General features: G+C 74.3%; 41 protein-coding genes and 1 tRNA gene. 10 read left to right on the forward strand and 32 right to left on the reverse strand.

What is annotated here, in order from left to right; genetic code table 11:
• The 16 genes from RB146_09395 to RB146_09470 all read right to left on the reverse strand — a co-directional run.
• The coding region (locus RB146_09395; GenBank protein ID MDQ7829192.1) for a PAS domain S-box protein at positions 1–1694 on the reverse strand (1694 nt) is incomplete at its 3' end.
• Between the two features lie 378 nt (positions 1695–2072).
• Positions 2073–2149: transfer RNA gene (locus RB146_09400), tRNA-Pro, on the reverse strand.
• Between the two features lie 41 nt (positions 2150–2190).
• Positions 2191–3231 (reverse strand): glycosyltransferase family 4 protein, encoded by a 1041-nt coding sequence (locus RB146_09405; GenBank protein ID MDQ7829193.1) that lies wholly within the window; start codon positions 3229–3231, stop codon positions 2191–2193.
• A 39-nt stretch (positions 3232–3270) separates the two neighbouring features.
• A complete protein-coding gene (locus RB146_09410; protein ID MDQ7829194.1) occupies positions 3271–3663 on the reverse strand; it encodes a 6-carboxytetrahydropterin synthase in 393 nt (130 codons plus the stop codon).
• Between the two features lie 13 nt (positions 3664–3676).
• Positions 3677–4744, reverse strand: a complete 1068-nt coding sequence (locus RB146_09415) for a zinc-binding dehydrogenase (GenBank protein MDQ7829195.1) — start codon at positions 4742–4744, stop codon at positions 3677–3679.
• Between the two features lie 98 nt (positions 4745–4842).
• Positions 4843–5280 carry a hypothetical protein gene (locus tag RB146_09420; protein ID MDQ7829196.1) on the reverse strand — a complete coding sequence of 146 codons (438 nt, stop codon included), beginning with the start codon at positions 5278–5280 and terminating at the stop codon, positions 4843–4845.
• Positions 5281–5331: 51 nt separating this feature from the next.
• Positions 5332–6783, reverse strand: coding sequence for a glycosyltransferase family 39 protein (locus RB146_09425; protein ID MDQ7829197.1), 1452 nt, complete (start codon positions 6781–6783; stop codon positions 5332–5334).
• On the reverse strand, positions 6783–8129 hold the full coding sequence (der, locus tag RB146_09430) for a ribosome biogenesis GTPase Der (GenBank protein ID MDQ7829198.1): 1347 nt from the start codon (positions 8127–8129) through the stop codon (positions 6783–6785). The genes RB146_09425 and der overlap by 1 nt, the downstream gene beginning before the upstream one ends.
• 12 nt (positions 8130–8141) lie before the next feature.
• Positions 8142–9014: a 4-hydroxy-3-methylbut-2-enyl diphosphate reductase gene (gene ispH, locus RB146_09435; protein MDQ7829199.1), complete on the reverse strand. Its 873-nt coding sequence runs from the start codon at positions 9012–9014 to the stop codon at positions 8142–8144.
• A 242-nt stretch (positions 9015–9256) separates the two neighbouring features.
• A complete protein-coding gene (locus RB146_09440; protein MDQ7829200.1) occupies positions 9257–11134 on the reverse strand; it encodes a TRAP transporter fused permease subunit in 1878 nt (625 codons plus the stop codon).
• A gap of 89 nt (positions 11135–11223) precedes the next feature.
• Positions 11224–12183 (reverse strand): TAXI family TRAP transporter solute-binding subunit, encoded by a 960-nt coding sequence (locus RB146_09445; GenBank protein ID MDQ7829201.1) that lies wholly within the window; start codon positions 12181–12183, stop codon positions 11224–11226.
• Positions 12184–12275: 92 nt separating this feature from the next.
• Positions 12276–13307, reverse strand: a complete 1032-nt coding sequence (locus tag RB146_09450) for a LacI family DNA-binding transcriptional regulator (protein MDQ7829202.1) — start codon at positions 13305–13307, stop codon at positions 12276–12278.
• Positions 13308–13317: 10 nt separating this feature from the next.
• Positions 13318–14421 carry a zinc-binding dehydrogenase gene (locus RB146_09455; protein MDQ7829203.1) on the reverse strand — a complete coding sequence of 368 codons (1104 nt, stop codon included), beginning with the start codon at positions 14419–14421 and terminating at the stop codon, positions 13318–13320.
• A gap of 32 nt (positions 14422–14453) precedes the next feature.
• Positions 14454–15695 carry a Tm-1-like ATP-binding domain-containing protein gene (locus RB146_09460; protein MDQ7829204.1) on the reverse strand — a complete coding sequence of 414 codons (1242 nt, stop codon included), beginning with the start codon at positions 15693–15695 and terminating at the stop codon, positions 14454–14456.
• Positions 15692–16324, reverse strand: a complete 633-nt coding sequence (locus RB146_09465; protein ID MDQ7829205.1) for a class II aldolase/adducin family protein — start codon at positions 16322–16324, stop codon at positions 15692–15694. Before RB146_09465 ends, RB146_09460 begins: the two co-directional genes overlap by 4 nt.
• Positions 16312–16638, reverse strand: coding sequence for a creatininase family protein (locus tag RB146_09470; GenBank protein MDQ7829206.1), 327 nt, complete (start codon positions 16636–16638; stop codon positions 16312–16314). The genes RB146_09465 and RB146_09470 overlap by 13 nt, the downstream gene beginning before the upstream one ends.
• Between RB146_09470 and RB146_09475 the strand changes: the two genes are divergently transcribed.
• Positions 16637–16960, forward strand: coding sequence for a hypothetical protein (locus RB146_09475; protein MDQ7829207.1), 324 nt, complete (start codon positions 16637–16639; stop codon positions 16958–16960). The two genes, RB146_09470 and RB146_09475, sit on opposite strands and share 2 nt — an antisense overlap.
• 199 nt (positions 16961–17159) lie before the next feature.
• Here the strand turns inward: RB146_09475 and RB146_09480 are convergent, their stop codons facing one another.
• Together RB146_09480 and RB146_09485 are read right to left on the reverse strand one after the other, a co-directional pair.
• Positions 17160–18422 (reverse strand): MFS transporter, encoded by a 1263-nt coding sequence (locus RB146_09480; protein MDQ7829208.1) that lies wholly within the window; start codon positions 18420–18422, stop codon positions 17160–17162.
• Complete coding sequence (locus RB146_09485; protein ID MDQ7829209.1) at positions 18392–18832, reverse strand: chromate resistance protein; 441 nt, start codon at positions 18830–18832, stop codon at positions 18392–18394. Before RB146_09485 ends, RB146_09480 begins: the two co-directional genes overlap by 31 nt.
• A gap of 114 nt (positions 18833–18946) precedes the next feature.
• Between RB146_09485 and RB146_09490 the strand changes: the two genes are divergently transcribed.
• Together RB146_09490 and chrA are read left to right on the forward strand one after the other, a co-directional pair.
• Positions 18947–19930, forward strand: coding sequence for a chromate resistance protein (locus RB146_09490; GenBank protein MDQ7829210.1), 984 nt, complete (start codon positions 18947–18949; stop codon positions 19928–19930).
• A complete protein-coding gene (gene chrA / locus RB146_09495; protein ID MDQ7829211.1) occupies positions 19927–21171 on the forward strand; it encodes a chromate efflux transporter in 1245 nt (414 codons plus the stop codon). Before RB146_09490 ends, chrA begins: the two co-directional genes overlap by 4 nt.
• 45 nt (positions 21172–21216) lie before the next feature.
• Here the strand turns inward: chrA and RB146_09500 are convergent, their stop codons facing one another.
• Entirely contained in the window at positions 21217–21543 is a 327-nt protein-coding gene (locus RB146_09500) for a hypothetical protein (GenBank protein MDQ7829212.1), read from the reverse strand.
• Between the two features lie 190 nt (positions 21544–21733).
• Between RB146_09500 and RB146_09505 the strand changes: the two genes are divergently transcribed.
• From RB146_09505 to RB146_09515, 3 genes are read left to right on the forward strand one after another with little or no spacing between them, the layout of a single operon-like run.
• Positions 21734–22684, forward strand: a complete 951-nt coding sequence (locus RB146_09505) for a ferritin-like domain-containing protein (GenBank protein MDQ7829213.1) — start codon at positions 21734–21736, stop codon at positions 22682–22684.
• Positions 22685–22725: 41 nt separating this feature from the next.
• Positions 22726–23976: a 3-hydroxy-3-methylglutaryl-CoA reductase gene (locus RB146_09510; protein ID MDQ7829214.1), complete on the forward strand. Its 1251-nt coding sequence runs from the start codon at positions 22726–22728 to the stop codon at positions 23974–23976.
• Positions 23973–24866 carry a diacylglycerol kinase family lipid kinase gene (locus RB146_09515; protein MDQ7829215.1) on the forward strand — a complete coding sequence of 298 codons (894 nt, stop codon included), beginning with the start codon at positions 23973–23975 and terminating at the stop codon, positions 24864–24866. Before RB146_09510 ends, RB146_09515 begins: the two co-directional genes overlap by 4 nt.
• 12 nt (positions 24867–24878) lie before the next feature.
• On the opposite strand, the gene RB146_09520 is transcribed toward RB146_09515, so the two are convergent.
• Together RB146_09520 and cmk are read right to left on the reverse strand one after the other, a co-directional pair.
• Entirely contained in the window at positions 24879–25598 is a 720-nt protein-coding gene (locus RB146_09520) for a lysophospholipid acyltransferase family protein (GenBank protein ID MDQ7829216.1), read from the reverse strand.
• A complete protein-coding gene (cmk, locus tag RB146_09525) occupies positions 25588–26295 on the reverse strand; it encodes a (d)CMP kinase (GenBank protein ID MDQ7829217.1) in 708 nt (235 codons plus the stop codon). Before cmk ends, RB146_09520 begins: the two co-directional genes overlap by 11 nt.
• A gap of 141 nt (positions 26296–26436) precedes the next feature.
• Here cmk and RB146_09530 point away from each other — a divergent pair, with 141 nt between their 5' ends.
• Positions 26437–26790, forward strand: coding sequence for a tRNA-binding protein (locus RB146_09530; GenBank protein ID MDQ7829218.1), 354 nt, complete (start codon positions 26437–26439; stop codon positions 26788–26790).
• A gap of 50 nt (positions 26791–26840) precedes the next feature.
• On the opposite strand, the gene RB146_09535 is transcribed toward RB146_09530, so the two are convergent.
• The 8 genes from RB146_09535 to lysA form a co-directional block, all read right to left on the reverse strand.
• Complete coding sequence (locus RB146_09535; protein ID MDQ7829219.1) at positions 26841–27464, reverse strand: metalloregulator ArsR/SmtB family transcription factor; 624 nt, start codon at positions 27462–27464, stop codon at positions 26841–26843.
• A 102-nt stretch (positions 27465–27566) separates the two neighbouring features.
• Positions 27567–27974 carry a PspC domain-containing protein gene (locus RB146_09540; GenBank protein ID MDQ7829220.1) on the reverse strand — a complete coding sequence of 136 codons (408 nt, stop codon included), beginning with the start codon at positions 27972–27974 and terminating at the stop codon, positions 27567–27569.
• Entirely contained in the window at positions 27971–28876 is a 906-nt protein-coding gene (locus tag RB146_09545) for a CoA ester lyase (protein ID MDQ7829221.1), read from the reverse strand. The genes RB146_09540 and RB146_09545 overlap by 4 nt, the downstream gene beginning before the upstream one ends.
• Positions 28866–30107: a D-alanyl-D-alanine carboxypeptidase family protein gene (locus tag RB146_09550; GenBank protein ID MDQ7829222.1), complete on the reverse strand. Its 1242-nt coding sequence runs from the start codon at positions 30105–30107 to the stop codon at positions 28866–28868. Before RB146_09550 ends, RB146_09545 begins: the two co-directional genes overlap by 11 nt.
• A 2-nt stretch (positions 30108–30109) precedes the next feature.
• Positions 30110–30712 carry an SMC-Scp complex subunit ScpB gene (scpB, locus tag RB146_09555; GenBank protein ID MDQ7829223.1) on the reverse strand — a complete coding sequence of 201 codons (603 nt, stop codon included), beginning with the start codon at positions 30710–30712 and terminating at the stop codon, positions 30110–30112.
• Positions 30709–31455 (reverse strand): segregation/condensation protein A, encoded by a 747-nt coding sequence (locus RB146_09560; protein MDQ7829224.1) that lies wholly within the window; start codon positions 31453–31455, stop codon positions 30709–30711. The genes scpB and RB146_09560 overlap by 4 nt, the downstream gene beginning before the upstream one ends.
• 93 nt (positions 31456–31548) lie before the next feature.
• Positions 31549–32160 (reverse strand): site-2 protease family protein, encoded by a 612-nt coding sequence (locus tag RB146_09565; protein MDQ7829225.1) that lies wholly within the window; start codon positions 32158–32160, stop codon positions 31549–31551.
• Positions 32161–32163: 3 nt separating this feature from the next.
• On the reverse strand, positions 32164–33465 hold the full coding sequence (gene lysA, locus RB146_09570; protein ID MDQ7829226.1) for a diaminopimelate decarboxylase: 1302 nt from the start codon (positions 33463–33465) through the stop codon (positions 32164–32166).
• 113 nt (positions 33466–33578) lie between these two features.
• Here lysA and RB146_09575 point away from each other — a divergent pair, with 113 nt between their 5' ends.
• Positions 33579–34757 carry an acetyl-CoA C-acetyltransferase gene (locus RB146_09575; GenBank protein ID MDQ7829227.1) on the forward strand — a complete coding sequence of 393 codons (1179 nt, stop codon included), beginning with the start codon at positions 33579–33581 and terminating at the stop codon, positions 34755–34757.
• 44 nt (positions 34758–34801) lie between these two features.
• Positions 34802–36568, forward strand: coding sequence for an SLC13 family permease (locus RB146_09580; protein MDQ7829228.1), 1767 nt, complete (start codon positions 34802–34804; stop codon positions 36566–36568).
• Positions 36569–37008: 440 nt separating this feature from the next.
• Here RB146_09580 and RB146_09585 read toward each other — a convergent pair whose 3' ends face one another.
• Complete coding sequence (locus RB146_09585; protein MDQ7829229.1) at positions 37009–37701, reverse strand: DUF881 domain-containing protein; 693 nt, start codon at positions 37699–37701, stop codon at positions 37009–37011.
• A gap of 154 nt (positions 37702–37855) precedes the next feature.
• Between RB146_09585 and groL the strand changes: the two genes are divergently transcribed.
• Positions 37856–39481, forward strand: a complete 1626-nt coding sequence (gene groL, locus RB146_09590) for a chaperonin GroEL (GenBank protein MDQ7829230.1) — start codon at positions 37856–37858, stop codon at positions 39479–39481.
• A 61-nt stretch (positions 39482–39542) separates the two neighbouring features.
• On the opposite strand, the gene RB146_09595 is transcribed toward groL, so the two are convergent.
• Together RB146_09595 and RB146_09600 are read right to left on the reverse strand one after the other, a co-directional pair.
• A complete protein-coding gene (locus RB146_09595; protein MDQ7829231.1) occupies positions 39543–40244 on the reverse strand; it encodes a Crp/Fnr family transcriptional regulator in 702 nt (233 codons plus the stop codon).
• A gap of 58 nt (positions 40245–40302) precedes the next feature.
• Positions 40303–40578, reverse strand: a complete 276-nt coding sequence (locus RB146_09600; protein MDQ7829232.1) for a CHRD domain-containing protein — start codon at positions 40576–40578, stop codon at positions 40303–40305.
• Positions 40579–40753: the final 175 nt, after the last annotated feature.

The raw sequence follows: 40753 nt of genomic DNA on the forward strand, positions 1-40753 counted from the left end.
CCGGCCTTCAGGATGTCGGCCACGCTCTCCCGCTGCTCCGGGGAGAGGTTGTCCATCTCCAGCAGCTGCGCGAACCCCAGGATGGCGTTGAGCGGGGTGCGCAGCTCGTGGCTCATGCGGGAGAGGAACTCGCTCTTGGCCTGGTTGGCCTGCTCGGCCACCCGCTGCCCCTCCTCAGCCACCCGGCGGGCCTCCTCGGCCCGGCGGCGCTCCTCCTCGGCCTGACGGCGCGCGGTGATGTCGCGCACCACGCCGGTGAAGAGGCGCCGGCCTGCGGCCTGCGACTCGCTGAGGGAGATCTCCAGGACCACCTCGCGGCCGTCCCGGCGCAGGCCGGGCAGCTCGATGCCGCTCCACGCCAGCCGCCGCTCACCGGTCTGCACGTACCGGGCGAACCCGGCGCGGTGCGCCTCGCGCAGGCGCTCCGGCATGAGGTCGGTGAGGGGCCGGCCGACAAGCTCCTGAGGCGCGTAGCCGAAGATCTCCCCGGCGGCGGGGTTGGCGAAGAGGATGCGGTGCTCTTCGTCCACGGTCAGCAGGCCGTCGCGGATGGAGTCGGTGATCAGGCGCAGCTCCCGCTCGCGCTCGGCCAGGGCCGCCGCCGCCTGCATCGCCTCGGCCTGCCGCCGCTCCAGAGCGGCGGCCATCTCGTCGAAGGCGCGGGCGAGCTCGGCCAGCTTTCCGCGGCCCTGTGCGCCGGCGCGCGCGCTCAGGTCCCCGGCACTGAGCCGCCGGGCCGCCGCTACCAGCGCCCCCACACGGCGCACCACCAGGCGGTCACCGGCCACCCAGGCTGCCGCCAAGCCCAAGGCGGCTACCAGGATCAGCCCGGCCAGGTGCTGGAGCATAATGCGGGTCACGGCGGCGGTGGGTGTGGCCGGGCGACCGAGGAGCAGGTAGAGGCGGCCGGTGACGATCCCCGGCTGGGTGAAGGCATAGAGGTATGTGGTCCCGTCTGCAGCCGACACACGGACCGTCCCCTCGCCGCGCTCCACCAGGGCCCTCCGCAGCACCCCGTCGGGGAGACGCTGACCCACCCGGAGCCCGTCGGGAGGCCAAGAGGCCAGGACCACTCCAGCTCGATCGAGGACCGTGAGGGTGGTCTGTGCCGGCAGACCGACCGCGGCGATGGACCGGCCGAGTTGCCTCAGGGCCACCGCACCGAAGGCCACCCCCAGCACCTCGCCCGACGGGCCGAGCACCGGGGTACCGAAGTTGAGCGACGGCTGGCCCGTGATCCGTCCCACCTGGTACTCCCCGACGGCAAAGGCCCGGGTGGCCATGGCCGTCTGGAAGTAGAGGCGGTCGGCGATCCGCACGCCGGCAAAGCCGGGTAGCGCGCTGCAGAAGACCGACCCGTCGGCCCGGGCCACCCCCAGGTTCAGGTAGAGCGGCTGAGCCCGCAGCACGCCGGCGAGCACGCGCGAGCAGCCGGCACCGTCACCCTGCTGGACCTCGGGGAGGTTGGCCACCACCAGCAGTAAGTTCCGCACGCCCTCCAGGAGCTGTTCCTGGTGAGCCGTGGCTAGGCGCATGAGGTGGAGAGTCTCCTGCTCGGCGGCGGCGACCGTGAGGCGGCGCTGCTCCAGGTCGGCGTAGAGGGCCAGCACCAGCGCAGGCACGACCGCCAGGAGCACGAGGAGGAAGAGAGTCAGGCGGAGAGTGAGAAACCGATTTCGCAACCGCTGGGGCATAGATACGGGTCTCCCCGGCCGGGAGGCGAAGACCCGCCACGGTCATCCCGCCCGGTCGTTCGACGCTCCGGGCCTGTTGGGTCGACTCCTCCTGGGACTATGCCCAGCGGTTCTCCCCTGTAGGCTTCTGTGGGGCTAGACAAACGCACGGGCCATCCCCTGCCCGGGGGGTGGCCGAAGCCATCCCGTCATGCTGTTCCGTGCGATGTTCGTCGTTCATCCGACCTACGTCGGATGAACTTTGCCCGGACCCAGTTTTGTTCGGTATCGCCAGCCCGGCGCGGTCAGATCAGGTACCCGGCCGGCTCAGTCCCCGGATGGCTCGCTGGTGCTCTTCACATCCGGTGCTGGAATCAGGCAGGACAGCGGGTTTCGAGGTGGTCGGGCCGCCGGGATTTGAACCCGGGACCTCTTGAACCCCATTCAAGCGCGCTACCAGGCTGCGCCACGGCCCGACGCCGTGCGGACACACCCAGTCTAGCACGGCCGTCCTCGGCTAGCACACCGGGCGGTGGGCCTCGCCGCGCAGCAGCGGCAAGAGCGCCTCCCGCAGGGCCCGGCGCGTCTGTGCCCACGTCGGCAGCGCCGCCCCCCGGGCGGCCGCCTCGTGTGAGAGCCGCGCGCGCAGGTCGGAGTCGCGGGTCACCCGCTCCAGCGCCGCCGTGAGCGCGGTCACGTCGTCCGGGGGGACCAGGATCCCGCCGCGCCCCTGGCCGACCAGGTCGCGCAGCCCCGGGACGTCGCAGCCCACCACCGGCAGGCCGAAGGCGAGCGCCTCCGCCACCGCGACACCGTAGGACTCGTAGGCCGAGGGCAACACGAAGACGTCCGCGGCTGCGTAGCGGCGGGCCAGGTCGCTCCCGGCGAGAGGGCCGTGGACGTGAACGCGCCGCGCCACGCCCAGCGCCACGATGGCCGCACGGAGGCGCGCGGCGTAGTCCGGGTCGAGCACGGCCCCGACGAGGTCCAGCGTCACGACGTTCGGGAGGCGGGCCAGCGCCTCGAGCAGGAGGTGGATGCGCTTCACCGGGGACCAGTTGGCCACGCACAGCAGCCGCAGGGGACCGCGGCGCTCACGTCGGGGCGCAGCGGCGTGCACGCCGGGAGCGTCCTTCCCCGGGGGGATCACCCTGAGGCGGTCGGGTGAGGCGACCAGGTCGAGCAGTGCGCGGCCCTCGCTGGCGCCGACGGCGATGACCAGGTCGGCCCTGGGCAGCACAGCCGCCTCGGCGCGGCGCCACAGCGCCGCGCGCTCGGGGTCGGCGGCGCTGGGCTGGAAGAGCATCAGGGCCACCACCCGCGCCGGCGGCTCTGTGGCGTCGCCCCTCCTCGCCGCCACCCACGCCGCCGCACGGTCCAGCACCAGGCTGTCCACCAGGAGCATCCGCGGCAGGGCACCGGCCGGGGGCGCCGCCGTCAACCGCACCGGGACGCCCGCCTCCTCCAACGCCTGGATCAGGTGACGCAGGTACAGGTTGCCGCCGGTGGTGGTGCTCAGGTCCGCGGAGGTCCAGAGGGCGACCGCGTCATCCTTCATTCGACCGGACCGCGTCGTCCGCCACCCGAGCGGATCGCGTCACCCCTCATTGGAGCGGATCGCCGCCTCGTAGGCGGCAAAGACGTCCGGAGACTCCCACACCGTCACCCGCAGCCGGTCCACACCGCGCACGCTGGCCAGTCCGGCCTGGAGGACGGCAAAGATGCGCCGGGCCACCACCTCGGCCGTGGTGTTCTGGCCCTGGAAGGCGGCGACCTCGTCGAGGTCCCGGTAGTGGAACTCCCCCACGGCAGCGTTCAGGAGCCCGCGCAGGGTGCCGACGTCGATGAGGGTCCCGCCCTCGCTCAGCGCCGGCCCGCGCACGACCGCCTCGACCACGTAGGTGTGCCCGTGCAGCCGCGTGGCCGGGCCGAAGTCACCGCGCAGCCGGTGGGCGGCCTCGAACCGGGCGCGCACCCCCACCTCGAACATCACCGTGCACCCCTCATCCGCCGTTGCCCGTCGCCGGCCCGTCGGCGCCGGTCGCCCCTCCATCGTAGGTGAGGACGACCTGGACCGTCTCCTCCGGATGCCGGTCCACCAGGGCGTAGGCCTCCGCCGCCCGGTCGAACGGGATGCGGTGCGTGATGAGCGGGGCGAGGCGCAGGTCGCCTTCGCCCAAGAGCGCGCGCGCCACCTGCAGGCGGCGGGCGCGATCCCACCGCGCCGAGACCTCCGCAGGCAGGTGCCCGACCTGGGAGGCGACGAGCCGCAGCCGCCGCCGGTGGAACGCCCCGCCCAGGTCGAGGGTCACCGGCTTCTGCCCGTACCAGCTCAGCACCACCACCCGTCCCTCGAGACCGGCCAGCTCCAGCGCGCTCTGCAGCGCGGCCGGGGCGCCGCTCGCCTCCACCACCAGGTCGGCCCCGCGTCCGCCGGTCAGCGTCCGGACCACAGCCGCCACGTCGTTCTGGGCCGGGTTGAGGACGGTGGGGATGCCCACGGTGCGGCTCACCGCGCGGCGCCGCGCCAGCGGCTCGACCGCCACCACCGCCACGCCCGGGATCCGCCGGAGGAGTTGGGCGACCAGCAGGCCGACCGTCCCCTGCCCCAGGACGACCGCGCACTCCCCGACGCGCGGAGTCGCGTCGAGCATGGCGGTGAGCGCCGTCTCCAGGTTGGCCAGCAGCACCGCCTGCTCCGGGGGACAGCCCGGCGGCAGCGGGACGGCCTGTCCGGCGGGCAGGGTGAACGCGGTCTGGTGCGGGTGGTGAGCGAAGACCAGGTCGCCGGGCCCGAGCCCGGTCACTCCCGGGCCGGTGACGGCGACGCGCCCCACGCAGGCGTAGCCGTACTTGATCGGGAAGGCGAACCCGCCGCGCAGGGCCGGCAGGTCGAGCGGCAGGCGCGGGTCGACCTCGCCGCGGTAGACGAGCATCTCGGTGCCGTGGCTGACGGCCGAGCAGACGGTCTGGACGAGGACCTCGCCCGCGCCGGGGGGCGGGAGGTCTTCCTCGCGGATCTCGACGGCACGCGGCTCGCGGAACCAGACCGCCCGGGCCCGCATAGGCATGGAGTTGTGCGGGGGCGGGCCTGCTCCTGCCAGGGCCCGGGCCGCTGCGCTCCTGCCTCAGGGCTCGGGCGCTGCGGTGGCGGAGGCAGGCGCGAGCGCTAGCGGCGACCCTCGGGGCGGACCGGCGGCGTCAGCTCCTGCTGCAGCTCGGTCATGCGCAGCACATCCTCGACGCGCGCCCGCAGCAGCCGCAGCTCCTGGTCGACCGTGTCCAGGCGCGTCCGGAGGTCCGTGGTCAACCCGCGGTCGCGGTCGTACACCTCCGCCTTCACCGCGGCGAGCTCCCGGTCGCGGTCGGCCACCAGGCGCTGGAGCCGCGCGCGCTCTGCCTGGTAGCTCAGCATGTCGAAGAGCCCGCCGAGCAGCATCAGCACCCATCCCCCCGCCGCCACGAGCAGCAGGTCGCGCAGGCGCACGCTCAGCGCCGTCCCCGCCAGGGTCAGCGTCACCGCCTGCTGCAGCACCGCCGGGTTCTGCAGCATGACCACGGCGAGCCCGGCGGCCAGCACGAGCAGGAAGACCAGTTGCCAGACCATGACCCTCACATCCTCTCCCGACACCACACCGGCTGCAGGGTGTCGTCCCTCTCATTTTCCCCCGCCCGGGGCCGACAGCGCGCCCGTCCGGCGCGGAGCGGGATCGGACGCCGGGCCCGGGGCGGCCAGGAGCGTCCGGAGCCGGAAGATGCGGAACGTGCGCAGCGGGCGCCCGTGGAAGTGGACCACCTCGGGTGGGGCCTCCTCCACGTGCCCGGCGTGGCGCTCCCAGGCCACGTGCGGCGTCCAGCGGGCGTCCACCACCGCCACCGCGTCGCGCCCGGCCAGCGCGGCCGGCGGCGTCCAGATGGAGGCCGGGTTGGGTTCGGGCAGGAGCGTGACCGGCACCTGCCACCGCGTGTAGTAGGCCAGCTGGGCGGCCACCTGGTAGCGGTCGGCGGCGATGACGGCCCCCGGCGGGAGGGCGGCCAGCTCGGCCTGCACCCTCGCCGCCGCCTGGGGCCAGCCGTACAGGTCCTCCGCCCCGGGCAGCGGCGGCAGGGCGGGCACGACGGCCACCGCGAAGCCGTAGGCAAGGATCGCCCCGCTGAGCGCCGCGAGCGCGGCCGTCGTCCGGGTCCACAGCGCCCCCAGCACCACCGCCAGCCCCAGGTAGGCCGGCCCCAGCCAGTTGCCGTGGGGCGCCCCGCTCACCCAGGCGGCGGCCGCCGGCATCGCCACCGCCGGCAGCGCCGTCCAGAAGAGGAAGGCGAAGCGCGCGTCCCGCCGCCGGCGCCAGGCCGCCGCCAGCGCCCAGGCAAACGCCGGGACGAGCAGCAGGGCGAAGGCGAACTGCTGCGTGAGCAACTGGACGACGCCGAGCCACCCCGTCGCCGTGCCCGGGACGCGCTCGAAGAGGACGAACCGCACTGCGGCCCACCGGTGGGTCAGGTTCCACCAGAGCACGGGCAGAGCGCCCGCGGCCGCAACGGCCGCGCCCAGCCAGGGTCCCGGGCCCCGCACCACCCGCCACCGGCCCGCCGCCACCACCACCGCGCCCAGCGGCAGCAGGACGATGGCGAACTTGCTGAGGACGCCCAGCCCTGTCGCCAGGCCCGCGGCCAGCCACGCTCCGACGGGCGCCGGGGCCGGTCCGCCGAAGATCCGCCATAGCGCCCGCATGGCCACCACCCAGGCCAGGAAGAGTGGCGCGTCGGGCGTGGCCAGGAGCCCCGCCCCGGCCAGCACCGGGGTGAGCTGGAAGAGCAGCGCGGCGAACACCCCGGCGCGCGGGCCGAAGAGGTCCCGCCCCAGCAGGAAGAGCGCGTACGTGGTGAGGAACCCCAGGACCAGCGCCGGGAGGCGGACCCACACCGGCCCGTCGGCCAGGGCCGTCCCCGCGGCGATGAGGTAGGCGATCATGGGCGGGTGGTCGAGGTAGCTCCAGTCGAGCCGCTGGGCCCACAGCCAGTAGTAGGCTTCGTCGTCGATGAGCGGCACCGTCCCGGCGGCGACCAGGCGCAGGGCCGCCAGGACGCCCACGGCCAGCAGGGCGGCCCGCATCAGGCCGGGGCGGGCTTGCGGGTGCGGGCGCGCAGCTCGAAGCGGATGGGCGCTCCCGGGAAGGGGAAGCTGTCCCGCACGGCACGCTCGAGGTACTGCAGGTAGCTCTCGGGGAGGAGCGTCGGGTCGTTCACGAAGAGGACGACCGTGGGCGGCCTGGCGTGGGGCTGCGTGGCATAGAGGATCTTGGCGCGCCGCCCGCGGTGGTCGGCCGGCGGCGGGGCGGCGGCCTCGGCCGCTTCGATCACCCGGTTGAGCGGCCCCGTGGGGACGCGCGTGGCGTAGGCCTCGGCGACGCGCCCGAGGGCCTCCAGGAGGGCGTCCAGGCCCGTGCGGGCGGTGGCGGAGACCGGCACCTGCGGCGCATAGGCGACGAAGCGCAGGGCGTGCGCCGCCGCGCACCGCACCTCCGCGGCGCGCTCCCGGTTGCCGGCGACCAGGTCCCACTTGTTCAGCACCACCACGAGGCCGCGCTCCGATGCGGCGATCTGTCGGGCGATGCGCTGGTCCTGGTCGGTCACCCCCTCGGCCGCATCCACCACCAGCACGGCCACGTCCGCCCGCTCGAGCGCCCGGCGGGTGCGGCTGACGCTGTACCGCTCCACCGGCGCCCCCACCCGGGCCGGGCGGCGCAGCCCGGCCGTGTCGACGAGGACGTACGGCGCGCCCCCGATCTGCACGACAGTGTCCACCGCGTCGCGCGTCGTGCCGGGCTCGGGAGCCACCACGACGCGCTCCTCCCCCAGCACCGCGTTCACCAGGGAGGACTTGCCGACGTTGGGCCGTCCCACGACGGCCACGCGGGTGGGGGCTGCCGCCTCCTCGGCCTCGTCGGTCGGCGGCAGCAGCGCCACCACCTCGTCGAGGAGGTCCCCGGCCCCGCGCCCGTGCAGCGCCGAGACGGGCAGTGGCGCGCCCAGCCCGAGCGCATGGAACTCGTGGACCGCCGCCTCCTGCTCCGGGCCGTCAACCTTGTTGGCCACGAGCAGCACCGGCTTGCGGGCCTGGCGCAGGAGGTGCGCCACCTCGGCGTCCTCCGGGAGCAATCCGCTCTGCGCGTCCACGACGAAGAGGAGCACGGCCGCCTCCTCGACCGCCCGCAGCGTCTGCTCCCGCACCGCCCGCGCGACGGCGTCGACGGCGCCCCGCTCCTCGCCGGCGCGCAACCCCCCGGTGTCCACGAGGAGGAAGGAGCGGCCGCTCCACTCCACGGGGGCGTAGAGCCGGTCGCGGGTGAGTCCCGGCGTCTCCTCGACGATGGCCTGGCGGCGGCCGATCAGGCGGTTGAAGAGCGCGGACTTGCCCACGTTGGGCCGCCCGACGATGGCCACGACGGGGCGCGCCACGGCGACTCCGGGTCAGGTGGCGGAGGGAGCGGGTGATGGGGGCGCGCCCCGGCTGATCTCCTCGAGGCGGTGGAGGACCTGCGCGATGATCCAGTCCGGGGTGGAGGCCCCCGACATCACGGCCACCTTCTCCACCCCCTGGAACCACGCGGGGTCGAGCTCGTCGGGGACCTCGATGTGGTAGGTGGGCAGCCCGCGGGCGCGGCCGATCTCCGCCAGGCGCGTGGTGTTGCTGCTGCCGTGGCCGCCCACGACGACCAGGGCCTGGACCTCCTCCACCAGCCGCTCGGCCTCCTCCTGGCGCACCGTGATGGCCGGACAGAGGGTGTTGAGGACCTTCAGCTCCTTCACCCGCACTGCCAGGTCGGCCACGATCTGCTTGAAGTTCTCCAGCGACTGCGTCGTCTGGGAGAGCACCCCCACCCGCCCGCGCACCTTCACCTGTCGGGCTTCCTCCAGCGTGTGGACGATGGTGACGCGGTCCCCCAGGACCTCCTTGAGCGTGACCATCTCCGGGTGGCCGTGGTCGCCCACGACGATGAGGGTGTAGCCCTCCTCGGCCAGCTTGAAGGCCAGCTCGTGGGCCCGGATGACCACCGGGCAGGTGGCGTCCACGATGCGCATCCCGCGGGCGCGGGCCTGGTCGAGGACGGCGTGCTCCACCCCGTAGGCGGAGACGACGAAGGCCTCGCCGTCCAGTTCGTCCAGGTGCTCGGCCACACGCACGCCGGCTTCCTCGAGGCGGCCCACCACCTGCGGGTTGTGGATGAGGGGACCCCAGGTGAAGACGGGGCCGGCGCTCTGCTCGGCGGTCGAGCGGGCCATCTCCACGGCCCGCCGGACCCCGCCGCAGAAGCCCATGTGTCTGGCGACGATGATCTCCACGGTCCCTCCGCGCGCCAGCCAGCTAGAGACCTGCGGTTCGCTGACGTGCCCCGGCCGCGGTCCCCGCCTACTCTACCACCTGCCCCTTCCGGCCATCCACCGACCCAACTCGGCCACCCCATGGGCCGGGGGTCCCGTGAGCCGACCGTCACAACGGAGATATGTCGTTGTCACGCCGAGCGGGGGGACAGAAGGGCTGCTCTCTTCTTTCCTGCGGCAGGGGGCCTGGGACCAGGCAGCCATCAGGAGGAGGACGTCTCCGGTTCAGGTGCAGGACGGGCAGCCGTGCGGGCGGCGGCCTGCCGCGCCGTCAGCAGCCCGCACAGCGCCAGCCCCCCGAGCGAGGCCGCCCAGGAGGGATGGAAGAGCAGTGCGGCCCCCGCCACCAGGACCAGGCGCTCCAGTGGCCGGAGGGGGCGCAGGAGGAAACCCATGGCCCCGGCCGAGAGGAAGACCACCCCCACCGCCGCCGTGGTGACGTGCAGCAGGATGTCCAGGGGATCGCCGCGCAGCAGCAGGGTGGGGATGACGACGAAGCCAAACGGCACCAGGTAGCCGGAGAGCGTCATCTTCATCCCGGCGAGCCCCGTCTCCATCCAGTTGGAGCCGGCGATGGCCGAGGCGGTGAAGAGCGCCATCCCCTCCGGCGGCGTGATGGTGGCCAGCACCGAGTAGTAGAAGATGAAGAGGTGCGCCGCCAGCGGCGGGATCCCCACCTGCTCCAGCGCGGGCGCGACCGTGGCGGCGGCGATGAGGTAGGAGGCGGTGGTAGGCAAGGCGAGGCCCAGCAGCAGCGTGGCCAGGACGACCAGGGCAAGCAGGACGAGGACGTTGCCACCGGCGGCCTGGACCGCCAGCGTCGAGAACTTCACGCCGATGCCGGTGAAGACAATCATGGAGAAGATCAGCGCCGAGGCGGCGGTACCCATCGCCGCCTCCAGCGTGCGCACGCCGCCGTCCGCCAGCGCACCGGCGAGGCCCCGCAGTCCCAGGCGTGTGGCCGGGTGGAGGGCGGCGACCAGCGCGGTCACCACCACGGCCACCGCCGCCGCCCGGGGCGCGTACCACCCCGTCAACACCAGGTAGACCAGCACGACGAGCGGCAGCAGCAGGTGACCGCGGCGGGCCAGGGCCTGGCGCACGGGCAGGAAGCCCTGGTCGAGTTCCGACCGGCTCAGGCCACGCAGCCCGAGCGCCCCGGCCACGAAGTAGACGGAAGCGCCGACCCCCAGGTAGTAGAGCAGAGCGGGGAGGAGGGCCGCCGAGGCCACGTCAACGTAGCGCACCCGCAGCAGCTCGACGATGAGGAAGGCTGCGGCCCCCATCACCGGCGGCATGAGCTGGCCGCCGGCCGAGGAGGCCAGCTCGATACCGGCAGCTAGCGGCGGGGGGAAGCCGTAGCGCTTCATCAGCGGGATGGTGACGGCGCCGTCAATGGCCACGTTGGCCGGCGCCGAGCCGGAGACCATCCCGAAGCCCAGGCTGCCGAGCACCGAGACCTGCGCCGGGCCCCCGCGCACACGGCCAGCCACCCGCATCGCCAGCGTGCTCAGCAGGTCGGCGATCCCCGCCCGGGCGACGAACTCCCCCAGCACCACGAAGGTGATGATATAGGTGGCCGCCACGCCCAGCGGCAGGCTCCACAGCCCGTCGGGCGTCAGGTAGAGGTAGCCCAGCACGTTGGCCAGGCTGAAGCCGGCGTGCCCCCAGTTGCCGGGGATGGCCCGCCCGAAGAGGGCATAGGCCACCATGAGGAGGACGAGGGCTGGCAGGACCCAGCCGATGAGCCGCCGGGTGGCCTCGAGCACCACCAGCACGAGCAGGGCCGCCAGCACAAGCTGCCCGCGCGTGGCGATCCCGGCCTGGTAGGCGATCCGTTCGTGGGCCAGGATGACGTAGCCCGTCCCCACGACCGCGAGCAGCGCCAGTACCGTCTCCGCGGGGCGCAGCCGCCCCGCCCGCGCCATGGGCCCGAGGAAGACCAGCAGGAGGGCGAAGAGCAGGAAGAGCCCGCGCTGGACGAAGAGGTCCATCCCGCCCCGCCAGGCGGCGGCCAGGAAGACCAGGGCAAAGGCGAGCGCCGTCCCCCGGCAGGCGAGGGCGAGGAGACGGGACATCATCGGCCCGCCCTCACGACGGCCCACGCCCGGGCAGTGGCGCGCGGGCCCGCACCGGTGCCCCGCGCCCGTGGGTGACCATCACCAGCCCCCTACCGCGGCAGGCCGGCCGGCGGCTGCATGGAGGCCGGGACGCGCACCCCCACCTCGCGGTAGTAGCGCAGCGCGCCGGGGTGGAGCGGGTAGCCGGTCTCCAGCACCGTGCGCGGCGTGAGGCCCTCGGCCGGCTTGTAGATGCTCACCACCGTGGCGAAGTTGTCGAAGACCGCCTTGGTGATGCGGTAGACCAGGTCGGCCTCCAGGTCATGCCGCGCCGCCATCACCGCCCAGGGGGCCAGCACCCGCGCCCGGCCGGCGCCCCGGTAGGCCTCGCTGAAGTCGGCCTCCGCCACCGGGACCTGCGGCAGACGCTCCCGCACCAGCGCCACCTCCTCGTCGGTGAGGGACAGCACGCGCAACGGCTCGCGCAGTCCCACCTCGCCGTAGGGCGGCGCAATCCCGCCGGCCACGACGGCGTCGATGTCTCCGCTCTGCAGCCCCGCCGCGGCCTCGCTGTGCGGGAAGTGGTAGAGGCGGGAGGGACGGATGCGCAGGACCTCGAGCAGCCGCGTCCCCACCGCCTCGGCCAGGGAGCCGCGGGTGAGCACGTTGATACGTTTCCCGTTCAGGTCGGCGAAGCCACGGATGCCGCTGGCCTGCTTGGCGATGAAGTGGACGTAGAGCGGCGGATTGGTCGGGTACATCTGCAGCGGGAACTTCCGCGCGTCGGTGTACGGTGGCCGGCGCTCCAGCACCTGGAAGCCGTCCACCGTCACCACCACGGCGATGTCGCCCAGCCCCTGGGCCAGGCGTTGCGCGTTGGCGCCGTATCCCGGGGTCCCCTGCACCGTTGGCACGGCCACCCCGCGCAGGTGGTCGAGGATCACCTGGTGGAGGCCGACCGCCTGCTGGTACCCGGCGCCGCCCACCACGCCGCCCAGGATGGTGAGGCGGACCTGCGCCGCCGCCGGCCCGACGACCGCAAGCAGGAGCGTCAGGACGGCGGGGAGCACCGGGCCGCCCCAGCCCCGCGAGCGTGCGCCCCCGCTCACCTCAGCATACCGCCACCTGCCGTGCCTCATGCGCTCCCCCCTCTCCACACCGCTCATCCTGACCCCGCCCCGCGCGTCGCCATGGCCCGCGACGGAGGCGCGGTACTCTCCCGGACGATCAGGCGCGGACGCAGCACCACACCGCGGCCCGCGCCACCATCTCGCAGCTGCAGCAGCAACTCCAGGGCGCGCCGCCCCAGCTCGTCCATCGGGATGTGCACCGAGGTGAGGGCCGGCACGGTCACCGCGGCCAGCGGGGTGTCGTCGAACCCCACGACCGACACGTCCCCCGGGACGCCCACGCCGCGTTCGTACAGCGCGCGGATGGCGCCCACTGCCGCCTGGTCGTTGGGGGCCACGAGGGCCGTCGGTGGCGGCCCCTGTGCCCACAGCCGCTCCACCCCGCGGCGGCCGCCCGCCGGGGTGAAGTCGGCCGGCACGACGTAGCGGGACGCCACGCGCACGCCGGCGTGGCGCAGCGCCCGGCGGTAGCCGGTGAGGCGGTCGCGTGCCGAGGTCGAGCCCGCCGGGCCGACCAGGCAGGCGATGCGCCGGTGCCCCAGCGCCAGGAGGTGGCGCGTGGCCAGGGCGCCCGCCGCGACGTTGTCCACGCGCACCGACGGCACCCGCGCCGGATGCCGCCCGATGGCCACGACCGGCAGCCGGCCCCCCAGCACGGTCAGGTCGGCCGGACCGAAGGCCCCGCCGGCTACGACCAGGCCGTCCACGCGCCGCTCCGCCAGCATCTGCAGGGCTGCGCGCTGCCGCTCCGGCCGACGGTCGGTGTTGCACAGGATGACGGCCAGCCCACGCTGCCAGGCCGCGTCCTCGATCCCGCGGAGGATGACGGCGTAGTACGGGTTGCTCACGTCGGGGACGAGCAGGCCCACGGCGCTCGTGGCCCGGCGGAGGAGGCTGCGCGCCACCATGTTGGGCAGGTAGCCCAGCCCGCGCGCCGCCTGCAGCACCCGTGCCCGCACCTCCGGCCGCACCGGGTGCGGCGTCCCGTTGAGCACGCGGGAAACCGTGGCCGGCGAGACCCCGGCGCGGGCGGCCACGTCGACGATGGTGGCGGGGCGGGTCATCGCTGCGGGTCTAGACCGTGACGACCACCTTGATGGCGTCGTCCAGCCGCCGGGCCGCCGTCTCCAGCGCCTGCGGCAGCTGGTCGAGGGGGAAACGGTGGGTGATGAAAGGGCGTCCGGAGATCTTGCCCTGGGCCATGAGCGCCAGCCCCCGCCTGACCGCGCCGCGCCCCTCCCCGCGGATCCCGTAGAGGGTGATGTTGTGCCGCACCAGGTGAGCGGTGTCCACCGGGACGGGATCGCGGCTGAAGGCGGCCAGGCAGATGCGCCCGCCCCGCTTCGTGGCGTAGAGTGCCTCGTTCACAGCGTTGGGGGCGCCCGCGCACTCCAGCACCAGATCCACCCCCAGCCCGTCGGTGAGGCGCCGGACCTCCTGCACCACGTCGGCCTCGCGCACGTTGATCGTGTGGTCCGCCCCGAGCTCCCGTCCCAACCGCAGGCGGTTCTCCCGCGTGCCGGTGAGGATGACCTCGGCCCCGAGCGCCTTCCCGCAGGCCACGCCCATGAGCCCGATCGGCCCCGGCCCCGTGACCAGCAGCGTCTCCCCGGCGACCGGCCCGCCCAGCGTGTCCAGGCCGTACAGGGCCGTCCCGGCGGTGACGATGAGCGTCGCCTCGTCGAACGGGAGGTGGTCGGGCAGACGGAAGAGGGTGTTCACGCGGTTCACCGCGTACTCGGCGAAGCCGCCGTCGGTGGTGAAGCCGTTGGCGCGGTGGCCGCGGCCGCGGAAGGAGTAGTTCAGGCAGGCCGTGTACATGCCGTGGCGGCAGCGCTCGCACCGCCCGCACCCGGCGTGGACCTCGACGACCACCCGGTCGCCCACGCGGAACTCGTCGACGTCCGGCCCGAGCGCCGCCACCGTGCCCACGTACTCGTGCCCCAGCACGTGCCCCTTGTGGAAGGGGAGCTCCCCCTCGATGAGGGCGGGGAGGCCGTGGTGGAGGATCTCCAGGTCGGTGGCGCAGACCGCCACAGCCGCCACCTTGACCAGCACCTCCGCAGGCCCCGGCCGCGGGACCGGCTTCGTCACCCGCTGCAGTTCCCCGGGACCTCCGAGGGCCCAGGCCGTCATCGTCTCGGGGATGCGCCCCACGTCAGCCGTCCGCGCCTGCATCGCCCGTCCCTCCCGCTCTCCCCCACCCGCGCTCACGTCGAGCTGGCAGCCGCTGATCCGCCGACCCGATGGCCCTCCAGGAAGTCGAGGAGGAGCCCGACGGCCGCGTCGGCGTAGCGCGGGTCGTTGAGGTCGGCGTCGAGCTCCACGTACCGCACGTCCTCCCCGCACGCCTCCCGGACGGCCCGCCGCAGGTGCTCGTTGGCGTCGGGATCGTGCAGGGCCCCACCCGGACTCCCCACTTCCGACCACCCCCGCAGCGGGTAGAGGAAGGCTGTGGGCCCGCGAGCCGCGTTCAGCCGCTCCGCCAGCAGCCCGCCGACGCGCGCCAGCTCCTCCCCCGTGGTCCGCACGTTGGTGTTGTACGGGTTGTGGCGGTGTGTGGGGCGCCCGCGGCAGCGCGCCGGGACCGTCTCTGGAGGCCCGAAAACGAAGTAATCCAGCCCACCGGGTCCCACGACCTGGGGGAGACCGGTGCGGCCGGCGGCCACCAGGCGCGGCCGGAGCGGCGCGTAGATGTCGTCCGCCCACACCTCGCCGAGCAGCTCGTGCGTCGTCAGGTCGAGGACACCGGCGAAGAGCCCGCGCTCGAGGAGGGTCTCCATGGCGCTCCCGCCGCACCCGGAGGCGTGGAAGGGCACCGGCTCGTACCCGCGCCGGCGAAGCCAGTCCATGGCCCGCTCCACCGCGCGCTGGGTGTTGCCGAGCGCGGTGAGCGCCACCGCCGGGGCCCACTCCTCCAGCGGCGGCCGGCCGGGCGGGGCAGGGAGGATCATGCCGGCCATCATCCCCGCCGCCCGTTCGAGGAGCGGACGGGTCAGGCGGTTCGGCCCGCCCAGCAGGTCGGCCACCGCCGGCAGCACGGCGATGTCGCTGCTGCCGAGGTAAGGGCGCAGGTTGCCCGAGGCCACCGTGGAGACGAGGAGCTTGGGCAGGCCGAGGGGCAGGTCGCGCATGGCCATGGCACCCGCGGTCGTGCCCTGGTTGCCGCCCAGCCCGACGACACCTGCCAGGTCCCCGGCCGCGTGCCAGGCCGCCAGCAGGCGCGCCGCCTCGCGCCCCACCACCGCCAGGGCCTCGTCCCGCCGCCCGGGCAGGCGCGCGGAGGCGGCGCGCACGACATCCACCTCACCGTCGTGGCGCGGCGTGGGGCGCAGCCCCACGTCCACCAGGCGCGGCACCAGGCCGCGCACCCGCAGGCGGTCGGCCAGGTAGCGGGCCTCCTCCCCCTTCGTGTCCAGCGTGGCCACGACGGCCACGACCGGCGCGCTCACCGCTCCACCACCCACCGCCGCGCCGCGTCCGCCAGGAGGGCGGTGCGGGCGGCGTCCTCCAGGTACTGGGCCAGGTAGAAGGCGCTGCGCAGCGTGGGGCCCACCGTCACCGTGCCGTGCTCCGCCAGGATGGCCGCGGTGATGGCCGGGTCGGCGAACGCACGCCCCACCGCGTCGGCCAGCTCCTGCGACCCCGAGGGCGCGGGCGGGACGAGCGCCAGCTTGCCCCCCAGAAACGCCCGCGCCGCTCCGGTAAGGAGCGGCGGCAGGGCGTGCACGGCGGCGAAGGCCACCGTGTGCGGCGGGTGGAGGTGGGCGATGGCCCCCACGTCGGGTCGCCGGCGGTAGATGGCCAGGTGGAAGTGGCGCTCCTTGCTGGGGGCGCGGTCGCTGGCCTCCAGGACGTGGCCCTCCAGGTCCAGCAGGAGGACGTCCTCGACGGTCATGTCCCCCATGGCCAGCCCGGTGGCCTTGATGAGGATGCGGTCGGTGCCGGGGACGCGCACGCTCAGGTTGCCGCTGATGCCGGGGACGAGGCCCATAGCGTAGGCGCGGTGCGCCACCGCCACCAGCTCCTCGCGCAGGCCGGCGACGGGGTCCACGGCCACGGGATCGGTCAGGGGCTCCACGCCCGCTCGGGAAAGTCGCGCCGGGTGATCTCCACCGGGAAGGTGCGCACCTCCTGGACGAAGTCGGCGAGGTGGCGGGCCATGCGGCGGAAGATCTCCTGCCCTTTCTCCGCCGTGGCCCGAAAGGGGTTGCCGATGGTGGCGGTGTCCGAGTACTCGTGGTGCTCCATGGGCACCCAGATGTTCTCGGAGTCCTGGAAGATCACCGTCCCCGTCCCGTCCTTCTTGCTGAAGGCCGGGCCCATCCAGCGCGGGGCGTGGGCCCGGTCGGCGACGGCCACGGCCATGTTCACCAGCGCCGGGTGGACGGCCATGATGAACACGGAGACCTTCGACCAGGTCGCTGTGGAGCGAGCCCGGCTGGGCCGGGCGGCGGCCTTCCTCACCGAGGGGATGGTCCTGCCGGTGGAGTTTCACGAGGGCCGGCCGATCGGCGTGGTCTTCCCTGACATCGTCGAGGTGCGGGTGGTCGAGACCGCGGCCCCCGCCCACGGGGCGGGCCCCGACACCGTCTGGAAGGAGGCGAAGCTGGAGAACGGGCTCACTGTCCAGGTCCCGCCGTTCATCGCTGCCGGCGAGTGGATTCGCGTGGAGGTGGAGACCGGGGCCTACGTCGAGCGGGCCAAGCGCAGGTAGCCGCCTGGCGGTTCGGCTGCGCGGCCCGGCCCGGTCCGGCCTTGGTACCCTCCGCCATCGATGCCGCGGCGCGCGCCGGAGCTGTCGTCATTGCGTCATCCGGGGCCGCCAGTGCACGCGGGTGACTGCGGTGGGCTCGCTCATCGCGGCTCCCCTCTGCGTTGCCCAAGCTCGCACGCCGTAACCGCCAAGATGGCCTTCACGGCCGCGCTGGCGGGATGGGCGCCGGCGGCGCCCCCGCTCCAGGGGACAGGAGCGGCACTGTCCTGAAGAGCGCCCACAGCGTCAGGTCGTAGACGGCCTTCAGCCCGCCGGCCAGCACGAACGGGAGACCGCCCGCCGCCGCCTGCAGGGCGAGGCCGGAGAGCAGCGGGGCCACGCTCGCCGCTGTGGGGCGCACGGCGTTGGTGATCCCCGCCGCGGCGGTCCGCTCCTCCGGCGCCACGAGGGCCAGGGTGTAGGCCTGGCGCGTGGGCACGTCCATCTGCGAGAGGGCGTGACGGAGCAGCAGTACGCCCGCGGCGGCCGGCCAGGTGGGCATGAGCGGCACCAGGGCGAGGAGCACATTGGAGGGAAGGTGGGTGAAGACCATCGTGTTCAGCAGCCCGATGCGCCGGCTCAGGCGGGCCGCGGCCAGGTAGGAGAGCGCGGAGAGGAGGTTCGTCCCGAAGAAGAGCGGGCCGAGCTCCGCCAGGTCCACGCCGAAGCGCTGGTGGAACCAGAAGGCCACCAGGCTCTGGACCACCAGCCCGCCGGCCAGCGCGTCCAGCCCGAAGAGCCCGGTGAGGCGCAGGACGATGCGGCGGGAGCGGCGCAGCCCTCCCCCACCCCCGCCGGCGACCGGCGCCTCCACCCGGTCCGAGAGGCGCCCGTACAGCGCGGCCAGCACGAGCCCCGTGGCGGCGAAGGCCCAGACCAGTCCCCGCTGGGCCCCGGCGTCCGGCACGCCGAGGAGGGCGAGGACAGACGGGACGGCGCCCGCCGCCAGCGCGCCCAGGGCCACGGCCACCGTCCCCACCAGGTTGTACCAGGCGAAGAGCCCTACCTCAGGGGCCCCGCGGCTCACCTCCGGGAGCGCCGCCTGCTCCAGGGGGAAGAAGGGGCCGACCTCGTAGCCGCTCGGGCTGATCGTCCCCGCCAGCGCCGCCAGCAGCAGCAGCCAGGGCGGCGCGCCCAGGGCGTAGACGGCCCCGCTCACTGCCATCAGCAGGGCGAAGCGGCGCAGGACCCCGCGGCGGCCCCACCGCCCGGCCAGGGTGCCGACCGCGCCCGTGGTGACCGCGCCCCCGAGCAGCGCCGCCGTGAAGAGTCCCCCCACCTGCGCCGGGGTGAGTCCGAGGTCGCTGAGGTAGAGGGCCAGGACGACGGAGAGGAAGCCGTAGGCAAACATGCGCAGCGCCCGCGCGGCGAAGAGCAGACCGGCGTCGGACGTCACCGTGCCGAGGCGACGCGTTTCTGACACCAGCGGTACAGGGCGTCGTACAGTGGCATCTCCAGCTGCAGCTTGGTCTGGTCGTCCGCCCCATGGAGGAGGGCGAAGCCGTGGGCGATGGCGCGGAGGCCAGGCGCTTCCGGCTCGATCGCCAGGTCCTGGGGGATGTCCGCCCCGTGCACGATGCGGCCGAGCAACTGCAAGGCCGGGTCGGTGAGCCCGTACCGCCGCAGGATGGACTCAAAGCTGCACCGGCCCTCCACGTGCCCCAGCTCGACACCAGGCACGTCGAACGGCACGGCGCCTTCCCGGTGGGCTGTGGGCAGGACGGCTTCGTCCGGGACGAAGAGGAACTCCGCCTGCGGGTCGATGAAGCGGCGGATCAGCCAGGGACAGGCGATGCGGTCGACCTTGGCGTGCTGGCGTGTCACCCAGCGCATGGGGCACTCCTCCAGGAAGCATTGATGCAACTTAGGTTGCAATTTCCTTGTAACAGATGATACAAAATGACTGGTCCTGGATGACCGATCCCGTTTCCCCTGGCGAACCGCGCGATGGCCTGGCTGACCTTCTCCTCCTCGCTGGCAGGGCGCCGCCGCTCCAGCGACCGGGTCCGGCTGTGGCGACGGCTCCGCCGCCTCGGGGCAGTGACCGGGCCGACCGGCGTCACCGTGCTGCCGGACCGTCCGGAGACCCGGGAGGCCTTCGCCTGGCTGGCCCAGGAGGTCCGCCGGTCGGGCGGTGAGGCCCTGGTGCTGCACGTCCGGAGCTTCAACGGCCTCCAGGACCGGGACCTCGTCCGGCTGTTCCAGGAGGCCCGGCGGCAGGACTACCGGGCGCTGGAGCGGGAGCTGCGGCGCCTGGAAGCGGGCCTGCACAGCCGGAGCGACGACCCGGCACGGCGACGGGCGGCCGCGGCCCGGCTGGCCCGGCTGCGGCAGCGGCAACGGGAGATCCGCCGCATCGACTTCTTCCCCGTCACCGAGGGGCGTCGCGTCGAGGCACACCTGGCCCGCCTCGAACGGCGCCTGACCCGCGTCACGGCCCCGGGCGAGCCGCGTATCCCGCGCCGGCGTCCGGAGGCCTTCCGGGGCCGACGGTGGGTCACCCGCCCCCGGCCCTACGTCGACCGGCTGGCCTGCATCTGGTTCATCCGCCGCTTCATCGACCCGAACGCGCGCGTCCGGTATGCCGACCGTCCGCGCCGCGGCGAGGTGGCCTTCGACATGGAGGGCGGGGAGTTCACCCACGTCGGCCCGCTCTGCACCTTCGAGGTCATGGTCCGCGCGTTCGGCTTGAGCGACGAGGCGCTCACGGCCATCGGCGAGATCGTCCACGAACTCGACCTCCAGGACCGCCGCTTCGTCCGGGCTGAGCTCGCGGGCGTGGACGCCGTGCTCCGCGGGTGGCACGCGGCGGGCTGGTCGGACCGCGTGCTGGAGGCCTGCGGCGTGGCCCTCTTCGACGGGCTTTACCGGAGCCTCTCGGCGCGCACGGCCGCGCGCCGTCGCGCCCGCACCCGGCGGCCCGGCGGATGAGCGGCGCACCACGGTCACAGCCTCCAGGACCCGGGATCCCACCGGAGCCCTGGGGGCGGCTCTTCCTGCGGTTCCTGCGGTTCGGCCTCCTGGCCTGGGGCGGGCCGGTGGCCCAGATCGCCATGATCCGCCAGGAACTCGTCGAGGAGGCGCGCTGGGTCTCCCGCGAGCGCTTCAACCGCGTCCTCGCCGTCTACCAGGTGCTGCCCGGGCCCGAAGCGCACGAGCTCTGCGTCTACTTCGGAATGCTCGCCCGCGGGCGACTGGGGGGTCTGCTGGCCGGCCTGGGGTTCATGCTGCCCGGGTTCCTCCTGATGTTCGGCCTCTCCGCCCTGTACGCGGCGGGCGTCCGCGCGCCCCTGTGGCAGGCGGTCTTCCTGGGCATGCAGCCTGCCGTCGTTGCCCTCGTCGTCCGGGCGGTGCACCGCATCGGGAGGCACGTGCTCACCGATCCCTGGGCGTGGGCCGTCGCCGCCGCGACGGCGCTGGGCGAGACCCTGGGCCATCCCTTCTGGGTCACTCTGCCGACGGCCGGCCTCGCGGCGCTGCTGGCGCGTCGGCCCGGGCTCCGGATCGCCGCGGGGCTGCTCCTGATGGTAGTGCTCCTCGCGGGCCTGGTGCAGGTCGGGGAGACGCGCCGGCCCCGGTTGGAAGTACCCCGATGGGGCCTGCCCCACAGCACCGTCCCGCCATTGCCCGGTGAGGCCGTCGGAGAGCCTGCCATCGGGCGGCTGTTCCTCTCCGGGCTGCGGGCCGGCCTGCTCACTTTCGGCGGGGCCTACACCGTCCTCCCCTTCCTGCGCCGCGACGCCGTCGAGGTGGGCCGGTGGATGACCGATGCCCAGTTCCTCGACGGGGTGGCGCTCTCCGGCATCCTCCCCGCCCCGTTCATCATCTTCAGCACCTTCGTGGGCTTCCTCGGCGGCGGCCCGCTTGGCGCACTCGCCCTCACCGTGGGCATCTTCCTCCCGGCCTTTGCCATCACCCTCACCGGGCACGGGGCGCTGGAACGCCTGGTCGACGTAGCGGGCGTGCGGACGTTCCTGGACGGGGTGAGCGCGGGGGTGGTGGGGCTGATCGCGACTACCGCCCTTGACCTCTTCGTCACGGGCGTGCGCGACCTCGCCGGCGGGATGCTCTTCGCCGTGGCGCTCGTCACGCTGCTCCTCTGGCAGGCCAGGGCAGGGGTGGCCGCGGTCGTCGCGGCCGCCGGTGCGGCAGGGCTGCTCCTCTTCCGCTAGGGGGCACGTGGGGGCGTGTCGCCCCCGACAGCACCGCCGCTCCGCTCAGCCGGGCGCGGGCGGCCGGTGCCCCGCGCGGGCCAGGGCGGCCTCGATGCGCTGTGCCAGCGCCTCCAGGTCCCAACCCGTGTAGCGGTCCCGGCCGTCGATGAGGAAGGTGGGGAAGCGGCGGATGCGGTGGCGCAGCACCCTGAGCACCCACTGGGGGGAGAGCGGGTCGACGAGGTAGAGGACGATGCGGTCGCGGAAGCGCGCCGCCACCGCGTCGAGCAGCAGCCACAGGCGGTAGGCCTCCTCGCGGGCGTGCACCCAGCGGCGCCTCCGCCCGAAGCCGGGGGGCGCCAGCAGCGGGGCCAGGACCTCCACCGGCATCGGCGCCGGGGCTGGGACGTCTTCACGGGGTCTCCGGAACACGCCGCGCATCCGGCACCATCGTACGCACAGGACAGCCCTCCGTCTGCGCCGTATAATGCCTGGGTAGTCGGTCTGAGGGGACCGTGGCGCGCCGCGTGCGGCGGCGCGGCGGCGGGCCACCGCCGGGCGCAGACGACAGGGTGAGACGGTGACGAGACCAGGTACGCGCGCTGGCATCCGGGGCGTCATCCGCATCTTCCCCGACCTGGAGGAGGACCTGCTCCTCAACCTCTTCCACAAGGCGGCGAAGGTGCAGTGGACCTCCCGCGACCTCGACTGGGGGCAGTCCCTCCAGATGACGGAGCGGCAGCGCCAGGCCCTGGCGCGCATGCTCACGCCCGTCTACCTGGGGGAGCAGACCGCCATGGTGGGCGCCAGCGCCATCCTCCCCCAGCTCATGGACGCCGGGGAGACCACCGCCCAGCTCTACCTGGCCTCCTTCATCATGGACGAGGCCCGCCACTTCGAGGCGCTCACGCGCCTGTACCGGCGGCTGGAGTACCACCCCATCGGGCTGCGCGAGCTGCCGGAGATGCTGCGCTACCACCACCGCCTGCGGCAGGGCGACCGGGCCGACTGGGTCTGGGGCATCCTCATCAGCGACCTCTTCGCCAAGCACTTCTACCGCTGGTTCGCCGAAGCCCAGCCGGAGGCGCTCTTCGGCCGCATGTCGGCGAAGATCCTGGTGGACGAGTCGCGGCACCAGGCCTTCGCCGAGCACTACCTGCGCCGCAACATCCCGCGCATGGAGCCGGCCCGCCGCGCCGCGCTGGTGGCCATGCGCGACGAGCTCTACCGCATCATGCACGCCATGAACGACCGGCTGCGCGCCGACTGCGAGGCGCTGGCCTTCGACGGCGACGCCTTCCTGGCCCGGCTGTGGGACGACATCGAGTACTTCACCCGGCGCATCGGCCTCACCGACGGCACCCCGCCGCCGCCCGACCCGGCCCGCCTCGGCCCCGACGCGCCCGTGGAGGAGGAAGCAGAGGACCGGCCGCGCCCCACCCTCCACCTGGCCGGGCTCCCCCTGCCGCGCTGCTTCGGGTGCGTCCTGGCCCTGCTCTGCCACCCGCGGGCGCAGCCCGCTCCGGCGTGAGGGCCCCGCCCACCCGCCGGTCTCCCTGGCCGCGCCGCAACATGCCGGAGCAGATCGCCGAGCGCCAGGCCGCCCTGCGCGCCCTGCCCCAGTGGGAGTCGCAGCACGAGTTCCTCTTCGCCTTCCCCCACCCCCCCGAGGTGTACGCCAGCGCCATCGAGGCGCTCACCGCCGGGATGTTCCTGCCGGTGGCGGTGGTGGGACCGCTGCGCGTGGAGCTGGGGCGCTACGCGGTCGACCCCGCGGACGGCCGGCTGGTGGAAGAGGGGCGCGAGGTCGACGAGGTCTTCGTCCCTATCGCCCACACCGAGGGGGGGCTGTCCGCCTCGATGCTGCGCGGCATGACAGCGGTGCTGCAGGACGGGGGCGTGCGCACCTACGTGCTGCACGACCGGATGACGCGCGACTCCGCCTTCGTCTTCCGCACCACCGGTGAGGCCGTCGCCTTCGCCCGGTGGGTCGCCGCCCACGCCGCGGCGATGCGGGACTGGCTGCACGACCCCCAGAACCCGCTCTACCGGGAGCGGGTGGGCGGGGTCGCCCGCCTCAGCCGCCACGCCCGCCTGTGGGAGGTGGACACCCACGTGGTCGGCGCCACCTGCCACGTCCTCTACCGGTACACCACCGGGGACGCCTGCGGGCCCAACATGATCACCCGCAACTCCCACGCCCTCAACCACGAGTTCATCATGCGCCGCTTCCCCGCCGAGACCGGCATCACCCCGGTGCGGTTCTTCCTGGAGACCAACATGGGCGGGGACAAGAAGCCGAGCGCCCTGTACTACATCCAGGGCGGGCACGGCAAGACCGTCCTGGCCGAGGCCACCGTGAGCGGGGAGACGCTGCGCCGCGTGCTCCGCACCACCGCCGAGGACCTCGTGGCGCTGGAGCACGCCGGCGTGCACGGCAGCCACGCCAGCGACATGCAGTCGGTGGCCTTCACGCCGGCCTCGGCCATCGCCGCCCTCTTCGCCACCACCGGGCAGGACCTGGGAATGGTGGGGACGAGCAGCATGGCACACGAGGTCCTCGAACCGGCCGGCGACGGGGTCCACCTGGCCATCCGCCTGGCCGGGCTCGAGGTGGGGACGGTCGGCGGCGGTACCGTGCTGCCCCACGCCCGTGCCTACCTGTCGCTCCTGGGGTGCACGGGACCCGGCAGCGTCTACCGGCTGGCTCAGATCATCGCCGCGGCCACGCTCTGCCTGGAGCTCTCCGCCTCGGCGGCCATGGCCAGCGCCGGCAGCGAGAGTTTCGCCACCGCCCACCTGCGGCAGAGCGGGCGGGTGTGAGGGCGTTCGCCATCGTCAACCCCGCCGCCGGCGGGGGGCGGGCGCGACGGGTGTGGCCGGCGGCGCGCCGCACGCTGGTGGCGGCCGGCTGGCAGGTGGACGAGGCCACGGCCGAGCACCGCGGCCACGAGGCCGACCTGGCCGCCGCCGCGCGTGACCGCTACGAGGTCGTGATCGCCGTCGGCGGCGACGGGACCGCCCACTGGGCGGTGAACGGCCTGCTGCGTCCACCGGCCCCGGGCGCCGGCGCTCCGACCCCGGCCCTCGCCGTCATCCCCGCCGGCACGGGGGCGGACTTCGCCGCGGCCATGGGCCTGCCGCGCCACCCGCTGGACGCGGCTGCCCGGCTGGCGGGCGGACGCGTCGGACGCGTCGACGTGGGCCGACTCAACGACCGCTACTTCCTGACCATCGGCACCGTGGGGTTCGGGGGCGAGGTGGCCCGGCAGGTGAACGCTTGGCCGCGCGGGGTGCCCGGCCCGCTGCTCTACGTGGCCGCCATCCTGAAGATGCTGGCGGTCTACCGCCCCGTCGAGATGACGGTGACCCTCGACGGCACCGCCCGCCGCCGCCGCCTCTTCATGGTGGCCGTGGGGAACACCTCCCGCGCCGCCGGGGGCATGCGGCTGTGTCCCACCGCGCGGCCCGACGACGACCGCTTCGAGGTGGTGGTCTTCGGCGACCTCACCCGGCCGCAGGTGCTCGGCCTGCTGCCGCGCGCCTTCTCCGGCCGGCACGTGCTCCACCCGCTGGTGGAGGTCCGGGCGGCGCGCACGGTGACGGTGGAGAGCCCTACCCCCCTCTCGCTGCAGGCCGACGGCGAACTCGTCGGACAGGTGCCGGCCACTTTTGCGCTGGTCCCCCGCGCCCTCGCCGTCCTGGTCCCCTGAAGCCCCGGCCGGTCAGTCGCGTCCCCCTGGCGCGGTGGGCGTCCCGGACGAGGTCGCGGCGGGCGCTGAGACGTCGGGCCGCGGGGGGGTGGCTGCCGCCTGCGCTGCGAGGGGCCGGACGGGCCGCTGCTCCTCCGGGAGGAGGGCGGCCACCGCGGCCTCGAAGCGCGCGGTCCACTCGCGCACCAGGGCGTGGCTCAGCCGTCCCTCCACGCGCGGCACCGCCAGGGGCGGACCCAGCCGGATCGACACCGGGGCCCGGCGGGGCCAGCGCGCCCCTTTGGGCATGATGCGGTGGCTGCCGCCGATGCCCAGCGGCAGGACCGGGACCCCCGCGCGCAGCGCCAGGTAGGCGGCGCCCTGCTGGAAGGGCTGGAGCCGGCCGTCCAGGCTCCGCGTCCCCTCGGCGAAGACGCCGATGGCCCAGCCCTGGGCCAGGCGGTCCAGCGCGGTGCGCAGCGCGGTGCGGTCGGCCTGGTCGCGCCGGACGAAGAAGCTGCCGAGCGAGCGGATCCACAGCCGCACGCCCCGCAGCCGCGCCAGCTCCTCCTTGGCCATGAAGGCCACCCTGGCCCGCAGCGCCAGGGCCACGAGCGGGATGTCGGCCGCGCTGGCGTGGTTGGCGATGACGATGAACGGCGGTGGCGGCTCGTGGTGGCGCCCCTCCACCCGGTAGCGCACCTGCACCCGAAACCACAGCCGGAAGAGGAAACGGTTGAACCTAAACCACACTCAACCGCTCCTGACAGAGGCGCAGCACCGCCTCCACGACCTCCCCGAGCTCCCGCTCGGTGGTGTCCATGACCACGGCGTCCGGGGCCGCCCGCAGTGGGGAGTGCGGGCGGCGCCGGTCCCGTTCGTCGCGCGCCTCCTCGGCGGCGCGGAGGTCCTCGTAGGCCACCTCGATGCCCTTGGCGCGCAGCTCCCGGTAGCGGCGGCGGGCGCGCTCCTCGGGCGAGGCGGTGAGGAAGATTTTCACCTCGGCGTCGGGGAAGACCACCGTCCCGATGTCCCGTCCCTCCACCACCACCCGCCCGTCGCCGGCCAGCCGTCGCTGCAGGGCCACCAGCGCCTGGCGCACCTCCGGGTGTGCACTCACGAGGGAGGCCGCCTCGCTCACCGCCGGGCTCTGCAGGGCCTCCGTGACATCTTCGCCCGCCAGCAGCACGCGCTGCCCGTGGGAGCCCTCGCGGAAGTCGATGGCCAGGGTGCGGGCGATGGCCGCCAGCGCAGGGGCGTCATCGGGGGCGATGCGGCGGCGCAGCGCCTCGTAGGCCACCGCCCGGTACATCGCGCCGGTGTTCACGTACCGGAACCCCAGCCGGGCCGCCACGGCGCGGGCCACCGAGGTCTTGCCCACGCCGGCCGGACCGTCGATGGCCACGATCGGTCCTGTCCGCCGCTCTCCGGTGTCCCGATCTTCGGCCATGCTGCAGGGGCTATTCCGTGGCGCGGCGGGGAACTCCTGTGCTCCCGCTGCCGCGGGCGCCGCGGGGCGGACCGGTGGCCGGCCCCGCCCTCTGCCCCGCGCCGGGAGGCGTGACGGCACGGGGCGTGGAACCGGTCCTCCATGCCCGCGGACGAGCCCCTGCCTACCATCACGCTGGCGGAGTTCCAGCGGGTGGAGATGCGCGTCGGCCGTATCGTCGCTGTGGAGCCCTTCCCCGAGGCGCGCCAGCCGTCCTACCGGCTGCTCATCGACTTCGGCCCCCACGGAACCCGCCGGTCCTCCGCCGCCCTGCGGCCCTTCTACCCGCCCGAAGCGCTGCAGGGACGGCTCGTGGTGGCGGTGACGAACTTCCCGCCCCGCCGCATCGCCGGCTTCGCTTCAGAGGTGCTCGTCCTCGGCGCCGTGGAGTCCACCGGGCGGGTGGTCCTGCTCCAGCCCGACGGCGAGGTGGAGCTCGGCGCGCGCATCGCCTGATCCCGCGGCGGCGGCCGGGGACGCCGCGCGCGGTCAGGCCTCCGGCCCGGTCAGGGTTCCGGGCGCCCCGGGGATCCGGCGGCACCAGCCGCGCGCGCGCCGGGCGACACCCTCCGGTAGATCCCCCGTTCCCGCCGCATCAGGCCGTGGTCCACCAGCGCACGGCGCAACTCACAGTGGTCGTGGTAGAGGGCCTTGAGCACCTGGTCCACCTCCCGCTCGGAGTAGGCCCGGTCGGGCGCGAAGCGCCGGGCCACCTCCTCCAGCACCATGAGGCGCTTGCGCCGGGCCGCCGGCAGCCGGCGCAGCCGGCCGTCCGGGAAGAAGGCACGCAGGACCTGGTCCCGCTCCTCGGCCGCCGGGGCCGCCTGCCGCGGCAGCAGAGCCCGGGAGAGGTGGGCGAGCCGCTCCGACTCCAGGCGGTAGTAGACGTGCTGGTCACGGCGCCCGGCCGTCACGAGACCGGCGGCCCGGAGGCGGAAGAGGTGGTGCGAAACGGTGGGCGCGCTCACGCCGAGCGCCTGAGCCAGCTCCTGGACGTAGCGCGGCCGCTCCGCCAGCAAGCCGACGATGCGCAGGCGCGTGCGGTCAGAGAGGACCTTGAAGAACTCAACCAAGTCCTCGAAGGGAACCTCCCCCGGCTGCCGCTCCGGGGGACCACCGGTCGACACCATGAGCCGCCTCCTCCCCCGCCGGACCCCTCGGCCCGGCGGGAGTTAAACAATTTTACAGTTGTCTCATCGTCGATTGTCCAGGGCCGCAGGCGGTACCGGCGGTCAGAGGCGCCCTGGACGCAGGAGGAGGATGAGGAGCCCGGCGAGGATGAGGACCACCGCGGCCAGGCGCTCGCCGCCCAGGCTCACCAGGTCCAGGTGGCGCAGCGCCAGGTAGAGTCCGCCCAGGACCAGGATCAGGCCCAGCGTGCGCTGGCGCTGCACGCCGGGGGGCTCGCCAGCGTGTTCCTGGGGCAGGTCCGGTTCCGTCGCCACGTGGCCCAGCGGCTCCTCCGGGATGGTCACCGTCATCACCAGGTAGAGGAGCACGCCGAGCCCGTCCCACAGGCTCAGGGCGACGAAGGCCACGCGCACCGGGAGGGGGTCGACGCCCAGGAAGCGGGCCAGGCCCGCGGCCACACCGGCGATCCAGCGGTCCTCCCGCGCCCGGTAGAGGCGCCGCCCGGTCACGAGCGAGAGCGGCGGCGCGTGGGACGCTCCGGCGGCACTGCGGCGCCCCGCGCGCGTTCCAGCAGGCGTTGCGCCTGGGCGACGATGGGCGCGTCGACCATGCGCCCGTCCAGCACGATCGTCCCGCGCGGCGCCGTCGCATAGGCCTCCACCACGCGCATAGCCCAGGCCACCTCCTCGGGCGAGGGGGTGAAGACGGCGTTGGCCACCTCCACCTGCGTCGGGTGGATGCACTGCTTGCCGGTATAGCCGAGCAGCCGCCCCGCCTCAGCCTCGGCCCGGAAGCCGTCGGTGTCGCGCACCGCCGTGTAGACCATGTCGATCGCCTCCACACCGCCGGCGTGGGCGGCCACGGCCACATGCGCCCGCGGGTAGGCCACCTCGGCGTTGGTCGGGGTACGGCGGATGCCCATGGCCGCGGCCAGGTCGTCGGCGCCCAGCAGCAGCGCCGTCACCCGCGGAGTGGCCTGGGCGATGGCGACGGCGTCGAGGACGGCCCGCGGGGTCTCGATGAGGACGAGCAGGCGCACCGTCCCCGGGTCCAGGCCGGCCGCCGGTTCGTGGGCGGTCAACCACTCGTCGAGCGCCACCACCTCGGCGGCATCGGCCACTTTGGGGACCACCACCCCCCACAGCGCCGGGTGGAGGACCGCACGCAGGTCCTCTTCCAGGAGGCCCGTTCCCCGGCTGTTGGGCCGCACGCAGACGGCCGTCGACGCGGGGAAACCCTCGGCCAACGCCTGCGCCACCAGCGCCCGCGCCCGCGGCTTGTCCGCGGCGGCCACCGCGTCCTCCAGGTCCAGGATCACCGCGTCGGCGGACACCTGGCGCGCGCGGGCCAGCATGCGCGGCTGGTCGCCGGGGACGAAGAGCATGGAGCGGAGGGGACGGCTAGGGCCCATCCCCGGCCGCCTGCGGGAAGGGCTCCCGGCCCCGCCGGATCCAGAGCCAGCCGGCCAGGCGCTCCCACCACGAGAGGGCGGCGACGTCCGCGGCGGCGACGATGGGGACCTGCAGGGCCCGTCCGCCGCCCCGGAGGACCACCACCGCCCCTACGCGCGCTCCGCGCCGGATGGGCAGGGTGAGGCCGGGGTCCAGGCGCACGACCACCGGCGGCGCCGGTGCGCCGCGCGGCAGGACGACGTAGAGGTCGTCCCGGGGCACGCCCGTCAGCACACGGCGCCCGCCGGCCAGGGGGCGGCGGACCACCACGCGGTCGTGCGCCACGACCCGGACCAGGACGGAGGCGGCAAAGCCGTAGTCGAGCAGGCGGGCGGCATCGCCGAAGACCTCATTGCTGTTCAGGACGACGGCGATGAGCCGCCGCCCGCCGCGGGTGGCCGAGGCCACCAGCGAGGGACCCGACTGGGCGGTCCACCCGGTCTTCACCCCGTCCGCCCCCGCGTAGAGCCAGAGCAGCCGGTTCCGGTTGATGAGCTCCACCGGAGGCTGCCCGGGGCGCACCAGCCGCCAGGTGGGCTGTCGGACGATGGCGTCGATGACCGGGTGGCGCAGGGCCCCGCGGGCGATGAGGGCTAGGTCCCGCGCCGTGGTCAGGTGGCCGGGATCGTGGAGCCCGTGCGGGTTCACGAAGGTGCTCCGGCGCGCGCCCAGCGCGCGGGCCCGCCGGGTCATCTCGGCGGCGAAGGCCTCCACCGAGCCGCTCACCGCCTCGGCCAGCGCCACCGCGGCGTCGTTGGCCGAGTGGAGCAGCAGCGCGTGCAGCAGGGCCTCCACCGACCAGACCTCCCCCTGCCTCATCCCGATGGCCGACCCGTTCCGCTGCGCCTCGGCCCGCCCCGAGACGGTCACCGGGTCCTGCAGGCGCAGGCGTTCCGCCGCCAGCAGCGCGGTGAGGATCTTCGTGGTGCTGGCCGGCGGCCGGGGCAGGTCGGGGGCGCGCGCCCACAGCACCTCACCGGTGCGCACGTCCATGAGCAGCGCCGAGGTCGCGGCGACGCGGGGGGCTGGGACCGTGCGGACGGCGGCCGGGTGCAGGGAGGACCGGCCGGTGGCGGCGCCTCCCGGCGAGCCCGCCAGCGCAGGGGCGGCCACCATCGAGACCGCCGCCAGGACGGACGCACAGGTCCGCGGCCGGACGAGCCGGAGCGGGTGGGCTCCGCGGGACGCCATCATCACCCGGGCGGTGTCTGCCCGTCGCGGGCCGCCACCGGCACCAGGTCGGGGCGCGGCGGGAGGTCGGCCAGGCTGCGCAACCCGAAGTAGCGCAGGAAGGCGTCGGTGGTGCCGTACAGCAGCGGCCGGCCCACGGTCGGCTTGCGGCCGACCACCCGCACCAGCTGGCGCTCCTCCAGCCGCTCCAGCAGGTGCTCGCAGCGCACCCCGCGCACCGCTTCCACCTCGGCGCGCGTCACCGGCTGGCGGTAGGCGACGATGGCCAGGACCTCCAGCGCGGCCTGGGAGAGCGGCTCGCGCGCGGCGGCGCCCAGGAAGCGGCGCACCACGTCGGCATAGGCCGGGTGCGTCACCAGCTGGTAGCCGCCGGCCACCGCCTGCACCTGCAGGCCGCGCCGCTCGCACGCCGCCGCCAGATGGCGCACCGCCGCCTCGGCCAGGTGGGGCGCCACCTGGACCGCGTCGGCCAGACGGTCGAGCGGGACGGGCTCACCGCTGACGAAGAGCACCGCCTCGATGGCGCGGGCGGTGTCCTCGACCGCGGCGTCGGCCTCCCCGATCAGGTCGGCCAGGCTGGTGAGCGCGGTCCGCACGTCGATCATGTCACAGCGTCCTCCCCATGGCGGCTGAGCCGCACCTGCAGCGCCCCGTCCTCCCCCGCCTGCACCCGCACCCGCCGCAGCCGGATCAGCTCCAGCACGGCCAGGAAGGTCACCACCACCTCCAGCCGGGTGGCCTCCGCCGGGAAGAGCCGCTCGAAGACGACACCCGCCGGATGGGTCCGCAGCAGCGCCAGCAGCGCGGCCATCCGCTCGGCCACCGTGATCCCCTCGGGCTCGATGGCCGGCGGCGGCGCTTCCCGCGACCGGGCCAGGACGCGGTGGAAGGCCGCGAGCAGGTCGTCCAGCGAGACGCCGGCCAGCAGCGCCTCGTCCGGCGGCTCCCCGGGCGGACGGGCGAAGACGCGCTGGCGGTAGGCCTCGAGCACCCGCAGGGCGGTGGCGGCGTCCTTGAAGGCCCGGTAGGCGCGCAGCCGTTCCTCCAGCAGGGCGTCGAGGTCGGCGGCGGACTCCTCGAGGGTGACCGGTTCAGGGGGGGCGGGCGGGCGGGGCAGCAGGGCCCGCGCCTTCAGCTCGACGAGCGCCGAGAGCAGCCACAGCGTCTCGGTGGCGTCGTCCAGGTCGAAGCCCTCGCGCACGCGCGCCAGGACGTCCCGGGCGAGCTCGGCCAGGGGGAGGGTCTGAAGGTCCACCTCGCCCTGCTGCGCCAGCTGCACCAGCAGGTCGAGCGGGCCTTCAAACGTGGTGGTATGGACGACGTAGGACGACGGTCGGGTGCTGGTCACGCTCGACGACGGCCCACCACGCAACGGATATGGAGGGGCACGGAGCCCCGCTGCCCTGGTACGGTTAGGTGCCGGCGCCCCGAAATCCTGCGGTCAGGCCCCCAGCGCCTGGCGCATCAGCCAGAGGAAGGGCGGCCCCACCAGCACGTCCACCAGCCCCAGGTAGATGAGGCCGATGAGGATGAGCACGCCGAAGGGCTGCAGCCGCGCGTAGGCCAGGCTCAGCTGCGGCGGCAGCAGGCCGATGAGGATCTTCGAGCCGTCCAGGGGAGGCACCGGCAGCAGGTTGAAGACCGCCAGGATGGCGTTGATGCGCACCAGCGTGACGACGAGCTGCACGAGCGGGTCGGCGGTGTCGCGGACCAGCCCCAGCTTCACCGGCAGCCCGAAGAGGAAGGCCAGGACGACGTTGGCGAGCGGGCCGGCGGCGGCCACCACCAGCAGCCCGCGGCGCCAGTCGCCGCGGAAGTTCAGCGGGTCAACCGGCACCGGTCTGGCCCAGCCGATGCCGAAGAGGAGCAGCAGGAGGGTGCCGAGCGGGTCGAGGTGGACGAGGGGGTTGAGGGTGAGGCGCCCCAGCCGGCGCGCCGTCGGGTCCCCGAGCCGGTCGGCGGCGTAGGCGTGGGCCGCCTCGTGGGCCGGCGCGGCCACCAGCAGGGCCAGGGCCCGGAAGAGGAGGACCGACGCGGACGGCAGGAACGGCACGGCTCAGGCCAGCGGGCGGTCCAGGCGGATCAGGTCCTCGTAGGTCTCGCGCTCCACGATCACGCCGGTGCGCGCCGCGTCGCTGAGGACCACCGCCGGACGGGGGAAGCGGTTGTAGTTGCTGGCCATGGCGTAGGTGTAGGCCCCGGTGGAGAAGACGGCCAGCACGTCCCCCGGCTCGACCGGCGGCAGGGCCGCCTCCCAGATCAGCACGTCCCCCGACTCGCAGCAGCGCCCGGCCACGGCCACCGGCTCCCCCGCCGGCGCATCGACCCGGTCCGCCACCACCGCCGTGTAGCGCGCGCCGTAGAGGGCCGGGCGGGGGTTCTCGTACATCCCGCCGTCCACCATGACGTAGGTGCGCACGCCGGGGATGCGCTTCACCGCGCCCACGGTGTAGAGGGTCACGCCCGCCGGGCCGACGATGGAGCGCCCGGGCTCCAGGAAGAGGCGCGGGCGCGGCAGGCCGTGCCGGTCTACCGCCTCGCCGAGCGCCCCGGCCACCGCCCCCACGTAGGCGGGGATGGTGGGCGGGGCGTCCTCGGGCAGGTAGGCGATCCCCAGCCCGCCGCCCAGGTTGACCTCCGCGGCCACGAGCCCGGTGGCTTGCCGCACCTCCGCCAGGAAGTCGGCCACGGCGCGCGCGGCCAGGCGGAACGGTTCCAGGTCGAGGATCTGCGAGCCGATGTGGCAGTGAACCCCGCGCCACTCCAAGCCCGGCAGCCGCGCCGCCACGCGCACCGCCTCGAGCGCCGCTCCGTCCGGGATCCCGAAGCCGAACTTCGAGTCCACCCCGCCGGTCTGGATGGCCCGGTGGGTGTGGGGCTCGATGCCGGGCGTCACGCGCACCAGCACGGCTGCCCGCCGTCCCAGGTCGCGGGCCAGGCGGTCGAGCAGGCGCAGCTCGTGGGCGTTGTCCACGATGATCCGCCCCACCCCTTGCGCCAGCGCCAGGCGCAGCTCGTCGGGGGTCTTGTTGTTGCCGTGGAGGTGGAGGTGCTCGGGCGGCACGCCGGCCCGCAGGGCCGTGTACAGCTCCCCGCCCGAGGCCACGTCCACGTGCAGCCCTTCCTCGTGGGCGAGCTGGCAGAGCGCCACCGTGCACAGCGCCTTGCTGGCGTAGATGACCTGCCCGTCGCCCCAGGCGTCGCGCAGGGCCGCGGCGTAGGCGCGGCAGGCGGCGCGCAGGCGGGGCTCGTCGAGCACCAGGAGCGGCGTGCCGTACCGCTCGGCCAGGGCGAGGGCGCTGTGTCCCCCGATGTGCAGCACCCCGCGGGCGTCCACCTGAAAGCCGTGCAGGACCATGGCGCTACTCTAGCAGAGACCCCCGCAAGCTGTCCCCCGCGCAGGAGCGGCGGGCGGGGCGCACGGTGCGGGTGTAGACTGGAGCCAGCGATGTTCCTTCGGAGGCGGAGACCATGGCCGAGGTCGTCATCCTCAGCGCCGCCCGCACCCCCATCGGGCGCTTCCTGGGCGGGTTCGCCACCACCCCGGCGCCGCGGCTGGGGGCGGCGGCGATCCGTGCCGCCCTGGAGCGTGCCGGAGTCGGCCCCATCCAGGTGGACCAGGTGATCATGGGCAACGTCCTCTCCGCCGGGGTCGGCCAGGCCCCGGCGCGGCAGGCCGGGCTGGGCGCAGGGCTGTCCAACACCGTGCCGGCCACCACGGTGAACAAGGTCTGCGGCTCGGGGCTGCAGGCGGTCGTGCTGGCGGCGCAGGCCATCCGCACCGGCGATGCCGAGGTGGTGGTGGCCGGGGGCATGGAGAACATGAGCCTGGCCCCCTACCTGCTCGACCGGGCGCGCGCCGGGTTCCGACTCGGCCACGCCACCGTGTTCGACAGCATGCTGCGCGACGGGCTCCACGACGCCTACACCGACCTGCACATGGGGCAGTGCTGCGAGCTGTTGAACCGCGAGTACCGCTTCACCCGCGAGGAGCAGGACGCCTACGCCGCCGAGAGCTACCGGCGGGCGCTGGCGGCCATGGACACGGGGGCCTTCGCCGACGAGCTGGTCCCCGTGGAGGTGGCGCAGCCGAAGGGCCCGCCCGCGGTGGTGGACGCGGACGAGGAGCCGCGCCGCGTCGACTTCGACCGCCTCCCCTCGCTGCCGCCGGCCTTCGACCCGCAGGGCTCGGTGACGGCGGCCAACGCCAGCAAGATCAGCGACGGGGCGGCGGCGCTGGTGGTCGCCTCCGCCGACGTGGCGGCCCGTCTGGAGCGGCGGCCGCTCGCCCGCATCGTGGGGGCGGCCGGCGCGGCGGGCGCGCCCGAGTGGTTCACCATCCAGCCCGCGGCGGCCATCCGCCGCCTGCTGGAGCGCGTCGGCTGGACGCTCGACGAGGTCGACCTCTTCGAGATCAACGAGGCCTTCGCCTCGGTGGTCCTCGCCGTCACGCGCGACCTCGGCGTGGGCACGGAGCGGGTGAACGTCCACGGCGGGGCGGTGGCGCTGGGCCACCCCATCGGGGCGAGCGGGGCGCGCATCCTCACCACCCTGCTGCACGCCCTCCGCCGGCGTGGGGGCCGTCGGGGCGTGGCCGCCATCTGCCTGGGCGGCGGCGAAGCCCTGGCCCTGGCGGTCGAACGGGTCTGACCCCGCAGGCGCTCGCCACCCTCCTCATCCTGGCGGGGGCGGTGGTGGCCCTCGCCCTCGGCCGGTGGCCCGCCGACCTCACCGCCTTTGCCGTCCTCCTCGTCGTGGCGCTGGCCCGTCTCGTCCCGCCGGAGCAGGCCTTCGCCGGGTTCGGCTCGCCGGCCGTGGCGGCGGTGGCCGCCATCTTCGTCCTCAGCACGGGGCTGGAACGCACCGGCGCCGTGGCGCTGCTGGCCCGGCCCCTGCGCCTGGTGAGCGGCCGGTCCTACCAGCGGCTGCTCGCCCTGCTCATGGGCCTCGCCGGAGTGCTGGCCGGCTTCATGAACAACCTGGCGACCATGGGCGTGCTCCTCCCTGTCACCTTGACGGTGGCCCACCGGCGGCGCATCAGCCCCACCCGCCTCCTCCTCCCCCTGGCCTACGCGGCCCGCTTCGGCGGGAACCTCACGTTGGTGGCCGGCCCGTCCAACGTCCTCATCGCCGCCATCCTGCAGGAGCGCGGGCTGGCGCATCTCGGCCTCTTCGACTTCGTGCCGCTGGGCCTGACGATGCTGGTCGTGGGGACGGCCTGGACCGTGGCGGTGGGGTGGCGCCTCCTCCCCGCGCGCCCCTCCGAAGAGCTCCTGCGCGCCACCCGGCGACGCACGCGCCTGGTGCGCCTGTACCGCCTCAGCGAGCGCCTCTTCGAGGCCCGCATCCCCGCCGGCTCCCCGCTCGTCGGCAAGACCATCGAGCAGAGCGAGTTCGGCCGCGCCTACGGGCTGACCATCGTGGCCGTAGTCCGCGACGGCCGCCAGCTGCTGGCCCCGCCCAAGGACCTGGCGCTGCGGGCCGGGGACCGGCTCGTCATCGAAGGGCGGCTGGAGGAGCTGCTGGAAGCCGAGGCGCTGGAGCGGCTGGGGCTGGAGCTGGCCGCACGCTCGGAGGGGGGTGCCGCACCCGAGGTGGCGCTGGACGGCGGCGACGTCGGCATCGTCGAGGCGATGCTCTCTCCGCGCTCCGGCCTCGTCGGACGGACTTTGCGCGAGATCAACCTGCGCGACCGCTCCGGGCTCACGGTGCTGGCGCTGTGGCGGGAGGGACGCCCGGTGCGCACCCGCCTGGCCGACCTGCCCCTGCAGGTGGGCGACGGCCTCCTCCTCCAGGGGCCCTGGCGTGCCATCCACGCCCTGCGCAGTGATCCCGACTTCATCGTGCTCGAGGCGGAGCTGCCTGCCGAACCCCGGCCGCAGAAGCTCGCCTATGCGCTGGCGGCGCTGGGGGTGATGATCGTCCTGGCCCTGGCCGGCGTGCCCATCGCCCTGGCCGCAGCCGCGGCTGCCGGGGTGATCGTCCTCAGCGGGGCCATCACCCCCGAGGAAGCCTACCGGGCCATCCATTGGCGCAGCATCGTCCTCATCGGCGGGATGGTCCCTCTGGGCCTGGCCCTGGAACGCACCGGCGTCGCCCGCCTCGTGGCCGAGGCGTTGCTGGCGGTGGTGGGGCGGACGCCGCTGGCGGCCCTGGCGGGACTGCTGGCCGCCGCCGTCGTGGTGGGACACTTCATGGACAGCGTGGCCCTGACACTCCTCATGGCGCCCATCGCGCTCGACCTGGCGGCCACGCTGGGCGTCTCCCCCGTCCCCTTTGCCATGGCCGTGCTGGCGGCCACGGGGCTGACGCTCCTCACCCCCTTCAGCAACGCGGTGATGCTGATGGTCATGGCGCCGGGCGGATACCGCCTGCAGCACTACGTGCGCTCGGGCCTGCCGCTCGTCGGCCTCCTCTTCCTGGTAGTGCTGGCGGTGATCCCGCTGGCCTACCCCTTCTGAGTAGCCGGTCCTGGAGTAAGGGGCCGGTCCTCGAGGCCCCGCGCGCCCCGCGAGGCGCCCGGGGGTCGGCCGGCTCCCCGACGGTTTGGTCCGCCGGCCGGATGGGCATATACCGAGTGCCTGGCGACGGCGCGTCGGCTGACGGATTGACAGGCGCCGCGTGCCGTCTCTATACTGAGCACCCGTCTCAACGAGGGTCGCGTCGCAACGCCGTCGCCGCCACTCAAGTTCGCCGGGCACGCGGCACGGCGCAAGCGCGACGGACCTCTCTCGGACGGGTTCTCGGGACCGTCCGGGGTCAGCCGAGAGGATGTCCGTTCACTCGGCGCCCGGTCGGTCCCTGCGCGTTTTCGAGGGCCAGGGTCAGCGGGCCGGCCCCGGGGATGTGGGTGTCGGTCCGCTGTGACGATGGAGGAGCGCCCCTGAAGGGCGCGTGCGGTTCAGCGGGGCACCGGACGGGCGTGGCGGAAGAGGAGCGGGCCGCGGTACGGCGGCAGGCGCAGCCGGGCCTGACGCTGCACGGTGACCCGCAGTCCGATCGCCTGCAACCCGTCCACGAAGCCCCCCCGCAGGCTCAGGGCGCCGTGCAGGGTGAGCGGCTCGCCGATGGCCGCGATGGTGAAGGGCGCCACCATCGGCACGGTCCCCACGACGATGGCGCCGTCCTCCCGGTCCCCGATGCCGGTCGTGGCCAGGACGCGCACCCCGTTCACCGCCACCGCCTCCGCCCCCGCCGCCCACAGCTCGTTCACCAGCCCGGCCAGGTCGGCCGCCCGGATCGTCACCGGCAGCGGTCCGCCCCCCAGGGCGGGCCGGTCGAGCCGGACCACCACGCCCGGGCCCTCCACCGGCAGCAGCCCCAGGGCCATACGCAGCTGGGCCAGCTCCTGGGCCAGGGCCTCGGCGGCCCCGCGCCCTTCCTGGATGGCCTGCAGGTAGGCGCCCAGGCGCCCCTGGAGGCGCTGGATCTCGGCCTCCAGGGCGGCCACCGCCTCCTCCTGCCGCTTCAGCAGCACGGCCACCTCCTGCACCCGGCGCGAGGGGAGCTGGGTGCGGGCCCGCAGCGGCCGTTCGGCGCGCCACTGGGCCACCCCGGCCATCCCGGTCACCAGGAGGAAGAGCGCCAGGGCCACCTGCCAGGCGCGCCCGCCGATGCCGTGTCGAGATTCCCTCTTGATTTGCCCGCCCCCCCTCCTAAGAATAGGGGATAGAAGATTAGCACTCCGGCCTGTGGAGTGCTAACCCACCGAACACCACCGAGACCCACAGGGCAAGGAGGGCGTGCCTATGCCGGCCAAGTTGCTGCTCTACGACGAGAGTGCGCGCCGGGCCCTGGAGCGCGGCGTGGAAAAGGTCGCCAACGCCGTCCGCGTCACGCTGGGGCCGAAGGGCCGCAATGTCGTCCTGGAGAAGAAGTGGGGCTCCCCCACGATCACCAAGGACGGCGTGACGGTGGCCAAGGAGATCGAGCTGGAGGACCCCTACGAGAACATGGGCGCCCAGCTCGTCAAGGAGGTTGCCAGCAAGACCAACGACGCGGCGGGAGACGGCACGACGACGGCCACGGTGCTGGCCTGGGCGATGGTCCGTGAGGGGCTGAAGAACGTGGCCGCAGGCGCCAACCCCATGCTGCTCAAGCGCGGCATCGACCAGGCCGTGGAGAAGGCCGTCGAGGCCATCAAGCAGCAGTCGATCCAGGTGGAGGGCCGCCAGGACATCGCCCATGTGGCCTCGGTGGCGGCCAACGACCCCGAGATCGGCGAGATCATCGCCGACGCCATGGAGAAGGTGGGCAAGGACGGGGTCATCACCATCGAAGAGGGCAAGGGGATCGAGACGACCGTCGAGGTCGTCGAGGGGATGCAGTTCGACCGCGGCTACATCTCCCCCTACTTCATCACCGACCCGGACAAGATGGAGGCGGTGCTGGAGGAGCCCTTCATCCTCCTCACCGACAAGAAGATCAGCGCCGCCCGCGACATCGTGCCCATCATGGAGAAGGTCATCCGCCACGGCAAGCCGCTCGTGGTGATCGCCGAGGACGTGGAGGGTGAGGCGCTGGCCACCCTCGTGGTGAACAAGCTGCGCGGCGTGCTGGCCAGCGTGGCCGTCAAGGCTCCGGGGTACGGCGACCGGCGCAAGGCCATGCTGCAGGACATGGCCGTGCTCACCGGCGGGCGCGTGGTCAGCGAGGACATCGGCATCAAGCTCGAGAACGTCGAGCTGGACATGCTCGGCCGCGCCGACAAGGTCCGCGTGGAGAAGGAGGAGACCACCATCATCGGCGGCAAGGGCGACCGCAGCGCCATCCAGGGCCGCATCGCCCAGATCCGCAAGGAGATCGAGGAGACCACCTCCGACTACGACCGGGAGAAGCTGCAGGAGCGGCTGGCCAAGCTGGCCGGCGGCGTGGCCGAGATCAAGGTCGGGGCGGCCACCGAGACCGAGATGAAGGAGAAGAAGCACCGCTTCGAGGACGCCCTCAACGCCACCAAGGCGGCGGTGGAGGAGGGCATCGTCCCCGGCGGCGGGACCGCCTACATCCGGGCGTTGCCGGCCCTCGACGGCATCACGCTGCAGGGCGACGAGGCCATCGGCGTCACCATCGTCCGCCGGGCCCTGGAGGAGCCCGTGCGGCAGCTGGCCCAGAACGCGGGCTACGAGGGCAGCCTGGTGGTGGAGCGGCTGAAGCGGGAGTCGGGCCGGACCGGCTTCGACGTGCTCACCGGCCAGTACACCGACCTGGTGAAGGCCGGGATCGTCGACCCGACCAAGGTGGTGCGGTTGGCCCTGCAGAACGCCGCCAGCGTGGCGGGGCTGCTGCTGACCACCGAGGCGCTGGTCGTGGAGAAGCGGGAGAAGAAGAAGGCGGCGCCCACCCCGCCGGGCGGCGGGATGGACGAGGAGTTCTGATCCGCCTGCCCACCCCAGCGGGGGAGCGGGGTATCCCGGCTCCCCCGCTTTGCTTTCATGGCTATCCCGCCGCCAGACCGGCACGCTGGCGCAGCCGCAAGGGGTCGAGCAGGACGATGCGCCGGCCGCGCAGGGCCACCAGCCCTTGCGCCCGCAGCGCGCCCAGCGCCCGGTTCACCCGTTCCCGCGTCGCCCCCACCATGGAGGCCAGCTCGGCCTGCGTGAGGTCGACGTCGATCTCCACCGCCGGGCCGTCCCGGCGGCCGGCGTGGCGGCCGGCCAGGTCGAGGAGGAGACGGGCCAGGCGCGCCTGCACGTCCAGGAAGGCCAGGCTCTCGGCATAGGCGGTGGCGTGGCGCAGCCGGGCGCCCAGCAGCTCGATCAGCTTGACGGCCAGCCCCGGCGTCGTCTCCACGGCGCGCAGGAACGCCTCCCGGGTGAGGGTGTAGAGGACGACATCCTCCACCGCCTCGGCGCCGGCGGACCGCGCCCCCCTGTCCAGCAGGGCCAGCTCGCCGAAGACGTCCCCCGGGCCGGCCAGGTCGACGGTGAGCTCCGTGCCGTCCTCGCCGAGCAGGAAGATACGGACGTGCCCCTCGCCGACGATGTAGAGGGCATCCCCCGCCTGGTCGCGGTGGAAGATCATCGTGCCCCGCCGGTAGGTCCGCCGGCGGAGGTGCGGTCCCAGGACGTCCAGGGTCCCGTCCGGGAGCGCCGAGAAGAGTTCGACGCGGCGGAGCAGCTCTCGCCCCTCTCCGGCCATGGCGAGGGCTCCTTCGGCGCCGGCTGCAGCCTTCCTGTTGCCTGGCCGGTGACGCGGCCTACCGCCCCGTGAGCTGCCCGCGGACCTCCCCGGCCGGGTTCAGCGCGGTGTGCAGGTTCACGTAGATGCGGCCGGCCTGCAGCTCGGCCATGAGCTCCTGGCTCGGCCGCCACACGCCGGCCATGGTCCCGCTGTTCCCGCCCGTCGGGCAGGCACCCGCCAGGGCGGGTTCGGGCGCCCCGCAGATCGTCTGTACCACCGGCCCCGCCTGTCCCGCTGCATCGCCGCAGCCATGGGTGTCGCTGGCGCGGCCGCACCCGACATCGTCAGCCACAACGCCAGGAGCCCCGCTGCGACCACCAGCACCAACGCGTGCTGCACGGGCCTCACCAGGCTGTGAGCCATCCTCCGCCTCCTCCGCCTGTCGCCACAGACACCGGCCTGTACGGGCGCGGACCCCGCCGGCCTCACGCGTGCCGGGTCCCCCCCGGTCTCACACGTGCCCTAGC

Source organism: Armatimonadota bacterium, from assembly GCA_031081585.1.
GTDB classification, from domain to species: domain Bacteria; phylum Sysuimicrobiota; class Sysuimicrobiia; order Sysuimicrobiales; family Humicultoraceae; genus Geohabitans; species Geohabitans tengchongensis.

Coding starts and splice junctions, on each gene's coding strand:
- RB146_09420 (MDQ7829196.1), bottom strand. CDS start 5,280: ATGGTCTGGCAACTGGTCTTCCTGCTCGTGCTGGCCGCCGGGCTCGCC.
- RB146_09415 (MDQ7829195.1), bottom strand. CDS start 4,744: ATGCCTATGCGGGCCCGGGCGGTCTGGTTCCGCGAGCCGCGTGCCGTC.
- RB146_09475 (MDQ7829207.1), top strand. CDS start 16,637: ATGATGAACACGGAGACCTTCGACCAGGTCGCTGTGGAGCGAGCCCGG.
- RB146_09450 (MDQ7829202.1), bottom strand. CDS start 13,307: ATGACCCGCCCCGCCACCATCGTCGACGTGGCCGCCCGCGCCGGGGTC.
- RB146_09410 (MDQ7829194.1), bottom strand. CDS start 3,663: ATGTTCGAGGTGGGGGTGCGCGCCCGGTTCGAGGCCGCCCACCGGCTG.
- RB146_09510 (MDQ7829214.1), top strand. CDS start 22,726: ATGCCGGAGCAGATCGCCGAGCGCCAGGCCGCCCTGCGCGCCCTGCCC.
- RB146_09455 (MDQ7829203.1), bottom strand. CDS start 14,421: ATGCAGGCGCGGACGGCTGACGTGGGGCGCATCCCCGAGACGATGACG.
- RB146_09530 (MDQ7829218.1), top strand. CDS start 26,437: ATGCCCGCGGACGAGCCCCTGCCTACCATCACGCTGGCGGAGTTCCAG.
- RB146_09470 (MDQ7829206.1), bottom strand. CDS start 16,638: ATGGCCGTCCACCCGGCGCTGGTGAACATGGCCGTGGCCGTCGCCGAC.
- RB146_09500 (MDQ7829212.1), bottom strand. CDS start 21,543: ATGCCGGTGGAGGTCCTGGCCCCGCTGCTGGCGCCCCCCGGCTTCGGG.
- RB146_09535 (MDQ7829219.1), bottom strand. CDS start 27,464: ATGGTGTCGACCGGTGGTCCCCCGGAGCGGCAGCCGGGGGAGGTTCCC.
- chrA (MDQ7829211.1), top strand. CDS start 19,927: ATGAGCGGCGCACCACGGTCACAGCCTCCAGGACCCGGGATCCCACCG.
- RB146_09550 (MDQ7829222.1), bottom strand. CDS start 30,107: ATGGCGTCCCGCGGAGCCCACCCGCTCCGGCTCGTCCGGCCGCGGACC.
- groL (MDQ7829230.1), top strand. CDS start 37,856: ATGCCGGCCAAGTTGCTGCTCTACGACGAGAGTGCGCGCCGGGCCCTG.
- cmk (MDQ7829217.1), bottom strand. CDS start 26,295: ATGGCCGAAGATCGGGACACCGGAGAGCGGCGGACAGGACCGATCGTG.
- lysA (MDQ7829226.1), bottom strand. CDS start 33,465: ATGGTCCTGCACGGCTTTCAGGTGGACGCCCGCGGGGTGCTGCACATC.
- RB146_09405 (MDQ7829193.1), bottom strand. CDS start 3,231: ATGAAGGATGACGCGGTCGCCCTCTGGACCTCCGCGGACCTGAGCACC.
- RB146_09545 (MDQ7829221.1), bottom strand. CDS start 28,876: ATGGGCCCTAGCCGTCCCCTCCGCTCCATGCTCTTCGTCCCCGGCGAC.
- RB146_09575 (MDQ7829227.1), top strand. CDS start 33,579: ATGGCCGAGGTCGTCATCCTCAGCGCCGCCCGCACCCCCATCGGGCGC.
- RB146_09440 (MDQ7829200.1), bottom strand. CDS start 11,134: ATGATGTCCCGTCTCCTCGCCCTCGCCTGCCGGGGGACGGCGCTCGCC.
- RB146_09485 (MDQ7829209.1), bottom strand. CDS start 18,832: ATGCGCTGGGTGACACGCCAGCACGCCAAGGTCGACCGCATCGCCTGT.
- RB146_09595 (MDQ7829231.1), bottom strand. CDS start 40,244: ATGGCCGGAGAGGGGCGAGAGCTGCTCCGCCGCGTCGAACTCTTCTCG.
- RB146_09425 (MDQ7829197.1), bottom strand. CDS start 6,783: ATGCGGGCCGCCCTGCTGGCCGTGGGCGTCCTGGCGGCCCTGCGCCTG.
- scpB (MDQ7829223.1), bottom strand. CDS start 30,712: ATGATCGACGTGCGGACCGCGCTCACCAGCCTGGCCGACCTGATCGGG.
- RB146_09490 (MDQ7829210.1), top strand. CDS start 18,947: ATGGCCTGGCTGACCTTCTCCTCCTCGCTGGCAGGGCGCCGCCGCTCC.